The organism is Sphingobacterium sp. FBM7-1 (genome assembly GCF_020687765.1).
Taxonomy (GTDB): Bacteria; Bacteroidota; Bacteroidia; order Sphingobacteriales; family Sphingobacteriaceae; genus Sphingobacterium.
This window is the reverse complement of record NZ_JAJEWJ010000001.1, coordinates 807,401-865,071: the sequence shown is the minus strand read 5'-3', so window position 1 is coordinate 865,071 and position 57,671 is coordinate 807,401. Positions and strand designations below refer to the sequence as shown.

The following is a 57,671-nucleotide window of genomic DNA, read 5'->3' as shown; positions in this document are numbered from 1 at the left end:
TTGTTATGGATAGGGTACAACAAATTTAAAAAGTATGAAAAAGATTTTACTTTCATTAGGAGCAGCAGTTTTATTAGCTGCAGGAGCACAAGCTCAAACGTCATGGGGTTTGAAAGCTGGTGTGAACTTAGGTAAGTATAGTAACGTACCGGCTGCATATGAGGATTATGCTAAAATGAACCCTTCGTTTTACGTGACGGGTTACGCGGATATTCCGGTTGCACCGCAATTTTCTGTACAGCCAGGTGTATCCTTGCAAGGTAAAGGTGCAAAATACAAAGCGAGCGACGAGAACGCCGATGGTACGTTAACGCAGAATGTAATGGCTATCGAGATTCCGGTTAATGCCGTGTATTACATCCCAACAGGATATTCCGGATCGGTATTTTTGGGTGCTGGTCCTTATGTGGGTTATTCAGTGAGTGGTAAGAACAAAGCGAGCGGAACGATATTCGGAACAACGGGTAGTTCGGAAGAAGATATCCGGTTCGGTAGTGATGCCGATGATCACCAAAAGCCGTTTGACTTCGGGATAAACTTCCTAGCAGGTTATAAGCTTGCTAATGGGTTTTTGGTAAACGCGGGGTATGGACTTGGTTTAACGAATTTGTCCCCGACGGGAAGTAGTGATAACAAGTTTTCGAACCGTGTGCTATCGTTCGGTGTAGGATACCAGTTCTAACAAAAGGTTCTTTAAAAGAAAAAGGCAGTCCAAATGGACTGCCTTTTTTGTTTCATTGAAATCGATCACACTTTGATTTCCACTTCAACGCCTGAAGGCAATTCAAGTTTCATTAACGCGTCAACGGTTTTAGAGTTGGAAGAATAGATATCCAACAATCTTTTGTAAGCACACAATTGGAATTGCTCACGTGCTTTTTTGTTAACGTGTGGTGAACGTAAAACTGTATAGATTTTTTTCTCTGTAGGCAGTGGAATAGGACCGCTGACAACTGCACCTGTAGGTTTTACTGTTTTTACGATTTTCTCAGCGGATTTGTCTACTAAGTTGTAATCGTAAGATTTCAATTTAATTCTGATTCTTTGGCTCATCTTTATGTATTTAAATATGACCACCGATTAGAGCTATTCACAACCAGTGGTCGGTAAATTGTTATTATTATTCTTCGATCGCTTTGATCTTACCTTTAGATTTAGCGATTACATCGTCCTGTACGTTACGAGGTGCTTCTGCATAGTGATCAAACTCCATCGTAGAGGTCGCACGACCGGAAGTGATTGTACGCAATTGTGTTACGTAACCAAACATCTCGGATAAAGGTACGATCGCTTTGATAACTTGTACACCGTTACGTGTATCTAGACCTTGCATTTGTCCACGACGACGGTTTAAGTCACCCATGACATCACCCATGTTCTCTTCTGGTGTTAATACTTCTACCTTCATGATAGGCTCCATTAATACAGGAGAACATTTAGGTAAAGCATTCCGGTAGGCCATCTTCGCTGCTAATTCGAAGGATAACGAATCGGAGTCAACTGCGTGGAAGGAACCGTCTATCAAACGAACTTTCATGCCTGAAAGCGGGTAGCCTGCTAATACACCATTGTTCATCGATACTTCAAATCCTTTTTGAACGGAAGGAATATATTCTTTCGGAATAGCACCACCTACGATCTCGTTCACGAATTGAAGCGGTGATTTTGTGGTATCGAAGTCTTCATCAGCTGGAGAAACAACCACTTTGATGTCCGCAAATTTACCACGACCACCGGATTGTTTTTTGTATACTTCGCGGTGTTCAGTAGTTCCGTTGATAGACTCTTTGTAAGCTACCTGTGGAGCGCCTTGGTTAACCTCAACTTTGAACTCACGTCTCAAACGGTCGATCAAGATATCTAAGTGAAGTTCACCCATACCAGAGATAACAGTTTGACCAGTTTCTTCGTCTGATTTTACAACGAATGTAGGGTCTTCTTCCGCTAATTTACCCAATGCAGTACCTAATTTATCAACGTCTGCTTGTGTTTTAGGCTCGATCGCTAAACCAATTACTGGTTGTGCGAAAGTCATCGACTCTAATACGATCGGGTTTTTCTCGTCAGAGATGGTATCTCCTGTTTTGATATCTTTAAATCCGACAACTGCGCCAATATCACCCGCACCGATACGCTCGATAGGGTTTTGTTTGTTGGCATGCATCTGGAAGATACGAGAGATACGCTCTTTGTTGCCTGAACGGGTGTTCAGCACGTAAGAACCTGCTTCTAGAACGCCTGAATATACACGGATAAAACACAAACGACCTACGAATGGGTCTGTCGCGATTTTAAATCCAAGTGCTGCGAATGGTTCTGCTTCGGATGGCTTACGAGAGATCTCTTCGCCATTGCGAGGGTCTGTACCTTGAACAGCTTCTTGATCGAGTGGTGAAGGCAATAGCTCCATCACGAAATCAAGCATGGTTTGTACACCCTTGTTTTTGAATGATGAACCACATACCATAGGTACGAAAGCATTATCTAATACTGCTGCGCGTAGGGCGTTCAATATTTCGCGTTCTGTCAAAGAGTTCGGATCTTCGAAGAATTTCTCCATCAAAGATTCGTCGTACGATGCTACCGCTTCCAATAATTTCTCCCGGTACTCTGCAACTTCGTCCAGCATATCTTCCGGAATAGGCACTTCGGTAAAGGTCATCCCTTTATCTTCTTTATTCCAAACGATACCGCGGTTGTTGATCAAGTCAACTACACCTTCGAAATCATCTTCCGCACCGATAGGTAATTGTAAAGGAACAGCGTCTGTTCCTAACATTTCTTTTACCTGTTTTACAACTTTTAAGAAGTCAGCGCCAGAACGGTCCATTTTATTGACGAAACCGATGCGTGGAACTTTATAGTTGTCCGCTAAGCGCCAGTTTGTTTCGGATTGAGGCTCTACCCCGTCAACCGCCGAGAATAAGAATACCAATCCGTCCAATACACGAAGGGAACGGTTTACCTCTACGGTAAAGTCTACGTGACCTGGTGTATCGATAACGTTTACTTGGTATTTTTTGTTACGGTAGTTCCAGAAGACAGTAACCGCAGAAGAGGTAATGGTAATACCACGCTCTTGCTCTTGTGCCATCCAGTCAGTCGTTGCTGAACCTTCGTGGGTTTCACCCAATTTATGGTTAACACCAGAGTAAAATAAAATACGCTCTGTTGTTGTTGTTTTACCAGCATCAATGTGTGCAGCGATACCGATATTTCTTACTAAACTTAAATCTTTTGCCATGTTGTTATTAAATGAAAATTACACCGATCAAAAAAGGATCACACAGACTTCAATATTATCCATCTGTGTAATCCTTTATCGTTGTGTAATCAATTTCACAATATTAGAATCTGAAGTGTGAGAACGCTTTGTTTGCTTCCGCCATTTTGTGCGTATCTTCTTTCTTCTTAACAGCAGCACCTTCACCTTTAGAAGCGGAAATGATTTCTCCTGCTAATTTTTCACGCATGGTTTTTTCACCACGTCTGCGAGAATAGGAAATTAACCATTTCATACCTAAAGCGATTTTACGCTCTGGGCGTACCTCCATAGGAACTTGGAAGTTGGCACCACCTACACGACGAGATTTAACTTCTACAGCTGGCATAACGTTGTTTAACGCTTTTTTCCAAGTCTCTAGACCGTTCTCTTGTGTTTTTTGCTCTACTATTTCTACTGCGTCGTAAAAGATGGAATAAGCGACAGATTTTTTACCGTCTACCATCATGTTGTTTACGAAACGTGTTACCTGAGTGTCATTAAACTTTGGATCAGGTAAAATGATTCTCTTTTTTGGTTTTGATTTTCTCATTTTCTTTCCCTCCGTTTAATTATTTTTTACCTTTTGCTGGAGCTGCAGCTTGTCCTGGTTTAGGACGCTTAGTTCCGTATTTAGAACGACGTTGGTTACGACCATTTACACCGGATGTATCCAAAGCACCACGGATAATGTGGTAACGTACACCTGGTAAGTCTTTCACACGACCGCCACGGATTAACACGATAGAGTGCTCCTGCAAGTTGTGACCTTCACCAGGGATGTAGGCGTTCACCTCTTTACCATTGGTAAGACGTACACGAGCGACTTTACGCATTGCTGAGTTTGGTTTTTTAGGGGTAGTAGTATATACACGTGTACATACACCTCTTCGCTGTGGACATGAGTCCAACGCTGGAGACTTACTCTTGTCTTCCAGAGCTACTCTACCTTTTCTAACTAATTGTTGAATAGTAGGCATTTACCTGTTTTTGTTTTTTAATTTGTTTAAAAAAAAATTTTAAAGTCCGCAAAGATAGCGATTCGGTTTTGAATATTAAATAGTTGCGGTATAAAAATATCTCAACTTATCGTGGAGTGGCTTTAGTGTTAGTAGATAATAATTCAGATAGAGCCAGGAGCTGGATGACACGGGAAATTAGGGGATATAGTTAATAGAATTTTTACATTGTATTTACATCTGATGGTGAATACACCAAGACGGTAATGTAGGGTTAACAATTTGTTAATATTAGTTATTCATTTTTGTGCCGATGAAACAGAGACTAATAAAATGGGTTCCATTTATAGGTTTGCTTATTCCCTGGATAGGGGTTTCCTGCGGTGGGAGTGGTAACTCCATAAAAATGAAAGGCTCCGATACGGAGGTTAATCTCGCGGTAAATTTAGCGGAAAAATTCACGGAACAAGATCCTAATTTCAGTATTGCGATTTCGGGGGGCGGATCCGGACTGGGGATAACCTCCCTGTTAAATGGTCAGGCAGATATCGCGAACTCTTCGCGCCCGCTATCGGAAAAAGAACGTCAGCAATTTAAGGATAAGAATATTGAATTAAAAACGGTCATCTTTGCGGAGGATGCGACCGCTTTTGTGGTGCATAAGGATTTGCCTATTGAGGAAGTGACGATCGCGACCTTGGGAGAGATTCTAAGTGGGAAGATAGCCAACTGGTCGGAAATTATTGATGCGGACTTCCCTATTAATATATATGGGCGCCAGAGCAGTTCGGGTACGCACTCGTTTGTAAAGAAAAAATTGGCTATTGAATTTACAAATGCGGCTAAAGAGATGACGGGAAATGCGCAAATTATTGAGGGGGTTAAGGCGGATCGTACAGGGATAGGGTATGTGGGGGCTGGCTATGTGGCGGAAGATCCGGTTGCATCGCAGGGCATTAAGGTGCTAAAGATTATTGAAAAGGAGGGAGAGATCGCGATTTCTCCATTGGATCAAGCAGCAATTAATCAGGGGATTTATTTTTTTCAACGTCCGCTGTACCAGTTTGTATTGGCGGAATCGTGGGAGAAGGTCCGCCCGTTTATTGCATTTGAACGGAGTGCAAAAGGTGGAAAGCTCATTGAAGAGCATGGATATTACATATTAAATAATCAACAGGATGAAATATAAAACCCGTTTATCTTTAGATATCGTATTCAAGTTTATATTTAAAGGAACCGGATTTCTGGTCTTGCTTTTATTGGGCGGTATTCTAGCGATGCTGGTGTACAACTCCTTTTCGTTCTTCATGGATGTAAAGCCGTTAGACTTTATCACCGGAATGGAGTGGAGCCCCACGGCTACTAATCCAAAATATGGTATGCTTCCTTTGGTGCTAAGTACGACGATGGTGACGTTTGGCGCTATGTTGATCGCTATTCCGCTCGGAATTGGTACCGCTGCTTATATTGCGGAATACGCTTCGCCGAAGGTGAAGAATTTTTTGAAACCGGCGATAGAGATGTTGGCGGCCGTGCCTTCGGTTGTTATCGGTTTCTTGGGTATTGTGGTGGTAAGCCCGGGTATCGCGAGCTTGGCGGACTTATCCAACGGACTCAACGCTTTAAATGGTGCTATTCTATTGGCGGTTATGGCGCTGCCGACAATTATTACAATCGCGGAAGATGCGATTCATGCGGTGCCCCGAACCTATAAGGAAGCGAGTTATGCGGTAGGAGCCACGAAGTGGCAGACGCTGCGTAAAGTGATTATACCTGCGGCGGCGCCGGGGATTATTGCAGCGGTTATGCTGGGTGTTGGGCGTGCTATTGGTGAGACGATGACGGTTTTAATGGCTACTGGAAATGCTTCAATTTTGCCGACAGGTATGTTTGACTCTGTTAAAACCATGACGGCGACAATTGCTATAGAAATGGGAGAGGTGCCTTATCAAACAACGCATTACTTTGCACTTTATGCCATCGCCACGGTGTTATTTTTAATGACATTAGCGGCAAATATGTTGGGTGAATATTTTATTAACCGTTTTAGAAAATATCATGCTGCTTAAGTCTTCAAAGATATCTACTGTTATTGAGTGGGGAACGCTGTTGATCAGTACCCTGTTAGTCTGTTTTTTTCTAGTTGTTGTCATCTGGGAAATTGTTTCTAAAGGCGCCGGGCAATTGTCCTGGGAGTTCATCAGTAAAGTCCCGAGCGAGGGGATGACCAAAGGCGGGATTTTAACGCCTATTGTCGGTACGGTTATGCTGACCCTCTTGACAGCCTTGTTTGCTATTCCGTTTGGCGTTTGCTGTGCTATCTACCTCAATGAATACGCGGAAGATAATTGGTTAACACGCACGATTCGGGCTTCTATCCGTAACCTCTCGGGGGTTCCTTCCATCATTTATGGGTTATTTGGACTGGCCTTATTTGTCCAGGCACTTCAGCTTGGCACTTCGTTGTTGGCCTCCGGATTAACGCTGGGCTTGCTTTCCTTGCCTTATATCATTACGACCACTGAAGAAGCTTTGATGCGGATACCAAACAGTACGCGGGAAGCAGCTTTAGCGGTCGGTGCTACGAAGTTCGAAACGATTAAAGATGTGGTCTTACCTTCGGCTATGCCAGGTATACTTACGGGGGTGGTGCTCACCTTATCAAGGGCTGCCGGTGAAACGGCTCCCATATTATTTACAGGTGCGGCATTCTATATTAATCAATCGAGTGGTTATCTTGATCAGGAGTTTATGGCTTTGCCTTATCACCTGTATATGTTATCGACGCAGCACCAGTCGATCGAGGAGGTGCGACCGATCGCCTATGGAACCGCGTTGGTGTTAATTATTGTGGTGTTCTTTATGAATTTAACGGCTTTCTATATCCGCTTTAAATATAGAAAGAATGCAACAGAGATGTAAATTACGATAGAAATGAAAACAAAGTTATCTGCTGAAAATTTAAATATCAGTTTCGGGACAAAGCATGTGCTGAAAAATATTGATATCCAATTTGTAGAAAATCAAATAACCGCTCTTATCGGTCCGTCGGGTTGTGGAAAGAGTACCTTACTACGTTCCTTTAATAGGATGCATGATCTTTCTTCCGATGCCAAAATAACAGGTAAATTACAACTGGAGGATCTTGATCTCTATGCTAAATCGGTTCCGGTTACCGAAATCCGTAAGCGGATTGGTATGGTTTTTCAGAAAGCGAACCCCTTTCCTAAAAGTATCTATGAGAATATTGCGTATGGGTTGCGGATCAATAATCTGCCTTGCGACAAATCCGTCGTAGAGAAGGCGCTTCGGGAAGCGTTTTTGTGGGAGGAAGTGAAAAACGATTTAAAGATGCCGGCTACACGTCTTTCCGGTGGTCAGCAACAGCGTCTGTGTATTGCTCGTGCTGTTGCCCTGCGGCCGGAGGTGATCTTGATGGATGAGCCTTGCTCGGCACTGGATCCGGTGAGTACCTTGAAAATTGAAGAATTGATCGTTTACTTGAAAAAGAAGTATACGATTGCGATTGTGACGCATAATATGCAACAGGCACAGCGTATAGCGGATAAGACGGTGTTCTTGTATCTGGGAGAGATTAAAGAGGAAGGACCGACTAAAAAGATCTTTGAATCGCCGGAAAATGAAATGACCGCCAATTATATTCACGGTCATTTTGGATAGAAGATAGTTATATACGCGGTAAGCGTTTTATAGCAGCTGTAAAAAAACCGAGTGATCGGTTTTTTTTATGATCAATAAATCACTGGGTTCTATGGTTGCCTTGTTTTACTTTTACACATTTATTGGGTTTTTGGATTTGTCTTAAAGGTTAGATCTTCTTTAAATGGTGGCTGTTACCTCCTCTAACGGTCTGCGGAATTTTGGTTTGCGCGTCGGTTGATTAAAGTCTTCCGGATCACGGCGACCGATCGCCACAGCGAATAATGCGGTATAACCTTCGTGTTGTAATAGGTTGTTGTAGGCCTCGGGCTGAATGCCTTCCATAGGCGTGGAGTCGATCCCCATACTGGCGGCGGCGGCCAAGAAAAAGCCTAGGGAAAGATAAACTTGGTGCTGCATCCAGTTTTTGATACCGGCGTCACCTAGGGGTTTTACATGTTGGTTGTAGTAATTTACGGCACCCTCGGGTAATTGCGAGAGGTTCTCCTGCTCAAATTTCGCTACCTGATCGATCACATTGAATACAACGAGGTGGCTTGCCTGATTGATTTTTTCGAGGTTATGGTAGGATACGTTTGCTATTTCGCTTTTAATTTTTTCATCAGAAATAATTGTAAACTTCCAAGGTTGGCTATTGATAGAGGAGGGGCTGAGCTGCAAGATTTGTGTTAATTGTTGAACGATATCTGTCGAGAGCTTTTCGTCCGGATTGTATTGTTTCGTGCTATATCTGTTTTTGGCAATATCTAAAAAGTTCATGTCTGAAAGTTGTTTGTGCGTAATGTCTTACAGCTGCAAAGCTAAATATAGTCTACTACCTTTGCAAATGGCGTGTGACGATCGAGCTGTGGGGAAGTAGGGTTTTAAAGCGTGCTATGGATAGGTAGGTAGTTTGGGAAAAAAGGATCTAACGATACAGGAAAATATTTCGGGCGAACGTCTGGTGAACTTCCGCCCGAAATACGTTGCGTATCCTACAGGTGGGTTATGTGCTACGATACCAAGGTGAAATCAATCTGTCTTTTTTCTAGATCTACTTTTTTTACTTTGATTTGTACCTCATCTCCCAGTTGATATTTCTTTTTCTTCCGCTGGCCAATGATGGTGTAGTTTTTTTCGTCTAGGGTATAGAAGTCGTCTGTAATGTCGCGAAGACGTACCATGCCTTCACATTTATTCTCTTGGATTTCGACATACATGCCCCATTCGGTAACGCCAGATACGATCCCGGTGTATTCTACCCCAATTTGATCTTCCAAAAATTCGGCTTGTTTGTATTTGATAGAAGCACGTTCTGCGTCGGCAGCACGTTTTTCCATTTGGGAGGAATGCTCGGCCATTTTTTCGTAATGCTCTGCGTTGATCTTCTTTCCGCCGTCCAAATAGAATTGCAATAAACGATGTACCATCACGTCTGGATAACGACGAATAGGAGAGGTGAAATGGGTATAATAATCGAATGCCAGGCCATAATGGCTCGTATTTTTGGTGGTGTAAATTGCTTTAGCCATAGAGCGTATGGCGAGTGTTGTTAATAGGTTTTGTTCACGTTCTCCCTCAATTTTGGTAAGCAAGGTATTTAGTGATTTCGCTGCCTCCTTATCGGTTTTAATCGAGAGTTTGTGTCCGAAACGCAAAGCAAACTGCGAGAAAGTGGTCAGTGTCTCTGGGTTAGGCGTGTCGTGAAACCGATAAATGAAGGTTGGTTTGTTTTTACCTTTTCCCTGTTTCCCGATATATTCAGCAACTTTTCGATTGGCCAGCAACATAAAATCTTCGATGAGTTTATGTGCGTCCTTCCGCTCTTTGGTGTAGACTCCTAGGGGTTTCCCTTTTTCATCGAGGTGGAATTTAACTTCTTCGCTTTCGAAGCTGATAGCGCCGTTTTTAAACTTGCGTTCCCGTAGGATATAGGCTAGTTCGTTAAGTTTGAGGATTTCTGGAGCGTGGTCGCCTTGTTGGGTTTCAATGACCTCTTGTGCTTCTTCGTAACTAAAGCGGCGATCAGAATTGATTACGGTCCGCCCGAACCACTGGTTCAAGACGGCTGCTTTGTTATCCATTTCGAATACGGCGGAAAAACATAGTTTGTCTTCCTGGGGACGCAAAGAGCATACACCGTTGGATAAACGTTCCGGAAGCATGGGGATGACTCGGTCGACCAGGTATACGGACGTGCCCCGTTCATAAGCTTCTTTATCCAGTAAAGAGTCTGGCTGTACGTAATGAGAAACATCGGCAATATGTATGCCTATTTCATAGTTTCCATTGTCCAATTGCTGAAAGGAAATAGCGTCATCGAAATCTTTAGCGTCAAAAGGGTCGATGGTAAAGGTTAGTACATCGCGGAAATCACGTCTTTTCTGAATCTCATCAGCGGGTACTTGTTCGGGGATCTTATTTGCCTCTGCTTCTACTTCGGGAGGGAAGGATAGGGGGAAGCCGAAATCTGCAAGGATGGCGTTCATTTCCGTTTCATTCTCTCCTTTTTTACCGAGGATACTCTTTACGTTTCCGATAGGGTTTTTGGCATTCTTTGGCCATTCCACAATCGATACAACAACTTTTTCGCCGTGTTGCGCGCCGTTTAGATTATCTAGTGGAACGAATATATCGTGAATCATCTTTCTGTCATCGGGAAGGAAGAAGGCATACGATTTTGCGATATCGATTGTTCCGGTAAAATCTGTTTTCGCGCGTTGAATAATTTCTACAACCTCACCCTCTCGTTTGCGACCTCGTCTGCGTTCATAAACGTGTACCTTCACAATATCGTTGTGAAGTGCCTGTCTTAGTTTTCGCGGCGCCACGTAAATATCGCTTTCAAGTTCGTCATCCGGAACAATATATGCGGAGCCATCGGCCGTCATATCGACCTTGCCTCGAATGTAAACACTTAATTGGCGTAGCTGAAATTTGCCGCGTTCTGTTTGCAGGAATTTGCCGGATTTGCTTTCGTCGGAAAGAATTTCCAAAATCGCATCTTTGGATTCATTATCGCTCAGGTTGAGTTTTCCAGCTACCTGTTTGTAATTGAGAGGTGCGTTGTTTGATTTCTCAAATATGTCCACGATAAGATGGGTGAGGACTTCTTTGTATGGGTTGTCTTTTTTATGTCTCATATATTTAAAAGTTGTGCTCGAATCCTATTCCTCGTCAATTAAAGTATTGGTGGTGGAAGAGGAAGATCGGGCGCTGACAGGTTCCGAGTGAGGGGACCTTGTTTGTATAAACTAAGATACATAAAAAAGTTCTTTTTGGACGTTTCAGTCTTTATGTTTTTTGTCTTTTTTAATTTATGAATTAATTGTTTGTTTTATCTTGTTTAATATGTTGGTTATTTGTTGTTTATGATTCTTAAAGATAAAGTGTGATTTACTGATAGGTTGGTTTGTGGGCGTTACAGGCTGGTTTGAGGGTTTGGTGGGGGGTAAGTCTGTTATAAAAATCGTTTTATGTATTAATTTTATGTTTTGTTTACTATTGTAAATATGTTATAGATAAGATGTTTATGATTTTTTAGGTAAAATATGTAATCGATACAGTTGTTGAGGTTGTACCGGCTTTTTACAATAAAAAAAGCTTTCCCATTCGGGAAAGCTTTTTGTTTTTTGGTAGTGATTTAATGCTGTATTTAGTCTTCTTTTTGGCAACTCGAACAAAGTCCAACGGCGTTTATAGCGAGTGAATGTAGGGTAAATCGAGTAGGTAAATTAATGCGTGGTAGGCTGACTTCATTCAAACAATATACGCTATTGCAGATGGAGCAAATGAAGTGTACATGTTGGTCATGATGGTGATTTTCGGTACAGTTGGATGTGCACATGGCATAGGTTGCTGTACCGTTCAAATCGAAGATTTTGTGGACAATTCCTTTTTCTTCAAAGCTGGATAAGATGCGATAAAGTGTGACTCTATCGATATCCTTTCCGATTATTTTCTCCAAATCGGGTTGTGAAATAGCTGCGTCTTTTTGCGTTATTTCATTTAAAACACGCAGTCTTGGGGCGGTGACTTTTAGTTTGCTTTCCCGCAAAAGTTCTGCAAAATCTTTATTTTTTTTGTTTTTTTCATCCGTCATGATAAAGGTAAATTTACACAATTTTTTTAACACGATGGCTTATCCGCTGGGGAGAAAGGTGTATCGCCGGCGTTAAGTGCTTCGGATTTCTACTTGTATGTTGGCGGTTGATAAAGGTTTTGGATCGATATAACAGTGTCTGTCCGAAAGGGGAGACAATGTTTTGACACCATTCATAAAATATTGGATAAAGTATTTTCCTTGATATCCGCGTTGCGCCAGAAAGTTAACCATAGTGGTGATGTCTTCTATAGAAAGAAGGTCTGGGTGCCAAGTGGTTCGGATTTCAAACGGAACAGCCATTTTTTGTAATAGATTTAAGCTCTTTTCAAAAGTAGAAAAGGTGTCGGATACAGTAATATGGCGATGTTTGTTCCTCATGCCTTTAAAGTCTAATGCAACATAATCTAGTAGGTGTTCTTCTCGCATCTGACGAAGAACGTCGGGTCGGGTACCATTGGTATCGACTTTGATGTTATATCTCATTTCTTTTGCCATTCGAGCGAGTTGAATTAAGTTGGGGTGTAACGTACATTCTCCTCCGCTGAACACGACGCCCTGCAAAAGGGATTTCCGTGATTGTAAAAAGTGTTCGGTCTCTTTGATCGAAATCTTTCCTTTTCCCAATACTATTTCGGGATTATAGCAATATAGGCAACGCATATTACAGCCTGCAAACCATAGAATGCAGGCTGGGTAGTCTGGATAATCCAATAGCGTAAAAGGTGTAATACTGTAAATGGGTTTAGCCATGCTGTTCTCGAAAATGCGTACGCTGGCGATGTTCTCCCTTTTTACCAATATTAAAGCTTTCTACGGGCCTATGGTATCCCATAACACGTGTGTAAACTAAGCATTTGCTGCGTCTTTGTTGGTTCTGCTGCAAAATCAACAATTGTTTTTCGGTGTTTGTCATGTTTTATATATGTTGATGGTTAGAAATAATAATATCATCGCATTGTGGACAGTATTCATGTTCGCCATTGAGATAGCCGTGCACGGGGCAGATGCTAAAGACGGGCGTGACGGTGATGTATGGAAGTTTGAAGTTCGTGATAACCGTCTGTACAAAGGCTCGGCAGGCTTCAGGCGAACTGATGCGTTCGTTCATATAAAGATGGAGTACCGTACCGCCGGTGTATTTGCATTGGAGTTGATCTTGTAGTAACAGCGCTTCAAAGGGATCCTCGGTATGGTCAACGGGAATCTGTGAACTGTTTGTATAGTAGATGTGATCACCGTCTCCGGCCTGTAAGATTGTGGGAAATCGTTTCTTGTCTTCTTTTGCGAAACGATAAGTTGTTCCTTCGGCGGGGGTGGCTTCTAGGTTGTAAAGGTTGCCGGTTTCCTCTTGAAATATACGTAAACGGAGTCGAATATGCTCTAAAAGCTCGGAAGCAAAGGTTATCCCGCGGTCGCTTACTATATTTTCTGTATCGCCACTGAAATTACGTATCATTTCGTTCATTCCGTTGACTCCGATAGTGGAGAAATGGTTGCGAAAGTGGCTTAGATACCTTTTTGTATAAGGAAATAAGCCATTGTCGTATTGTTCTTGGATGAATTGTCGCTTCTTTTCCAGCGTGGATTTGGCTAATAGAAGGAGTTCATCAAGGCGCGCATAGAGTTTTTCTATTTGGCCAGCGTAAAGGTAACCTAGCCGGGCCATATTGATCGTGACAACACCGATGCTTCCGGTCATCTCTGCACTTCCAAATAAACCGTTTCCGCGTTTTAGGAGTTCACGTAGGTCCAACTGCAATCGGCAACACATACTCCGTACAGCGTTGGGTTTGTATGCTTCGGGATTTTCTACGCGCTGGCCATCTGCATCGATAATATACTGGCTCCCGATGAAATTTTGGAAGTATGACGACCCGATTTTTGCGGTGTTTTCGAAGAGTAAATGTGCATTTTCGCTCTGCCAGTCAAAATCTTCCGTAATATTAACGGTTGGAATGGGAAAAGTAAAAGGTTGGCCGTTCGCATCGCCCTCCGTCATGACCGTATAATAGGCTTTATTGATCATATCCATTTCTACTTGGAAATGCCGATAACATAAATCCTCCAAGGAGCTGACGCCACGTTCGCGCGCGCGACTGCTTAGTCCAGGATCGTCAAATGCTGCAAAAAGATGCCGCCCGCCTTTAGTGGGTATTTGCGCCCGTAAATCTTCGGGCACATTCCAATCCAATGTGATGTTGGTAAAGGGAGACTGACCCCAGCGAGCGGGAACATTCAGGTTATACACGAAGCTGCGTACTGCTTTTAATACATCGTTATATTCCAATTGGTCCTTGAAAACATAGGGTGCAAGATAGGTGTCGAATGAACTAAAAGCTTGCGCTCCTGCCCATTCACTCTGTAGGATGCCCAGAAAGTTTGCCATTTGGCCCAAGGCTTCACGAAAATGGGAGGGCGGGCGGCTTTCTATGCGTCCTCGGACACCATTAAAGCCTTCGTCAAGCAAAACCCTTAAGCTCCAACCGGCACAATAGCCGGTGAGGCAATCTAAATCATGGATATGAATGTCGCCATTCCGATGGGCATACCCTTCTTCTTTGCTATAGACGGCGTCCAGCCAATAGTTGGCAATGATTTTTCCAGCAGTATTATTGATCAATCCCGCATTGGAATAGGAGGTGTTGGCATTGGCGTTAATGCGCCAATCTTGTTGGTGGATATATTCATGGACAGTTTGACTGCTGTCCACATAGGTCGTGTCGTCATTAAAATGGTCGATGTGCTCGCGTTGTAGTTTTCGGGTGTGCCGATAGAGCATGAAGGATTTCATAACCTCAAAATACCCCAGTTCGTATAATTGACGTTCAATCTTATTTTGTACATCTTCTACAGCCCATGTTTCTTTTTCATCTAGCTCGATCAGTATCCGTTCAAATACACGATCATCAATGGGGTAGGAGGTACTTTGAAAACCTTTTCGAATCGCATCTTGTATTTTGTAGGTTTCTAGACGCTCGTATGCGCCATTTCGCTTGATTACATATTTTTCCATAGCTACCATATTGTTTTGAAGTAGTCCCGTCACTCCGGACATGTGCTTCACAAATTTAGCTGGGATTGCCGCGTATTTTTATGACCCCAAACATAAATGATAAAAAAGAAAGAAGTAAAATAAAAAAGCCCTTCCAGAATTTATTGGAAGGGCTTTTAGTATAAATTACCTTGTTTTTATTTTCCCGCTGCTTTTGCGTGATCCGCCAAAAACTGCGCCAATCCACTATCCGTCAGTGGGTGTTTCAATAACGATACAATTACCGATAACGGCCCTGTCATGACGTCTGCACCGATTTTTGCGCAACCTAATAAGTGTGCGCTATGACGTACAGATGCTGCTAGGATTTGTGTTTTGAAACTGTAATTGTCGTAAATTAAACGAATTTCTTCGATGAGACCTAAGCCGTCTACCGAGATGTCGTCTAATCGGCCGATAAACGGAGATACATACGTAGCACCTGCTTTAGCTGCCAATAAAGCTTGGCCAGCGGAAAAAACCAATGTACAGTTTGTTTTGATACCTTTCTGTGTAAAATATTTGATAGCTTTAATACCATCTTTGATCATTGGAACTTTCACAACGATTTTGGGGTTTAATGCCGCTAATGCTTCTCCTTCTTTGATGATATTTTCGAAGTCTGTAGAGATAACTTCTGCACTTACATCGCCATCGACAATTTCACAGATTGCTTTGTAATGATTAATTACATTTTCTTCTCCACTGATGCCTTCTTTCGCCATCAAGCTCGGGTTGGTAGTAACGCCGTCTAACACGCCAAGATCTTGTGCTTCTTTGATCTGTGCTAAGTTCGCGGTATCGATAAAAAATTTCATGTTTATTAGAGTGTTTATAGTGATTTAAAAAATTTTAAAACATAATATACCTAAGTATGTTACAAAAGTAATTATATTATTCTCAATCTGGTCAAGTTTAGTCAAAACATTTTTGCCGTTCATGGACATATTTAAATCGCTTTCCTATCCAAATTTTCGTTTACATGTAATTGGTCAGGCGATATCGCTTTTAGGTACTTGGATGCAGCGTATCGCCATCAGCTGGATGGTCTATGAAATAACCAATTCGGTTTTCTGGTTAGGCTTTGTGCAATTTATTTCCTTGCTTCCATCGCTGATTCTTTCGCCGTTTATCGGTTCGTTTGTGGATAAACATAGAAAGTACAAGTTGGTATTTATTACACAGATAGGTCTGATGCTACAAGCCGGAGCATTGACCTTAATTGTGGGGTTGCAGTTGGAGACCGTGCTTATTCTCTCCATTTTAGGGTTTATACAGGGGGTGATTAATGCGTTTGATGTTCTCGGTAGACAATCGTTGATGATATCTCTTGTTGATAATAAGCGGGATCTACCCAATGCCATTGCCCTAAATTCTTCTATTTTCAATGCGGCTAGAATGGTCGGACCAGCCATTGGAGGAATTTTGCTGACGGAATACGGCGAATTCGTGTGTTTTGGTGTCAACTTTATCAGTTTTGTGCCTGTTATTGTGTGTTTGCTATTGATGCGAGTAAAAGAAGATTCTTCTCAACTTACGAAGGAGAGCAACTGGCAAGCACTTCAGGCGGGTTTTAGCTATTTAAGTCGGTCGCCACATATTGCTTCATTGATTATTGTCCTGTGTTTTTCCAGTTTGTTAGTTATTCCATATACCTCTTTGTTGCCTGCGGTGGCGAAGGATCTTTTTTCGGGCGACGAGTCTACTTTTTCATGGTTTGAGAGTGCAGCGGGTTTCGGTGCCATGGTCGGTGCGATCAATATGGCAAGGTTAAAAACAGGAGAAAACCTCCGGTATCGGGTTTTATTTTCTGCGTTCTTAATGGGAGCAGCACTTTGTTTATTGGCATATGCGCGTATTTTACCATTTGCGCTGGTGTTTACGATGATCGTGGCGTTTGCCATGATGATGCAAAATTCATCGATCAACACGTATATACAGACGCATGCTGTGCCAAGCTACCGGGCTAGGGTAATCGGCTATTACGTGATGGCATTTCAAGGTGTTGCACCTATCGGGACGCTTATTGTAGGTGCGGTAGCGGAATCAATAGGAATCAAGAGTACGTTGTATGTTATGGGTACAGCAGGTATCGTTATTGCGCTAAGTTTTTATACTTATCTAAGATTACATATTCACCGGCGGTTATTCAAGAGAATATAAGCATTTAGATCAATAAAGCAGAGATGGAGCCTTATTTTTAAATCGATAGCCAAGTCCTAGCATTAAGTGGTTGGGTCTATAAAAATCTTTTAGGTTATAACCGATGTGTAAAAAAGAATTTCTAGTGGTCGCAACTTTTAGGACGAACGTTTGATAGGTACCGCGGAAATCGGTTCCCTTGTGCAGCAGATTGCTGCCTAAACCGACGCCGATCGTAAAAATAGGCATGATGTATTCTGCTCGGATAGACATGCCTAAGGCAATTTGTTGATTGATAGGCGGCTTAAAAAACTTTTGGGCGGTTCCGATAATATAATCTTCGGTATAGACATTCGCACTTCCATCATAAACGGCGTCGACGGACATTCCCGCACGAAACCGATAGCTCCAGTTGTACATAGGTGCGAAATACATGCCGATAACGGGATATTTGTGGGGAGAAGCGACGGGCTGATCCATAAAGTCGACGCCTTTGCGACGCGAGGAGCCGAAGATAACTACATCGTAATTAATATGTCTTGGATAGGGGGGCAAGGAATCGGAAGAAACGACAGGCTTTCGGATCGTTTGCCGTCTCCGCAAATCATATGAAACACCAAATTTCAAGCCTAACATATTGAGACCCGCATTGGGGAAATTAGTGTTCCCGTTTGAAAAGTGTGTAAAATCAAGCCCAGTGGTTAAATGGGTTTGTGTGGTTAATCTCCATCTCAAATAAAGTCCGGCATTGAGATACGCATTTGTTTTAGAGCCAATCGCGACATTGTATGGGTTTTCTATAAAGTGGTGGGGTTTCCAACCTGTCGACAGGCCAAAGTTCCATGCATAATCCAAGGCTACGTGATCGCTCAGGGCGGTAATCTCGGAACGTTGAAAAAGATATATCGATTTAGGATTACCTAATTCTAGTTCATTCCCAAAGTTGTAAAATGACAGGCCGATTCCTTGATAGGTATTCGGATATATTTTATCTCCCAACGAACCGTCGGGGAATCGAAAGGCATATTTGAGATGTGTGGAGAAAGCGTTTCGAATAGGTTTTTGTTGATGATTAAGGCCGGTGTAAAAAGGGATGTTTGGGAGTATACGCCCTGGTCGGAGTTCTATTCCGGCTTGGTGTACAAAACGTCTCACGCTATTCAGTTTATACAATGTATCTGTCGAAAGTGTGTCTATACCCAAGGTGTAAAGCGGAAGAATTAGAAGTATACCGTATAAGTATAATACGCGGAAGAAGACCGATTTTATACCTCCAAACATAAGCCTGTTTAACTAACTTTACGATCCCGTAAGGTCAAAACCCGTTTCTGATAATCGATTCGTGCGGCGTAAGAAAATAAGATATCTCCCCCTAGCACACCGATAACGGGCTGGAAGTTCATCTGTTCGTAGGCGTAATTGACTGTACTCAGATCTAGTACCGCCGTGACAAATTTCTTGATTTTCCACGTGCCTATTTCAAACGTCGGTAATTCGAGGATGAAGCTTTCCATAGAATTCGTCCCCAATCCGGTCGAGATAATGTTGGTATTCATAATTTTTTCCTCGGGAATGCCTGATTGCAGCAAGGTCGTTTTATCGAGGACGGTTTTCGATGCTCCTGTATCTAGCACCATTTTAAAGGGTTTGTCGAATAAACAGACATCAATCAATATATGGTAACCATCCCCATGTAGTTCCAATATTTCGAACGGAATTTTTTGCATGGGTTAAACTTAGGAAATATAAGCATAAAACCCATGCAAAAAAACGTGTTATAGGATATTACTGTCTTTTAATACTTGATTCATATTCCGTACCGCATTTGCACTATTTTTAAACAATGTTTTTTCCTCTTCGGACAAGGTTAACGGCACGATGCGATCCCAGCCATTTTTGTTTATAATGACAGGCACGCCGATGTTGATATCTTCTTCATCAAACTCACCTTCTAAAAATACGGATGCTGTGAAGAGTTTGTTTTGGTCGCGCACGATACTCTCCACCATAGCTGCTGTGGCGGCTCCAGGAGCGTACCAAGCAGAAGTACCAATCAAAGCCGTAAGCGTTGCACCTCCTACCATGGTTTTCTTCACAATATCATCTTGCTCTTCCGGTGTGAGGAAGCTGTTGACCGGAATGCTATTCCACGTAGCATGCCGTATCAATGGAATCATCGTCGTATCCCCGTGCCCTCCGATGACAATGGCATTCAAATCATTCGCAGAAGCTTGTAGTTTCTGTGAAATTTGATATTTGAAACGCGCTGAATCCAATGCTCCACCCATGCCTATAATTCTGTTTTTAGGTAAACCACTAGCTTTTAATGCGAGATAGGTCATGGTGTCCATTGGATTAGCGACAATCAGAATAATAATATCCGGGGAATGCTTGACTAAATTTTCCACTACAGACTTCACGATATCGGCATTAGTGCCGATCAGTTCTTCTCTTGTCATTCCGGGTTTTCTAGGAACGCCTGATGTAATCACTGCAACCGCCGAACCCGCTGTTTGGGTATAATCGTTCGTAACGCCTTTTACTATGGAATCAAATCCTAAAAGTGCGGCTGTTTGCATCATGTCCTGTGCCTTTCCTTCCGCAACGCCCTCTTTAATATCCAGTAACACAATTTCTTCTGCGATATTCTTCCGTACAAGATTGTCTGCCGTAGTAGCACCTACTGCGCCTGCTCCGATAACTGTTATTTTTGTCTGCATATTTTTTTCGCTTTGTATGGGTGTCGAATGATGTGTAGATAAATATACGAAAAAGGGTAGGAAAATAAAAGAATTTAGAACGGATATCCGATGGCTAAATTAAATACGAGGTTTTCTCGTCTCCATTCCCGATCGCTAAAATCGATGTACTTAAATACCCAACGATCGCCAGGATTCCGGTAAGGTACACGAACGGGTATAGCAAAATCGGTACGGACGATGAGAAAATCTAAATCAAGTCGTAAACCTAAACCTGCGCCAACGGCCAGCTCTTTATAGAAATCTTTCGACAGTGTTCCCCCAGGTTTGTTTTCATCCCTACGCTGTAACCAAATATTACCTGCATCTATAAATGCTGCCCAGTGTAACATGCCCGCGATAGGTGCACGGTATTCGGTGTTAAGCTCTAGTTTAAAATCACCTGTCTGATCGGCAAAAAAATTATCCTCTCCTAAGTTTTCAGGGTAAGCTGATCCCGGCCCGACGGCGCGCGCGCGATAAGCACGAAGTCCATTTGGACCTCCGGAGAAATATTGTTTTAAGTAAGGGAGAGACCGGGAGTTTCCATAAGAATGGCTCATCCCAATCATGACTCTAGAGGCAAGTTGGGATTTAGACGACAACTTCATATAATGTCGAAAGTCTGCTTCCGCTTTAATAAACTGTGCGTAAGGCGTCCCGAAGATTTCTTTAGCTCCTTCGTCATAATTCGCTCCTTGGATTAGCCCCAGTACATTACCAGAAGTATTTAATCCCGTTTTTACATAAAAAGTATGTTTTCGGTCAGCTTCCATGGAATTGGTAAACGTATAGTTGTAATTCGGCCCGAATGAAAATTGCGGATCAACGATGTGCCGAAGGGTAGGGATAGTATCCATCTGTGCCCGGTATTCATCGGTGATATTACGCGGCTGTACATAGATGATTTCAGCTAACGCCAAATCGTGTTGTTTTTGATCGTTTTCCTTCCAATTATAACCGTAATTTAAGGTTAATGAATTGAGTGTATACGCATTTCGTCTGTTTAAAAATTCATAACCCACTTTGGCATACGTTTTCGGGATATAGCGCCGGGAAGGTGCCCACTTGTACGGTGATAACAACCGTGGCCATACGATACCGGCTTCAGCTCCATAGCGTATGTACGCAGAGTTTAGGTTTACACTACCTCCCGTTTGCGTTTCATATCCCCCAAAGACGCTTAATGTAAATGTCTCGAATCCCTTGAAGGCATTGCGCAACGTCCAATGCACATTCGCTTCTGTTCCGTTATAAACCGATGCGGTCTTCCCGATCACCTCAAAACGGATCGATTTACGCTGCATGGGGGTAAGGTGGTAGTATACGTCCATCGTGTTGGCCGAATCGGGATTGTCTACAAAGGTGTTTTTGACAAACTTAAAAGCGTTGAGATTGACCAAATGACTAATGGTTCGGTTGTGTTCCCAGCGGGTATAGGTGTCTCCTTTATTAAAAAAGACATGGTTTGCCAACACGCGTTTACGATAGGTGTTCTGTGGATCTATAATATAATATTGATCGTCAAATAGTTGATTCGCTCTCGGACGCGTTGTCCTAAATCCCTCGGATGTTTGCCGGTAATTCGGATAAATAAAGATATTTCCAATTTTTTGGGGTTCTTTGGCTTTACCAGGTGTCTCCGGTTTTACCGTCACGTACATATCGACTTCGTGATCACCCCCTGTACTATCTACCTCTACCAGTAAATGATCCGGCGAAAAATAATAATAGCCTTTATTCTTTAGCTCGTTGTCGATTCGGTCGCGTTCATTGAGGATAACATCTAAGTTGTAGTTGCTTTTTACCTTTAAGAGCGATTCGGATTTCGTACTTGCAATATCTTTCCCCAGCTGCGTAGTAGAGTCCACTTCAAAATCAACGTTAGCAATACGGTATATTTTTCCCGGATGAGCGTTGTAAATCACTTCAGCCATTTTTCCATCTATCGTCGTATCTGAAGTAACATAGGCATTAAAAAAACCAAAGTTCTCCATCCGGTTTCGTAACAGATTTTCATTGTATTCCCGGTTGACATCGCTAAGTAAGACCGGTTCTTCTCCTTGTCGCCGCAGCCAGCGATTAATGACACCTGACGATGAATCGGGTCCGCCCGCCATATTATATAGACCGAGTTTGAAGCGAACGCCCAGAATCTTTTTGTTCGGTTTAGGACGTAACATTTCTTCTAAATACGTTTCAAACGCTTCTTTCCTGTCATTCGGGATGCTATCTTCAGCATGAATCACAACATGTCCCTTATTGTAGAGTTTTTCGTCCTCTGTAAGGTATTTCGTAGGGTTACAACTCGCCCCCACAACGGTTGCAACTACGCCCAGAGCAAGATGCGACCAGTTAATCTTCATACCGTTTCCTTTCTTCTTCGTCATCGCGGATGGCATTTTTTGTTGTATCTATTTTGGTGTTTTCTGGTTGTTTTTCTTCCGATTCTTCGAGTTCTTCTTTTCGGATTACATGCCCAGTCGAGTCTACAGGATTGTTGTTTGATGCACTGTCCGTGTCATTTTTCTGCTCTTGTAGTTGTTCGCTTTCGCGGCGTTCTTCTATTCTTTTCCGAAATTCGGGGCTATTCTTCATGAGGCTGTCCCGGATTACCATGCGAACACTGTCCCTATAAGCAGAATCTGTCTCCATCCGTTCTACATTGAAGCGGCGGCGGAAACTACGGCTATCGGTATTGTAATATTGTTCTAACGCTCGCGAACTCATAAACAACTCTTTGAATTTGTCGTAACTCATCGTGATAATAAAACCGATGCCGGTTTCTACGAATTGTCCTTGTAAAGTTGCTTGATATTGGTTTTTGCGGTATACACGCGCGAAATACCGACCATCTTTTGAAAGCTGATATTCCAGTGATATATCGCCTGCAATATTGGAAGCTTTCTCTCCTGGTCTTGTATTTCCTTCTACTTCAAAATTGGAGCCGATAGTGACTTTCAAGCGATCATCAAATAACATTTTCGATACCCCGACATTTAAGTCGGTTCTTGTCTGTGCGTTTCCGGTTAGGTAATCCTCTTCCGATTGCAGATTGAAGTCTAGTTCTACGCCTTTGATCAAATCAGAAGCGAGGTTGTTCAGCTGGCTGCTCAAAAACGAACTGACGGTATTTCGGGCCATTGCTTCTGCTCCACCACCTCCTGATAGACTCTCGAAAGGATTGGCAGACATAAAGCGACCGAGCGCAATCAATGAGAATACTTGCTTATTCAATTCGGCCGGATCGTCGCGGATATTTGCCAATGCGATATTAACCTTACTTACGACGTCTTGTGAGACAATCGCGTTATTCTCGTCTAAATCGATGTCGAAGTTAATTTCCGGCTTAAAGAGTTCTCCGGTTAAGATCAGCTTCACATCGAATGGAATACGCTGCTTATACAAATTCTGGCTTTCGCCTCCAATTTGCGATTGTACGAGTTCTAAGGTGGGAAAGCGATTTCGGTAGATGGCGGTAATATCCATACGGGCATCTAATGGGTCACCATTCCAGGTAATCGTACTGCCTTTCTGGAAAAGGAAAGGTTTCGAGATAGGGCCTAAGGAGAATGTGTAATCTCCGCGCTCTACGGTATAGGTGCCTGACATCGTTATTTTGTCACTCGCATCGATAGTCGCATTCAACTCGGCTATACCTTGAATGTTGAGGGCATCTTGTGTGCCTTCGTCCAATATAACCTTGAATTTAGCTTCCGGATCGGTAGCCAGATTAAGGGCGATATCCATGCCGGATAGTTTGGTTGCTGTCGTAAGGGAATCCAACCGAGCGAATACATTTGCGCGTGCGGTATCAGAACGATCGACAAATTTAACGACTCCATCCCGCTGAGCGATGCCCGGATCCTCGTTGGGCACGATTAAAACGAAATCGGTATTCTCATTGGCTTTAATATTTCCATCTATACGCAGTTGATCCAGATTGCCGCGTATGCGGAGGTTCGACGTTAAGTATAATTTTCCGAAAAATAGATCATTGTCTTCTCGGGTAGAATTAACGGCGGCGAAATCGTCCATCGTAAGATTTAGATTGAAGTCGAAATCTGTATAGGTGGTTGTGGCAATAGAACCGCTTAATGAGGAGGTGTTACCCCTTAAATCTTTAATTTCAAATTTTTTGAGTTGTATGCCTTCCTTGTTAAAATAAATGGTTTGGTTATCCATCAGAAAATCAGCATTCAACATGGCTACGTTCAATCTGCTGTTCTGAAAGGTAAGTTCGCCGTTAATCTGCGGTGCATCTAGATTACCGGTAATTTTTAAGTCGCCCACCAAGTCGCCCGCACTGTCCTCTAAGTAACCCATGCTAAATGCTTGTATAGTTGTCATTTTCATTGGTTTTAAAGATAAAGTAGCATTGAGCGAAGCAGTTTCATTCGGCGGACTGATGAAATCACCGGCAAGCTGTACATCGTTACCATTGCCTTCTATTCTAACATCGGCAGAAAACGTGTTCTCTTTAATATTGTCTACTTTAACCAGGATATTACCCACCGTGTCCGTGCCAAAATAGAAGCGATCAATTGTTAAATCCGATACAAATACCGGGCTGCTTTCCAGTCGGGACAACGTGGCTATGCCGTTGATTCCGCCGCCTACGTTTAAGATGTCGGAAGCTAACATTTGCGCAAATGTCTCGATTCTAAAATTATTAAATATTACGTCAATAGGGGCGTTAGAAATCGAATCTTTCGACTGGATAAGCAACTCTTGACCATTATTGGTTAAACGGAAGTTATGTGCATAAACGCCGGCCCCACCGAAACCGATGGTATTGGCGCTGTCAATATTCCAGTTTTCGTAGTTTAATTTTAATCCATCCTCATGAAGCCGGAAAACAAAATTGTCGGCCGCAACGGCCAAGTTCGCGCCTAAGTGATATTGTTCCTTATCGTCCTTATCTTTGATCCAAAGACCAAAGTCGATTGTGTTGTCCACAACACTGCCACTGGCCACCGTATTATTCAACTCAATATTGCCCATTTTTATTTTGTGGATAAGCGTAGAATAATAGAGTGTGCTGTCGTAGGTGGTAATGTCAACCCCTACATTTTCTATCGTGGTACCCCCATACACAATCTTTGGTGCAAGTAACTTGGCCATGACGCTTTGCGTGGCGCTATTAAATGTACCATCTAAAGTGATGTCACGCATTTCTTCTAAATCGGGTAGAAATTCGCGAATAAAGCGGGAATTATTAAGGGTAGCGCTAAATTCAAATTGTTGCGGTTCGTACGAAACAGTGTCCTTCGTTGTGTTATTCGGGTTGTAGTATACCTCTATGATATCCTGTATGGCAGGTGCTAAAGCGGTTAGCTGATATTTTCCAACCATATGTGCTCGAAGAAATCCAGACCGCAATAAAAGAACGTTTCTACTCGTGTCCGCCGATGCTCTTAGGGAGATGCTATCTAGCGTATAACGATCGGCGTTGTATGCGATTGCGGAATTGACGATGTCTAAAGAACCGTTCAGAAAGTCGGGGTCAGCCGTTTCAAAATTGGCTACAATTTTTCCGTGGTAACGGAAATCGTCCTCCATAAGGTTTAAGTTTTGTAGATTAACGCTATCAATCATAAGCATAGCATCGAGCTTAGGATAGGTCGGGCGCATATCCGCTGTGAAATCCATATGGAGCTGTATATTCGGATCCGGACTGTCCAATGTGCCTGCGATCAGACCTTCTTTGGCCTCCGCATGCAATTGGATATCGTGATAGGAATAGCTCATCGCTTCCAACTGAATCAGTCGGCCATCTACTGTCGCGGTCATGTTCTTTGGGTTCAATCCCGTTCCAACAACGTTTACTTCTGCCGAAACAATTCCTAAAACAGAATCCTGATGTAATATGTTGCCAATGTCTAGATCGTTGATGGATAAATAAGCGTTATAGGTCGTATCTGCACCCAATTGCATGTTGCCGTTTACGGTAGCATTGCCTTTCTCGGTGACTAGACTTATATTCGCGTCAAAACCGGCCATTCCGCCCTTAAATGTCCCCGATAAACTGATGGCGTTGGGGAGTTGTAAACTGTCTGGCAGCATGGATGGCGCTACCAGTCGGGCGATGTCTGCCTGCCCGGTAGTTAATTTTTTCAGATTCAGATCTATGTTTAGTTTCTCTGGATCGGGGAGTCCTTTGATTATAGCGCTCGCCAACAAATGGGTGCGGTCCAGAGTTTTTATTTCGATATTTGGAATCGTCAAATTGTTCATCCGACCTTTTACCAACCCATTCACGTAAAATGAGTGTGTCAAAAGAGGTTGCATAACCTCCATGGTGTCCAAATCCGGTACAAAGTAGCGGATGTCACCCATATCCAGTGTGGAGTTTTTAATATTAGCTTCTACAAGCACTTGGCCTGGATCGTCTGTTATTGCATCCAAGGACGGGTAGGATAGTTTGATATATTCCCGGATCGTGGTTTTGGGTGTTTGCGCGAGCAGATTGCGAATTTCGACCCCGGTATTATGATATGCGAAGTCTGCTTGCAACTTTTGAATTGAAAATCCCGAGTGATCGACCATAGCTAGGTTTTTTAGGGAGCCTGAAATCGAGTCGCTAGAAAAATATAGATCGTCTAATTCCGCCAAAAAGTCGCTGATTTTAATGTTGAAATAATCAAACCCCTTCATGCGGGGTTGATTATCATCTTTAAACCAAACATTCGTTTTATCAACCCGTATTTTGTCTGCCGAAACTACCCAGTTCATGGAGCTGCTGTTCGAAAGCGTGTCGGCTTCTGGGGTTGTGGCGTTCATTGTCGCCATTTTACCCATCAATATCTGTGAGTCAGAATCAGCTAGCGTAACGCTGCCTAAACGTACAATTTCTTTGTTGAGATCGATCTCTTTAATGTCTGCCGTTAGTTTCTGTATATCGAAATGGGTATCCATCGCGGCCGAAGAATCCTGATATTCCACCAGTATATTACGTAAATCTAAGGTCTTGATATCCAGATCGGGTAGGAGAGAAGATGCTACTACCGAGCTGTCTTTGATCCCAAAATCCTCGGCTGACGGTGCCTCTCCTTCGTTAATGGGCGCCCATTGGCGAACTTTTGCTGTTAGTCCGTCCAACTTAATGTTGGGCATCGAAAATGACATGTTGTTCGTTAAGTCGAACCGCTTTACTTTCGTGTCAAATTGCCCCAGCTGGATATCTGCATGAGTACCGATCACTTCGTCGTGATAAACGAAATGGATCCGTTCAAAACGCACATCGTTGATATCGAAAACGAGAGCAGAAGCCGTATCGGCAGTTGGGGTACTTTCTTCTTCTGAGGCAAATGCCGCTACAATGTAGTCGAAATTAAAACTGCTATCGGGCAATGTTCGGTTTATTTTTGCGGTAATACCCTTTAGTTCCAATTGTTGGATCTCAACGGTGTTTTTCAGCAGTTTGAACATGTCGATATCTACCAATAATTTTTCGCCGGCAATCAACGTGTCTTTGGATTGGTCTTCAAAATAAACATTTTCAAGTACCAATTTTTTCGGAAAGGTAATATTTATGTAACCGATGTCTACAGGGGTGCCAATTTTGTTTTCCAGATAGTTCGTAACTTTCCCTACCACGTAGTTTTGAACCGCTGGCATCCGTATAAGTAAAATAACCAATAAAAGCAGGGCGATAACACTGCCAATAATCCATAATATAGTTTTTAAAGCTATTCGTCCGAATCGATTCAAAGCGGTTTTATATTAAATTTATATGACTTTATTTTGCAATCTCACTAATCAACAAACGTTAAACGAATAAAAATGTTTATTTCTACTCCTATTTTTGTGCTGTAAATTAACAAACAAAAATAAGCTTTGTTAACGATTAATGATATAAAAAAGGAGATTGTAGATTAGTAGTTGCACACAGGTATCCATTTGGGGCGATCGCTCGTGATTTCTGAAAAAATAAAGTTTAAAAAACTTTTCTCGTTGTTCATTGTTCTTGACATTGAATGCTATGACATGGAAGAGCGATAATTATCAAATGGTTAGATTATGGAAAAAAAAAATGACGTGCCTCAGGGAAGCCATGATAGAATACATCAGGGAATGATTGCAAATGAATCATTTTTAATGTTCATGGTGGGGTTTATTTTGTTTGTTTTTAAACTTTGTAGACCTTAATATGCCGCATAGGCACCAAAAATGGTGCAATAGGGTAAAATAGAACAGGAGCTGAAATAAGCTCCTGTTCTATTTCTGCAAGCCTCGATTCCATAAGTCATCGCTTCTAAATGCTTAACTTTTTCTGGGCCTAACAATCGCGGCAAATCTATTTGGGAAGTCTAGGATCTTTTACAAAGTACTGAAATGTATCGGTATTCTTCTCTACAAGCCACTCATAGATTTTCGCGCCATGGCTTAGTCGTCTTACGCCCCATTGGTGAAGGGTCGGCAAGTCGGGGAGGTTATCGGTTAAGAAGACATTGAGAGGCAAGGAGGTAGAAGAAACAATTTTTTGAATATCGTCTTTCGTTTCCACAAGTGGTATAAAAAGGCCGTCGGCGCCTGCTTTTTCGTATAATGAAGCACGCGCGATGGCTTCTTCTAACGCTTGGGGATGGTCGGTGGTATAGGTATCCGCCCGAGCATTGATAAACATTTCTGGGACATGGGCTTTAATCGCTTTGATCTTATTAGCTAAGCTATGTGCATCCTGAAGTTTTCTTTTTCCATTCACGACTTTTCCATCTTCTAAATTAATACCCACGATACCGAGATCTTTTAATTGCTGAACATGATCAGTCACGATCTCCGGATCATCCGAATAGCCGGCTTCGAAATCTACGGATACGGGAATACCAACTGCTTTGACAATTCGCTTCACCATAAAGAGTAATTCGTTAACCGTTATCTGCTCACCATCTGCGTAGCCCAGTAGGTTGGCGATCGCGTGACTGGAAGTTCCTAAAGCTTTAAAACCAGCGTCTTCCGCTATTTTTGCGCTTTGAGCGTCCCATACGTTTCCTAATACCAAGGCTTGGTTTTCATTGTGAAGTTGCTTAAATATAGTATAAGACATAATGTAACGTGTTTTACTAAAGATAATGTGTTCTATTAAAGAACACTGGAAAGCAGGTTTGGTTTGGAGGTAATCTCCAATTGGAAGAAATCGGAGCTTCGGCAGAATTATAAGTGCTGTTTAACAAAAAACGTCTATGGAATTAATTAATTCCATAGACGTTTTATAAAAAAAGATGTGCATTTCGAAGAAATACACATCTGTTAGGGAAGAAATGAATATTTTTTTTATTCCAATGCCGCGAGACTTTCTTCTAAAATACGGATTTTAGTTTCGGCGTCTACTTTTTTGTTACGTTCATTCTCTACAATTTCTGGTTTCGCATTTTGAACAAAACGCTCATTAGACAACTTTTTGTCTACTGACGTCAGAAAACCTTTAAGATAAGCGATTTCTTTCGTAATACGTTCCTGTTCAGCCGCCACATCAATATTGTCCGCATCAAGCTTTACATAACACTCGCTTTTTCCGGCTAGAAAGCTCAGGGCGCCAGCTACCTTTTCCTCTACGAAGTTTAGTTCCGAGATATTCGCCAGCTTGAGAATGCTTTCTTGATATTTGGTGAAATCAATTTCTGTACTGCTAATAGCCAGGGGGAGAGCCGTTTTTGGCGATATTCCCTTCGTATTGCGAACATTTCTGATCTCCGAAATGATCTGTTGTACGATCGTAAATTCCTTTATGATTTGCTCATCATATGCTTGTATGACGGGGTATGGTGCAACGATAACACAATCTTCGGCAACTCGATCTCCAAATAATTCATCGTGCCATAATTCCTCCGTCAAGAACGGCATAAAGGGATGTGCTAATGTCAACACTTTTTGAAAAAATTCTTTAACCGTTTTATGTGTTTCCTTTTCGATGGGTGCTTGATAAGCAGGTTTTATCAATTCCAGATACCATGCACAAAAGTCATCCCAGATCAATTTATAGGTTGCCATGAGGGCATCGGACAGACGATAATTTGCAAAATGCTCATCAATTTCTGTAACGGCTTGGTTGAAGCGGTTCTTAAACCATAGTGCTGCTGTCTTTTGTCCTGCCGTCGCCGGCGCATCCGTACTTTCCCATCCTTTGACTAAACGAAAGGCATTCCAAATCTTATTCGCAAAATTACGGCCCTGTTCGCAATATGCCTCGTCAAACATGAGATCATTACCGGCAGGAGAGGATAGGAGCATACCCACGCGTACGCCATCCGTACCATATTGCTCCATCAATTCGATAGGATCGGGCGAATTACCTAACGATTTAGACATTTTACGACCCAATTTATCCCGCACGATTCCTGTAAGATATACATTGCGGAATGGTGGCTTTTGCGTATAGTCGTGCCCCATGATAATCATCCGTGCCACCCAGAAAAATAGAATCTCGGGTGCGGTCACCAAATCATTGGTCGGATAATAGTATTTGAAGTCTTCATTGTCCGGATGACGCACCCCATCGAAGACCGACATGGGCCAGAGGCCCGATGAAAACCAAGTATCCAATACGTCGTCTTCTTGACGGATGCCTTGGATAGACTTACCCTGTGCCTGCAATTCGGTTACAGCTTCAGCCTCGGTTTTCGCGACTACCCACTCATTATTTTCGTTGTACCAGGCTGGGATCCGCTGTCCCCACCAAAGTTGCCTCGAGATACACCAATCCTTTACGTTTTCCATCCAATGCTTATAAGAGGCAAAGAATTTTTCAGGGATAAGTTTTATCGTGCCATTTTCTACGTATTCCAAAGCAGGCTTAGCCAATTCATCCATTTTGCAGAACCACTGCATGGAAAGTTTTGGTTCTATAGCGGCATCGGTACGTTCTGAAAAACCTACCTGTGATTTGTAGTCTTCGATTTTCTCGATTTGACCCGCTTCTTCCAGCATTTTAACTACTTTCTTACGGGCAACAAAACGATCTTCATTTATCAGAATCTGTGCTTTTTCGTTCAACGTTCCATCGTCGTTCAAAATATCGATAACGGGAAGGTTATGCTTCTGTCCCAACTCGTAATCGTTTAGATCGTGTGCTGGGGTAACTTTTAAGCAGCCCGTACCAAACTCCATCTCCACATATTCGTCTTGAATAATCGGAATTTCCCGATTTACTAAAGGCACCAAAATGGTTTTCCCTTTAAGATGCAGATAACGCTCATCATGTGGGTTTATGCAAATAGCCGTATCAGCCATGATGGTTTCGGGACGGGTAGTGGCGATAACGATGTGTTCTTCGGTACCCGTTATTTTGTAGCGGATGTAATATAGTTTCTGGTTGACTTCCTTCCGGATAACTTCTTCGTCTGACAGGGCCGTTTTACCCTGCGGATCCCAATTGACCATTCGTACTCCGCGATAGATGTACCCCGCTTTGTGAAATTTTATAAACGTATCAATAACAGCGTCTGATAGATCAGGGTCCATCGTGAATTTCGTCCGTTCCCAATCACAGGAGGCCCCTAATTTTTCCAACTGTTTAAGAATGATTCCGCCATATTTTTCTTTCCACTCCCAAGCGTGTTTCAGAAAATCTTCGCGGTTTAGCGATTTTTTATCAATACCTTTCTCTTTGAGCATAGCGACAACCTTGGCTTCCGTCGCAATAGAAGCATGGTCAGTACCAGGAACCCAGCATGCGTTCTTACCTTGCATACGTGCTCGACGTATCAGAACGTCTTGAATAGTATTATTCAACATGTGGCCCATGTGCAGCACACCCGTTACGTTGGGCGGGGGCATCACAATCGTATAGGGTTCGCGTTCATCAGGTATAGACCGGAAAAAGCCCTTATCCATCCAATAGGAATACCACTTTTCTTCCGCTTCTTTGGGGTTATAAGTTTTTGCTATGCTCATTATTATAAATCGTTCAAAATCGAAAGGCAAAAATACGGAATTAGCAGCAATACTACGAATTGGAGGATTTGTATTATTATTGCATAAATTTGCGGTTAAATTTATATTAATTAACGGTTAGCGAGGGTTTTCATTTTTGAATGAAGGTTCTAGGGGCGACGGAGAACACGCGGCGAAGCATTCATTGATACAAACCGAAACAAAGAGCGATCAATAAATATTTACGAATGAAATATAAGGTGTCTTATAACTTGGTCAATACCTTTTGGTTGTTGGCCATTCAATTTCTACTTCTGTTACTCCTATATACCTTGCTACGCCTAGGGTTTTTCGTCTATAACCAAGCGTTGTTTCCTAACGTAGGTCTAACGGATCTACTTCGTATGCTTTGGGGAGGCGTGAAATTTGATGTAGTTGCACTTCTTTATTTAAATGTGCTCTATATTTTAATGCAAGGAATACCCTTCTCCTTTAAGTATGCTCGCTTCTATCAAAAGGTAGCACAATGGCTTTTTATTATCACCAACAGTTTAGGAGTTATGTTAAATGTGATCGACTACGCCTATTACCCGTTTACGCTCAAAAGAACGACGGGAACAGTGTTTGAGCAATTTGCGAACGAAGAAAACTTGGGCAGGCTGGCTTTCGATTTTGTCTGGGGATATTGGGGGCTGGTATTACTTTTTATCGCCTTAGTTTTTGTCGTAAGAGCGGTAGCCCGTGTTATAGTCATTTACCGCCCTCAAAAGCTATCGCTGCCATTTTATATTGCTCACACAGGATTATTTCTATTAATAGCTTTTTTATTTATTGGGGGGGTACGCGGTGGTTGGGCGCATAGCACCCGACCAATTACGTTGAGCAATGCGGGCGATTATGTGCAAAATCCGGAAGAAATGAATGTTGTGCTGAATACGCCTTTCAGTATACTGAAGACACTAAAGGCCGTCCAGTTAGAGGAAGTACATTATTATACGGATGCAGAATTGGAAACTTTGTATCCAGTCATTCATCAGCCCGAAGGCACTGAAGAGTTTAAAAAAATGAATGTGGTGGTTCTGATTTTGGAAAGTTTTGCAAAAGAACATATCGGAGCATTGAATAAAGATATACAAGGCGGAAGCTATACGGGATATACGCCCTTTTTGGATTCCTTGATTGGCGAATCCTATACGTTCTCTAGGTCGTTCGCGAACGGCAGAAAGTCCATAGATGCTTTGCCTTCCGTTATTACGGGAATACCGTCCGTAGGTGAACCCTACGTCTTGTCCATTTATTCCGGAAACAAGACCACCAGTATGGCGAAGTTATTAGGTGATGAAGGCTATGAAACTGCTTTTTTTCATGGTGCACCTAACGGAAGTATGGGTTTTTCTGCATACATGCAACTGGCAGGTATTCAGCATTATTTTGGCAAGGACGAATACAATAATGATAAAGACTTTGATGGGATGTGGGGGATTTGGGATGAGCCCTTTATGCAATTTATGGCGAACGAATTGAACCAATTTCATCAACCCTTTTTTGCCGGTTTCTTTTCGTTGTCGTCTCATCATCCCTTTAAAGTACCTCCGCAGTACCAAGGTAAATTTCCCAAAGGCCCCCTTCCTGTCCAGGAGCCTATAGGGTACACCGACTATGCGCTTCGACAGTTTTTCCAAACGGCTGCTCAAATGCCTTGGTTTAACAATACCCTATTTGTCATCTGTGCTGATCATGCAACTGTGAGTCATCTTCCTGAATATAAAACGTCTGCCAATAGCGTAGCTATTCCTATTATCTTCTATCGCCCGAACGATAAGAACCTGCGCGGTATCTCCGATAAGCTGGTACAACAAATTGATATCATGCCTACCGTACTAAGCTACCTCGGGTATAATAAACCATATTTTTCTTTCGGTTTTGATGCACTATCCAGTGATAGGGACAATTTTTTAGTCAACAATATCAGTGGTACATATTGCTTTTTTCAAGATGATTATTTCATGACGCATGATGGTGAAAAACCATTGTCTTTATTCAATCTGAGAGAAGATCGTTTAGAACAATATGATTTATTAAAGGCAAGTCCTGAAACGGTAGAACGTCTGGACAGAAGTCTGAGAGCATTTATTCAGCAGTATAACAACCGTATGATTCATAATAATTTGGTGGCGCCGTAAAAGTATAAAATTTAGAACGCTTTTCCGAACCGATAACGCAAAGTAAATGCTTGTTGGTTACTGACCTGATCGGGTGCGAAATGGAAGGATGCGGTGAACTTGCCATCCACATTTCCTTTTTTAAAGGGCGTCCAGCCTAGATCAAGCCGGTTGTAGGTGTCGCGGTGATAAAATGAATCGCCATTGGGGAGATTTTGTGCTTCCCCCAAATATAAAGTGTTGTGTAAGAAAAAGCTTCGATAGCCTAGATGGACGTTAGCTATAAAACCCCTAGCGGTACGGAGATCGTATTCGGTACGTACGCGGTCGAACCCGAAGGCCACACCGGCATCCGCGGTGAGGGTGTCTAAAAAAGTTGTGTGGCTGAGATCCACGCCTGCGCGTACAATCACAATGCCATTGTCCTGAATATGTTCTTCTATCTCTGGATTGCTCGTCAATGCATTATGGTAAAGTAAAGCATCATCTGCCATATAGAATTTTCCAAACGTATATTTTCCCGAGAGTCCGACCACAAATCGTTCCCGATGCCGATAACTTTGCTGGCTCATCCAATCGATATAAATAGCCTGTTTGATGTTCTTGTTTTGAAAAGAAAAGTACATACCTTCCATGTTAGGGCGATCGTACAGTAAAGTATCCGCTAGTACCATTCGCGGGATATCGGCTAATCGTTTATGGCGCGGGAAAAGGCCCAACGCAAAATCTATATTTTTGTTGTTAAAATTGTAATAAGCGATAGGAGAGAGACGCTCTCTATTTTCACTGTGTCTACCAAAATCTTGATTGTAATGAAGACCACCATAGATTCTATGGTTGCTATCCAAGGCAAAATAGAGCTGGGGAGTTAAAATGGAACCAAAGAAAGTTTTATCCTTCGTATAAAGAGATTTGTATTCTCTATTATCTGCGTATCCGAAAAAATCAACTTCCAACCCCGCGTGTTGTGCCCGGGATAGTAATGTGATACTCGAACAGAAAAAAGTCAAAATGATGACAACGTATTTATAGTTCATTAGTGGATGTTCTTGTAAACCAAAATAAAAGCGTTTTTATTCAAAAAAAGGTCGTCTTGTTTAAGAAGACGACCTTTTAGAGCGTATTGATGTTTGTTTAAACTTCCAATAATAAGCGTGCTGGATCTTCCAACAGCTGTTTTACGCGAACCAAGAAACTTACGGACTCACGACCGTCGATCGTACGATGATCATATGATAATGCGATATACATCATCGGACGAATAACCACTTGGCCATTTTCCGCTACCGGACGCTGTACAATGTTGTGCATGCCTAAAATAGCTGATTGTGGCGCATTAATAATCGGGGTAGACATCATGGAACCAAATACACCACCATTGGTAATGGTAAACGTCCCACCAGTCATTTCTTCTATCGTTAATTTATTATCACGCGCTTTTGTCGCTAAGTTAATGACTTCTTTCTCAATCTGGTATAAGCTCATAGATTCTGCATTGCGGATAACTGGAACCACCAAGCCTTTCGGTGCAGATACCGCAATGGAAATATCGGCAAAATCCGAGTAAACAATTTCGTTGTCTTCTATACGTGCATTAACCGCAGGCCATTCTTTCAGAGCCATCGTAACAGCTTTTGTGAAAAAAGACATAAATCCTAGACCCACACCATGTTTCTCTTTGAAAGCATCTTTGTATTTTGAGCGAAGATCCATTATCGGCTGCATGTTCACTTCGTTGAAAGTGGTCAGCATCGCTGTCTCATTTTTTACCGTCACTAAACGCTTCGCAATTGTCTTACGGAGCGAAGTCATTTTTTCACGACGCTCATTACGAGAGCCGGCAACAGCTATTGGAGCGGACACTGCTGTAGCAGGTTTACTTTCTGTTTTAGTTGCAGCAGGCTTAGCCTGTGCTTTTTCAGCATCTTCCTTCGTAATACGACCCTCTTTGCCCGTACCTTTGATTGTGGAAGGATCAATTCCTTTTTCTCTTAATATCTTTGCTGCAGCCGGAGATGCTGTCCCAGCAGCATAAGAATCTGAGCTTTCGGTAGCTTCATTTGCTGGGGCTGTTGCTCCATCTGCTTTTGCAGCGGGAGCATCTTCTTTTTTCTCAGCGCTTCCAGCCGGTGCATCACCTTCTTCTATGCTACATACTACCGCACCGATTTCTAAAGTATCCCCCTCTTGTGCTATAATTTTGAGTATACCCGCCTTTTCTGCCGGTAATTCAAAAGTTGCTTTGTCAGATTCCAATTCGGCGATGTTTTCGTCCATTTCAACGTAATCACCATCTTGTTTTAGCCATTGTGCCAAGGTTACCTCTGTGATCGATTCTCCTACGGCGGGTACTTTGATTTCTAAGCTCATATTTTTAATTTCTATTATATCAACAACAAGAATGCTTGTTAATAAGTTTTATATTTCGAATGCTTTGTTAATTATCTCTGCTTGTTGTGCTAAGTGGCGTTTCATATATCCTGTTGCAGGAGATCCACTTTCTGGTCGAGCAATTACCCGTAGATTGAGCGACGAACCGCTAAGTTTACGGCAGTAGAATGGCCATGCGCCCATGTTCTCATTCTCTTCTTGCACCCACACGAATTCAGCTTTAGCATATTTTTTGCGAATCGCTTCCAGTTGATCATATGCGATCGGGAATAGCTGTTCTATACGCACTAGCGCGATATCATTGCGTTTATCCGCCTCTTGTTTTTCCAACAAGTCATAGTAAATCTTACCTGAACATAGTAACACCCGCTTTACCGACTTAGCATTTGCATTTGCATCGTCCAATATTTCCTGAAATCCCTTCTCCGTAAAATCGGCAAGCGAAGAAACTGCTTTAGGATGACGCAAAAGGCTTTTCGGCGTCGCCACAACCAATGGTTTGCGGAACTCGCGGTGAAGCTGACGACGTAAAAGATGGAAGTAATTTGCCGGGCTTGTACAATTTGCTACAATGATATTGTCATTGGCACTTAGTTCGAGATAACGTTCAATACGACATGAAGAATGTTCCGGTCCTTGTCCTTCCATTCCGTGCGGAAGAAGCATCACAAGCCCATTAGAACGTTTCCATTTAGTCTCTCCCGAAGAGATGTATTGGTCAAATACAATCTGACCGCCGTTAGCAAAGTCTCCAAATTGTGCTTCCCATATTGTCAGTGAATTCGGGTTTACCGAAGCATAACCGTATTCAAAAGCCAAGACCGCATATTCAGATAACAAAGAATTATAAATACAGAATTTTTCTCCACCCTTTAATTTGGATAGAGGTGTATACGTTTCGTCAGAATCTTCCAATGTCACCACGGCATGACGGTGTGAGAATGTACCGCGTTGTACGTCCTGACCGGAGATACGTACACGAAAATCCTCATTCAATAAGGTAGCGTAGGCCATTAATTCACCCATAGCCCAATCGTATCTGTCAGTTTCGATCATTTTCAATCGATCCTCATACACTTTGGTAATCTTTCGGAAGAACTTTTTGTCTTTTGGCAGGGTATTCATTTCCTTAGCCAGTTCTAAAAACAACGTTTTCGTAACCTTTGTAATGACGGGTTTACCAATATCAGATTGTCTTGCCGGACGTAGACCTTTCCATGCACCAGCAAACATCGGACGCTCATCACTGATTTCCTCCACCGTTTTCGCAGCCTCTAAGCGATCTTGTAAAATTGAACGAAAATCTTTTTCTAGGGTTTTGGCATAACCGGCATCGATGGACCCCTGTTTAATCAGTTTATCCACATATATTGCCAAGGTATTTGGATGCTTTTCAATAAGTTTGTATAATGATGGTTGGGTGAATTTTGGTTCATCTGCCTCATTATGACCGTATCGTCTGTATCCCAATAGGTCTATAAATACATCAGTTTTGTATTTTTGACGATATTCAACCGCTAAGTTAATTGCGTAGACCAATGCTTCTACGTCATCTCCATTGACGTGGAATACAGGAGATAGTGTAACTTTCGCAATATCCGTACAGTAAGTTGATGAACGAGCATCTTTATAGTTTGTCGTAAAACCAACTTGGTTGTTAATCACGATATGGATAGTGCCACCTGTTTTATATCCATCTAATTTAGACATCTGTATCGTTTCGTAGACGATACCTTGAGCGGCTACGGCCGCATCACCATGAATAAGGATCGGCGCAATCTTAGATGAATCACCACTATATTTCATGTCGATTTTGGAGCGTACCATACCTTCCGCCACACCGTCTACCGTTTCCAAGTGAGAAGGGTTGGGTGCCAAGCTAAGGTGGATGTTTTTACCTTCCTGGCTGGTAATATCCGAAGAAAAACCTAAGTGATATTTAACATCGCCTCCGAACTGTGTTTCGGGATCGGCTTCGTACATTTTTCCTTCAAACTCGGAAAATATGGTTTTGTAGGGTTTGCCCATGATATTCGACAACACGTTCAAACGTCCACGGTGAGCCATACCAATAACAAATTCCTCTATGCCGAGCGATGACCCTTTTTGAATAACAGAATCCAATGCAGGAATCAAGGATTCCCCGCCCTCTAATGAGAACCTTTTTTGTCCCAAAAACTTGGTACCCAAAAAGCTTTCGAAAATAACGGCTTCGTTTAATTTCTTTAAAATACGTTTTTTTGTCTCTATTGAGAAATTAGGCGTGTTTCTCTCCGCTTCCATCCGATCTTGTAAGAACTTAATCTTTTCTGGATGACGAATGTAACGGAATTCAGCCCCTATCGAGCGGCAATAGGTTTCCTCGATAAATTGACGGATATCACGGAGTTTTGCTGGTCCCAAACCAATTTCCACACCCGCATTGAAAACAGTGTCCATATCGTCTTCCGATAAACCAAATGTTTCCAATTCCTTTCCAGGGAAATACTTACGACGCTCGCGAACAGGATTTGTTTCGGTAAACAAATGTCCACGATCGCGGTAGCCGTGAATCATATGTAATACTTTGATTTCTTTAATGGTGTGTTCAGGAGTTTGTTCAGTAACACCTTCGCTACCGTAGGCTTGTCCGAAATCAAATCCTTCAAAAAATTTCTGCCAGCTGGCATCCACTGAATTTGGGTCTTCCTTGTATGCTTGATATAACGCGTCGATATATCCCGAATCGGCGTTACTCAAATATGTTAATTTATCCATGAGGAAATCTTACGTATAAAAATTTTGTCCAAAGTTAGCAAATATTAAATACTATGTCCTAGATAAATGCAATAAAAAGCAAGTTTAAACAGCAAATAATCCAAGATATAGCCGTTATGAGCGTACACTACGAATTCACCATTTTCTTGGTCTGATAGTTCTTCTTTAAGAGTTCTTCCCACGACACTTTTAAATTATCTTTCGGGCTCGTTCCATATCCAGCGAAATGCAGCCAATAACCGTATGTCGTGGCGGGGGCATAGTCCAATAAATGTTCTTCAAAAAAGCTGGCGCCCGCTAAATGATTGACCTTCCACTCCTGTAGCATATAGGCAGCCAAAATTTCGCGGTGTTCGTAAGGTAAATTGCCTGTAGTTTGCAATTCGCCCAGAAACTCACCTATAACAGAGGGATGGCGTTCTTCCGCTATACATTGTTCTATTTCTGCTGCAGACGTTGTTAACCCGTCTTCGGTTGAAACTCCAGGCTTAAAGAATATATTCGGATGTTTTTTAAGCATAAACCGAAAATAATCTCGCCATAAAAGACGCATCAGTAAGCGGTCGTATTTCTTTTTATTTGAAGGACGGTAGTGTTCCTTTATCTTGTGGAAATAAAAAGCAGGAGATACGGTTCCAATTGCGATATAAGGTGATACCAGGCTGTAGTCGTCTATCTCATTGTAGTCTGCAGAGAGCGTTCTTTCAATTGTTTCTAGTGCCTGGTCTTCTCCTCCCTTCGGTAGCTCGTTTAGGTCACCTACAGAGGCGATGGCTTCCGGCGAAAAGCCCAATTCCTCCAAAGTGGGGATGTGTGTGCTTTCCAGATGCGGATGTGTCGTGATTTGCGTAACGGGCGGTAGTACCGGTCGTACGAAACTTTCTTTTTCTACTTTTTTCTTAAATGCAGCAAAAGAGTTCGGTACATCTCGGATAGGAATCGGTAAATCCTCTTTATGATATAAAGTATGGCCTATAAAATGTTTCAGATTAATCTTCTGCTTCCATAGTGTTTCTTCTACTTTTTCGGATATGTCGGTTTCGCGTTGCGCTACCTCGCGGTGGTGATATACCTCGGTTACTTCGTATTTTGCGCAGAGTGTATCGATAATGTCTTCCGGCTTGTCATGGAAAACCAGTAAATCGGCACCTATTTTCTGCAAGGTTGATTTAAATTGAGTAACCGCATCTATCAGAAACAAGGTGCGAAGAATGCCGGTGTTTTGAAAACCTATGTCGTTTGGCTTAAAGTAACGAGGGTCAAAAAAATAGACGGGTATTATAATATCACCTTTTTGCACAGCTTCGTGCAGAATTTCATTATCATGAATACGTAAATCATTCCTGAACCAAACTAATATTACTTTTTTTGTCATACAAGAAAATGCCAAACGGAGATGTAAACGATGAGACAAATATAGCGAAAATATCACGTTATGTCGGCCGGGAAGGACTTTATTACAAAGGGGCGACAAACGATTAGTTCACCAACAAGAAAGTTTGTTTGTAACAAATCAAGTTTTCTGCGAACATTCATCGTTGTATTGTGTTATGAAGAAAATAATATATAACTGAACTTTTTATGGACATTTTGATCAGCGGGCTCAATAACTATGTAGGACGACGATGTGCCAATTTGATGGCTGATGGAAATTTCCGTTTATTCGCTATCACGAGAAATCGAAAGCTTTTTGAGGAACGTATGTCTGAACCGATAAATGCCAAAGTGGTAGAGATAGATCTATTAAAAGAAAATGTAGAAAATGGGGGAGGTCTCCCTGATATAGATGCTTCTTTTTATTTTGCTCAAGTGCCGACTTTAGATGATTTTTTGGATATCGGAATCGAGCTATTATCGCTGCGCAACTTTATTCGATTAATAAACCATTTACACTGCAAACGGTTGGTGTATGTAGCAAGACATACCGACAAACAATATTTACAGCCTATTATAGATCTGTTTAAAGAATGCAAAATAAACTATACGGTTGTACTGAAGAATCTCGTTGTAGGGAAGGATTGTTTACTTTATCAAATATATGGACAAGTCGCTGATCGGAAAGTGGTGTATTACTCCAAACGATATGGAGGCGGTTTATTGCAGCCTATCGGGATACACGATCTCGTGCGTTGGTTAAAGGCGATGTTACATGTGCCTAACTTTAGCCATAAAATATTGGAAGTAGGGGGAGGAGAAGCCATTTCGTCTGTAGACTTGTATCGTCTTTATCGGAAATTGAAAACGAAATTGAGCGTGCATCGTATCGTATCTTTGCCAGACTGGTTGTTTATGCTGTTTTATGGCCGGCGTGTGCGCGAACATACGGGCGCTGCGGAGTTTTGGCGTGTACTTCGGATGGAAGGAAAGGTGGATAACAGTTGGCGTGTCCATTTGCCTTTTAACTTTTCGCCGTTAAAAGACATTCTCATGGCAGAGTAATTTATTGCTGATTGTCCCTTTTCGGCTTATTCTGTTATTTTTGTCTTTTAACATCTTTTTAAGCTATGGGGTATAACAGTTTAGCAGATTGTGTCGCTGACTTAGAGCGGCACGGTCATTTAGTTCGTATTAAAGAAGAGGTCGATCCTTATTTAGAAATGGCAGCTATTCACATGCGTGTGTTTGATGCAGAAGGGCCGGCTCTCTTTTTTGAACGCGTTAAAGGTTCCCCATTCCCGGCTGTTTCCAATCTCTTCGGAACATTAGGTCGCTCCAAATTCATGTTTCGTGACACACTAGATCACGTGAAAAAATTGGTTGATGTAAAAATGAACCCCATGTCGGTGCTGAAAAACCCTTTGCATTATGTGGGATCGTCGATGGTAGCACTAGGCGCCTTGCCATGGAAGAAGAAAAATGGAGCACCTATCCTATACGGGCAAACGCAGATTTCTGCGCTACCGCAAATTGTCAATTGGCCAATGGACGGAGGTGCGTTTGTAACTATGCCTCAGGTATATACCGAAGATGTTTCAAGACCCGGCATTATGCACGCTAATTTGGGTATGTATCGTATACAACTTTCCGGAAATGACTATATTTTGGATAAGGAAATTGGTCTTCATTATCAATTGCATCGTGGGATCGGTGTGCATCAGACTAAGGCGAACCAGCTTGGTGTGCCGCTAAAGGTCAGTATATTTGTAGGTGGCCCGCCATCCCATGCACTTTCCGCTGTGATGCCCCTGCCTGAAGGTCTTTCGGAGATGATTTTCGCAGGAACTCTAGGTAATCGTCGATTTCGTTATTTTTATGATGAGGAAGGTTTTTGTATCTCGGCCGACGCCGATTTCGTTATTACTGGGACGGTTTACCCGGATGAAACAAAGCCCGAGGGGCCGTTTGGCGATCATATTGGTTATTATAGCCTAACTCATCCTTTTCCGCTCATGCATGTGCATAAAGTATATCACCGACGAGACCCTATTTGGTCCTTTACGGTGGTCGGTAGACCCCCGCAGGAGGATACTAGCTTTGGCGCTTTGATCCATGAGATTACCGGGAATGCTATCCCTGAGCAAATAAATGGTTTGTATGCTGTGCATGCGGTAGATCCAGCTGGCGTGCACCCATTGCTGTTCGCGATCGGTAGCGAGCGTTATACGCCTTATCAAGAAGTAGACCGTCCGCAGGAAGTGTTGACAATTGCCAACCAGATATTGGGAACGAACCAGCTGAGCTTGGCGAAGTATCTTTTTATCGGTGCGCACGAAGATAATCCACGGTTGGATATCCATGACATTCCAGGCTTTTTTATGCATATCTTAGAACGTATTGATTTGACCCGCGACTTGCACTTTCTGACAAATACGACTATTGATACCCTGGATTATACGGGGGATGGTCTAAATGCCGGTTCCAAAGTTACTTTTGCTGCTGTGGGCAAGAAAAAGAGGGAGCTTTGGAGAGAGATTCCATCAAACTTAAATCTTGCTCGCCCATTTAACCAAGCGAAAATGCCTTTCCCTGGTGTTATCGTGGTGGATGGAAAACCTTTTACGACCTACGCAGATGAGGGTGATGCTATCGATACTTGGTGTAAAGAAGTGGAGAGAGAGGATTGGTCGGGGATTCGGCTTATTGTGCTGGTTGATGACGCTGCTTTTGCTGCGGACAATGTTAATAATTTTGCTTGGGTTACATTTACACGCAGTAATCCGGCTTATGATATATACGGTGTTGATAGTTTCACGTTGTTCAAACATTGGGGCTGTCGTGGCCCAGTTATTATAGATGCAAGGCGTAAAGCCCATCATGCGCCTGATTTGATAAAGGACGAGGCGGTGGAGCGGAAGGTCGATCGGTTAGGTGCCAAGGGGGGATCGCTGCACGGAATTATCTAACGAAATAGTATTTGGTCACCCGGTTTTCAGCATACGTAGGGCCGGGTGCATGGCCAGAAGCGCATTGTTAACGCTCGATCACTTCGAGGTACAAGTCCTCTACTTTCTTTCGAGCCCAAGGTGTTTTCCGTAGGAACGTCAACGATGATTTGAGGCTGGGATTTTCGACGAAGCAATTAATTCGTATTTGTTGGCCTAGGGGCTTCCAACCGCCATAGTAATCTAGTAACTCCGCTAGTATAGTGTCCAGCCGTTTGCCGTGCAAAGGATTGTTCGGTTGCTTCTCCATGGTGTAAAAATACAATTTCTTATGATCTATTTAAGTGGACAGCCGTATTTTAACGCTAATTGATGATCTGTATTAAAACAATGGTTTTTATGTAAATTTAATAACTTAAAATGTTTTTCATTAAATTATTTTCAATAAAATTGATAAAATGTTATGATATTAATCAATTTATATCTTTCTTTGTGTTATGATATTAATGATAACGAGTAAACAGTATTAAAATTTAAATTTATGTGTGGAATTGTTGGGGCTTTTGATTTAAGGCCATTTTCTTTAGAGACGTTGAGACCGCAAGTACTGGAAATGTCAAAGCGCATTCGTCACCGCGGACCGGATTGGTCAGGTATTTACACAAGCGACAAAGCTATTTTAGCCCATGAACGGTTGGCTATCGTCGATCCAAAATCCGGCAGTCAACCGCTATTCAGTCCGGATGGCAACGTTGTTCTTGCCGTCAATGGCGAAATCTATAACCACCAACAACTCCGAAATACACTACCTCATTACGAATTTACCACACAATCGGATTCAGAAGTTATTTTGGCGCTGTATTTGGAAAAAGGAGCGTCATTTATAGAAGATTTAAATGGGATATTTGGCTTTGCGTTATATGATGCACGTGATAATTCTTTTCTAGTCGCGCGGGATCATATGGGGATAATTCCTTTATACTATGGTAAAGATAAAGACGGACAGTTTTTTGTCGCGTCGGAACTAAAGGCACTCGAAGGTTTCTGTATAGAAATAACGCAGTTTCCTCCCGGACATTACTTGTGTAGCAACGAAGGGGAAGAACCTAAAGCGTGGTATACACGTGATTGGACATCTTATGAGGTGGTGAAGGACAACGAAACAGATTTACAAAAGTTACGAAGGGCGCTTGAAGATGCGGTACAACGGCAACTGATGTCGGATGTCCCTTATGGTGTACTGTTATCGGGTGGGTTGGATTCATCTGTAATTGCGGCGGTCACGAAAAAGTTTGCTTCTAAGCGCATTGAGACGGGAGGGGTCGATGATGCTTGGTACCCTCAGCTTCATTCATTCGCCGTTGGTTTAAAAGGTGCGCCGGATCTTATTGCGGCTAAAAAAGCCGCCGAACATATCGGTACCATCCACCACGAGATTAACTTTACGATCCAAGAAGGTCTGGATGCGGTGCGGGACGTTATTTATCACCTGGAAACCTATGATGTAACTACTATTCGTGCCTCGACCCCCATGTACCTTTTGTCGCGCGTCATTAAATCCATGGGAATCAAAATGGTATTATCGGGTGAGGGGTCTGACGAGCTTTTTGGTGGCTACCTGTATTTTCATAAAGCGCCTAATGCCCAAGAATTTCATGATGAAACCGTTCGAAAACTAGGGAAATTATATCTGTACGATTGTCTGCGGGCAAACAAATCATTGGCAGCCTGGGGAGTGGAGGGACGTGTGCCATTTTTGGATAAGGAGTTTATGGATGTGGCGATGACCATCAATCCGGCTGATAAAATGATCAAAGATGGCAGAATGGAGAAATGGGTCTTACGTAAAGCGTTTGAAGACTATCTACCAGAAAGCATAGTTTGGCGACAGAAAGAACAGTTTTCGGATGGAGTCGGGTATAGTTGGATCGATACATTGAAAGAATTAGCCGAAACAAAGGTGTCCGATGTCGACTTTGAAACAGCAGCTTCCCGTTTTCCGATTAACCCGCCTAAAACCAAAGAGGAGTTTTTGTACCGTTCTGTTTTCGAATCTCATTTCCCATCGGAGGCCGCTGCTAAAACGGTTCCTTCTGTGAAGTCGGTGGCTTGTAGTACGCCGGAAGCCTTAGCATGGGACGCTTCCTTTCAGCATTTGAACGATCCGTCCGGCAGAGCAGTAGCACAGGTGCATAACGATAGTTATGAAAAAACATCCCATCCGGCCCTATAATATTTGTCTATGGAAATAATAATAAAGACGTCCCGAAAGGGCGTCTTTATTATAAAGGTCTAATCCAAATGTTACGAAAGCTCACGAGGTCGCCATGATCCTGTAGTACGATAGGTCCTGCTCCGTGCGCTTCCATTTTAGGTAAACCTATATATTCCGTTGTACCTTCAATCGGTGTATTATGCTGTACTAACACACCATTATGCAATACAGTAACATTAGCCTTTTTAATCAGCATGCCATCTTCATTAAATCGGGGAGCATTGTATATAATGTCGTAGCGATGCCATTTGTCCTCCGAAGCTCTGACTTCGACCAGTGGAGGGCGTTGCTTGTAGATGCTTCCTGCCTGACCATTAACGTAGGTTGGATTGTTGTCATTATCTAATACCTGGATTTCGTATAGCCCCTGCAGGAATATGCCACTATTTCCGCGCCCCTGACCATCCCCTTTGATCACGGTGGGGCTTTTCCATTCCACGTGAAGTTGAAAGTTCTCAAATTGCTGCTTGGTCTGTATGTCGCCCGTTCCGGGCTTAACAGTTAAAATATCGTTTTCAATCGACCATGCTGCGGCTTGATCCGGAGTTTTTCGGCTCGTCCATTGGTCTAGGTTTTTACCGTCAAACAGAACGATGGCATCGCTCGGGACATTGTGCTGTACGGATACTATCCGAGGTTTGGGTGAATAGAATTCGGTGTCCTCGGGTTGGAATTTTGTTTGTGCCATGCCGCTGGTTGCCAGCGCCAAAAACAATAAGGTACTTCCTAATCTGATATACATGGGACGTTTAAGTTTTTGTGTTTTATTTTAACAATAATATGTAATTAATTTTAATAATTGCAAAAAGTCCCCGAATGTTTGCATCCTGACGGCATCTTTTTTTATGTTTGCGTATGGGTTCTATTACGCAGGAAGTGGCATTAGAGAAAGTGCGTTTTTTTTCACCGATCGGATTTTATGAAGAAGAACGTCTTTTAAGAAATGAATTTTTAGTGGACGTACATGTTTTTTTTCCCTTCTGTAGTCCCGATCCAGAGGATCTGGTTAATACCGTCAACTATGAAGAATTATTTCAACTGTTAACGGCGGTTATGAAAAGCGAACGCAAACTGCTAGAGTCTGCTGCGGAAGAACTGCTTTCGGGGATTCGGTCGCGGTACACATTTGTGCATGAAATACATATCACTATCCGTAAATTAACGCCTCCCTTTGGGCATGACCAAGTGCAAACAGCAGTAAGTCTGCATTATAAATCTTAATCACCTATTTTAGTGTCATTTTGTCTGTATAAAATAAATTAAAGTGTCAAAATGTCTTTGTTTTTGATCTTTTTCGCGTCGGTATAACATTTGATTAATACCAAACAGATAAAAAATAAAAAATAGGAGGATATAAACATGGCATTAATAAAATTTCCAAACAGAACTGTAAATTCAGACGTTGTCAACCCTTATGTAAACAGCTTTTTTGACAACTTTTTCAACGATTCATTTATTTCTGACCGTTTAGTAACGCGTGTTCCAGCGGTAAATATCTCGGAAACCGAAAAAGCATACGAGATTGCGCTAGCTGCACCCGGATTACAGAAATCAGATTTTAAAATAAATGTGGATAAGAATCTGATCACTATTGCTGTTGAAAAAAAAGAAGAGTCGGCGTCCGAAGACAAATTCTACAGTAAAAAGGAATTTAGTTTTAGTTCTTTCACACGTTCGTTTTCCCTTCCCGAATCTGTCAATTACAACCAGATCGAAGCGGCATATACGGACGGTGTATTACATGTAACCGTCGGTAAGAAAGAAGATGCAATTATTGCAAAAAGACTTATCGACGTGAAATAATTGTGAGTAGTGTGATTTAAGGTGAGGATGAAGCCCCTACATAAATGGTAGGGGCTTTTTATATGCGCGAGATATGAAGATGATGTCATAATGATCATCCTTACCGCTCACCTTTTCCGTCTTGGATATCTGGTAAAAGAGTGTCTCTGTTCGCATGTTGTTTGCCTCTGTTTGAAACGACTTGCTGAGGTGATTTAAAATCGTGTGAACCTCTACTGCAGAAGATAAATCGTTAGGTGACCGGCGCAAAAAGAAAAAGGGGATACTAGTGTTCACATGCAGGAATCGGTTTTAAAATCCTAGCAAGAGTTTGTATCTTACCGTATAAACATTAAATCATATTCAGCTTATGATCACATACAGTACAGCCGCTTTGCTTTTTCCAGCTATAAGTTTAATTATGCTTGCTTATACCAATCGGTTTTTAGCATTAGCCGCTTTGGTTCGCCGTTTACACGCTAAATATCTGGAACATAATCGACGAGGTATCCTAGAAGGGCAAATCGGTAATCTTCGTTATCGGTTAAAGCTACTTCGTCACATGCAGGGCATGGGCATATTAAGTTTCCTTACCTGTATCTTCTGTATGTATGGCATCTATTTAGACCATACCCTGATAGCGGAGATCTCGTTTGGGCTAAGCCTTTTATTTTTTACGATTTCGTTGATCATATCCTTTATCGAAATCCAGTTGAGTAACAAAGCATTGGAATTAGAACTCAGTGATATGGAATAAGCAGCCGGATTAGGCCGGAACCATCAGCGCGCCGTCATGGGGATCATACACAGCGGCGCCCGTACCGCCCCATTGGGGATCGGCAGAATCCATCACTTTTTGCCACTCGCCTTCTTGCTGAATTTCGAAGACCTGGGGCGACGAGGAAAAATTAAAGAAACATACGAGTGCCCTATCGGCGTATGTATACAAAAACGAGATTGTAAACCAAGTGTTATGTAGGTACACTTTAGCAAGTTGACATTAAATGATCTACCGTGAAACCATCATGATTTTATGCAGACCGAACAGAGGCCTGGATAAATGTGATAGTTTCATCACCTTGAAAAATAATTTGTTATGATGAAAATAGGAATAACTTTCTCTGCATTTGATCTTTTACATGCGGGACACATTAAAATGCTAGAAGATGCAAAAGAACAATGCGATTTTCTGATTTGCGGTTTACAGACAGATCCTACTTTGGACCGTCCAGAGAAGAACAAGCCAACGCAGACCGTTGTTGAACGCTTCATTAAATTAGAAGGCTGTCGCTACGTCGACGAAATTATACCGTATGAGTCCGATGAAGACCTGCTCGATATGTTACAGTCATTGCCCGTGGATATACGTTTCGTACAGGAGGGGATAACCCATTTCCCAGGCAGAGAATATTGCCTAAAAGAAGGAATAGCAATTTATTACACCAAACGGAAACACCGTTTTACAAGCGATGGGCTTCGGAATTTGGTCACCGAGAAGGAGATGATGAAGGCAAAATTAGTTAAATAACATTATTTCATAGCGTTATGGACAAGGTTACAGTCGGGATAGTGAGTAATAATAAGCGGTTTCGCATGGCTTACCGACTGCTAATTGAGGCAGAAGCCGACGGCTTTGTCGATGTTTTATGGGATGCACTAGCCGGTAAAGACGTGCAAGCAAGCTTAAATCACTACGGACTGCCGGACGTCATCCTCGTGGATTACGAAGGGATATGTACCCAACCCTCCTTGAATCTGAAAAAACGGAAGTTAAAAGAGCTGCAGAAACTTTTTCCCAATAGTAGCGTTTTATTTATTTGTAACGATTGCGAAAAAAATAGTCCGGTAAAGGTGGGCAAAGACTTACGGCAGTTTTTAGTTTCTAAATATTGTTCCGCACAAAAACTGCTGCAGTTTATTTCAAATACAGTTTTGTGTACCATTCTCTTAAAGCGGCCACCCCGCATTGGATTGCTCCATAAATAAATCTGCCCAGAAATTCAAAAGCCGTTACTATTCGTAACGGCTGTGAACGGAAATGCCTATTTTTATAATAATGTTCGGCGTAACTCTTCCTCCGATTTTGGAGAGAGGTATGCAAAGGGAATGTCTAAAACGGTTCTTGCGCCCGTTTGTCCCTGCTTAGCCATTTTGCCTACCGCGCGGGTATATGCCACCAATACACTGGCCGTAAATTCAGGGTTGCTTTCCAAAGTGAGACTAAATTCAATACGCTGCTTGTTACCTTCGCCAGTTACTCCTGAGCGAAAAACAATGCCGCCATGAGGCATCTTAGCGTGATCCTTTTTTAAATCTTCTTCACTGATAAAATGGACTGTAGTATCGTAGTCGGCGAAGTAGTTAGGCATTGTTTTGATCGCCGTTTCTATCGCATCGCAATCGGCGCCGTCTTCCGGAACAATATAACATACCCTTTGGTGTTTTTCCGCAGTGGTTAATACCGGGTTTTCGCCCGAACGGACACGCTCTAATGCATTATCGATCGGAATGGTGTATTGTACACCGTTTTTAACGCCCGCTACACGTCTGACGGCATCAGAATGTCCTTGACTCAAACCTTTTCCCCAAAAGGTATAATCTTCCCCTTCTGGCAGCACACTTTGGCCGAGTAATCTAGCCAAAGAAAATAATCCTGGATCCCAGCCTGTCGAGATTAGACTAAGGGTGTTACTTGCTTTCGTACAAGCATCTACTTTCGCAAAATATTCCGGTATTTTTGCGTGAGTATCAAAACTGTCTACCGTGTGGTACCATTTAGAAACATCAAGCACTTGCGCAGGTAAATCAGTGGAAGATCCGCCGCATAATACCATGACGTCTATCTGGTCTTTATAGCTTTCCAAATCGTCCATTGACACGACTTTAGCTTGGCTATCGATCGCGTCCGGCGAACGTCTGGTAAAAATAGCAATCAACGCCATGTCTGGGTTTTGTTTGATAGCTTTTTCTACACCTTTTCCCAGATTTCCGTACCCTACGATACCAATTCTTAAAATATTATTTGTTGTATTTCCCATGGTTAAGATAAAAAACGCTGCATTAAAGAGGGCGAATCTACGAAAAAATAGCGAGTAAGATGGCCGTCCTAGTCATCGAAACGGTTTATATAATCAGATTTATATCGTACCTTGTACAGTAATAAAAGGATGTTAAACGGAGAATAAAATATGTATTATAACCCTAATCCAGACAGGTATCAAAAAATGGAATATCGCCGATGCGGTCATAGCGGCCTGAAACTACCGGCGATATCGTTGGGACTTTGGCATAACTTCGGGGACGACAAGCCCCACCATATTAAACAGCAGATTTGCCGGACGGCGTTTGATCATGGAATTACGCATTTTGATCTAGCTAATAATTATGGCCCGCCTCCAGGAAGTGCGGAGCTTGCCTTCGGCCGTATACTCAAAGAAGATTTTGCAGGATTGCGGGACGAACTAATTATATCTTCCAAAGCAGGCTACGACATGTGGCCCGGGCCGTATGGAGAATGGGGGAGCAAAAAGTACCTCATCGCTAGCTGCGACCAAAGTCTTAAGCGTATGGGATTGGAATATGTGGATATTTTTTACTCCCACCGCTTCGATCCGGAAACACCATTGGAAGAAACCATGCAGGCGTTGGATCAGATCGTACGATCGGGAAAAGCATTGTATATCGGGATCTCGTCTTACAATAGTGTACGGACAAAAGAAGCAGTTTCTATCCTAAAAGAATTGGGAACCCCCTGTTTAATCCACCAGCCGAGCTATTCGATGTTAAACCGTTGGATCGAAGACGATGGACTGCTCGACACGCTTGATGAACACGGAATTGGATCGATCGTTTTTTCGCCGCTTGCACAAGGCATGCTTACCACGAAATACCTGAATGACATTCCGGAGGGAAGTCGTGCCAAAGAGAAAAAGTCGTTCCGGCCAAGTTTTATTAATGCAGATAACTTGCAGAAAATTAAAGCCCTGAATACTATCGCTGAACGCAGAGGGCAGACGCTCGCGCAAATGGCGATTGCATGGGTTCTTAGAAAGGGCCGGGTAACCTCGGCACTTATTGGTGCCAGTAAGCCAGAACAGGTCATCGATTGCGTAGGTGCGATCGCTAATTTAGACTTCAGTGATGTCGAACTAGAAGAGATCAATCGTTATGCGACGGACGGAGGTTTGAATATCTGGGCAAAATCAGCGGAATTGGATGCCGGAACCTGAGTAAACGGATTTTCGGTTAGCTTTTTTTAGATTGTTACTTTTCTCAGACTCGACTAAAGGTATTTAGTCGTAAATTTAACGTTATGAAGAAAGCGGTAAAACACAACGGATTCATCTTTAAGCGATACGAAGAGCCCTTTCAGACCCCATTCGATAAGCTTTTTGAGCTATTCAAAGAACTTATTACCCACACCTCAGGTGACTTTGAGGAAGCAATAGACTGGTTGCGCCAACTGGACAAGGAGTTTAAGCTAACCACCCCAGCATACACGGTCGATGATTTTATCGAAGATCTAAAAAACAAAGGTTACATTGTGGAGCGTCTAGACTTCCGTGGTGGAGGAGGAGTAGATCTCACCTCAAAACTGGAGAAAGCACTACGGCAAAATGCACTGAACCAAATCTTCGGTAAAATGCGTAAGGGCAAGTCTGGAAATCATAAAACCAATTATGCGGGAAGGAGCGATGAGAATACCGGAGACTTTCGAAGTTACCAATATGGGGATAGTCTAGAAAAAATATCGGTCACAGAGAGCTTAAAAAACGCACAGATTAATCATGGAATAGGCGATTTCAGTTTGTCCGAAAATGATCTTGTGGTGGAGGATACCCAATTTAAATCACAAATGAGTACCGTCCTGATGATTGATATCAGTCATAGCATGATCCTATATGGAGAAGATCGGATTACACCCGCTAAGAAAGTAGCGATGGCTTTGTCCGAACTGATTCTTACACAATACCCTAAAGATTCGTTGGATGTGATCGTTTTCGGGAACGACGCTTGGCCTATAGCCATTAAAGATCTCCCTTATCTCCAAGTTGGTCCGTTTCACACCAATACCGTAGCCGGCTTGCAGTTAGCCATGGATATATTAAGACGGAAGCGGCATGCGAACAAGCAGATATTTATGATTACGGACGGAAAACCAAGTTGCCTGAATATGCCCGACGGTACCTATTACAAGAATCCAATGGGGCTAGATCCGTTTATTACCAATAAATGTTACCGAGTAGCAGCTCAGGCCAGAAAACTAGGGATACCGATCACCACATTTATGATTACCTCAGATCCCTATTTACAGGAATTTGTCGATGAGTTTACCGCTTCTAATCGCGGCAAAGCTTATTACACAGGGCTGGGAGATCTGGGTGAAATGATCTTTGAAGATTACGAAAATAACCGAAAAAAGCGGATACGTTAAGTTTTATGCCATTAAAAAGATAGCATACGAAAAATTGAATAACGAAACATGGATTATACGAGTATAAAAACTTTTGGAGAATTGAAAAATAGGGGTTATGCGCCCCGGACAATAAAAGAAGAGCTACGTCAAAATTTGATCGCGAAAATAGGTAAGGGAGAAACGGTTTTTGAGGGCGTCCACGGATATGAAGATTCGGTCATCCCCGAATTACAAAGAGCAATTTTGTCCAAACACAATATTAACTTATTAGGACTTCGCGGCCAAGCGAAGACTCGATTGGCACGTCTTATGGTGAGGTTGTTGGATGAGTACGTTCCTGTCGTAGCTGGCTCTGAAATCAATGATGATCCTTATAATCCAATCTCTCGCTATGCGATAGAGCTGCTGAAGGAGCAGGGAGACGATACACCGATCAGCTGGCTTCATCGCGATGAGCGCTTCGCAGAAAAACTGGCCACACCGGATGTCACCGTTGCAGATTTGATCGGTGATGTGGATCCAATTAAAGCAGCGAATTTACGATTAAGCTACGCGGACGATCGCGTCATTCATTTCGGCATGATTCCACGTGCGAATCGGTCGATATTTGTGATTAACGAACTACCAGATCTCCAAGCAAGGATTCAGGTCGCCCTATTCAATATCTTGCAAGAAGGTGACATACAGATCCGGGGATTCAAACTACGCTTGCCCTTAGATGTGCAATTTGTGTTCACGGCTAATCCAGAAGATTACACTAATCGAGGAAGTATCGTGACGCCGTTGAAGGATCGTATCGGATCACAAATTTTAACGCATTATCCGACTTCTATAGCCGTAGCCAAGGCAATTACCGCGCAGGAAGCGCAAGTGGAAATTACCCAAAAAGAACATATTTACGTTCCCGAACTAGCGCGTGAAATTGTGGAGCAAATTAGTTTTTCAGCACGGGAAAGCGAATATATCGATGCAAAAAGTGGGGTCAGTGCACGCATGGGTATTACGGCATTTCAAAACTTACTAAGTACGGCAGAACTGCGGATGTTGCGTAGCGGCGACACGGGCACGGCGGTCCGATTGAGTGATTTTATGGGAATTATACCCGCAATTACCGGAAAAGTGGAGTTACTGTACGAAGGTGAACAGGAAGGAGCGGCATCCGTGGCGATACAACTCATTGAAGATGCAATAAAGACTATTTTTCCAACATTGTTTCCCGAAATAGAAAAGTTGGAAAAAGAAAATATACGCTATCCTTATGATGACATCGTGCGTTGGTTTCTAGAGTCGGACGGTATCGAACTACCCAACGAATTATCGGAAGCAGCATACCAGGAGGCCCTAGCGCAGGTGGAGCCTGTTCGTACGGTGATAGATACATACCGTCCAGACACTAAGCCGGAAGATATTCCTTTTCTTAGCGAATTTTTACTTTGGGGACTAGCCCTGCACAATAAATTAAGCAAGTACCGCGTGCGTAATAGTATACAGATTCAAGACAATATCCAAGGATATTTGCGAAATAATATCTGAAACATTTATATTTAATTCAAATTCTCATTTGTAGGTTTTTTTAAGCCGGCTATCGTTTTTGAACTAAAGACAAGGGCCTGAATAATTACCGCGATTATAATCAAAATAATCAGTTCCAGATACGACAAGATGTTTGAAAAATAAGTCATGCTCAGTACTTCGTCTAGCAGGTTCTTTCCTTCTTCGACCTGTATAGATGACAAGATTTGTAGTCGCTCAGCGGCTTCCCGTGCCGCTCTTAAGGCTGCAGGACGGTTATCCGCCTTATCATTTTGGGCGATCGTTTGGCACAGCTGTTTGAACGCCTCAAAATTTGTCCTTTCGGTCGCCGTCAGCGTAGTGCCCTCATATAATACATTAAGGGCTGCCACTGCACTAAGTCGCTGTGCAAGTACGGTGGTATTTCCTGCATCCCCCTTTTCAAACGTCGCTATAATCGATTCTATTTCTTTAGATAGTTTAAGGATATATTGAGCAACCACCAATCTGTCCTCATAGATAGAGGTCACGGTCGTACTAATACGTGCGGCTATTCGTTGCTCGCGCATATTCGTCAACATGACCAGACCGATAACGGTGAACAACAAGATTGCTGCCGTCATCTTTTGTTTTATCGCAAATGTCCACATAGTCCTTATTTTAATCAAACGACGTCATACGCTAGGCTTATAACGCACGCAATTTAAGGAATTATTTAAAAAAGCACGAGCGATTTTAAAAGCGAAGACCAAATAATTGATTGATATTCAGCGAAAATGTTTTATCGCCTTGCCCACATAGGATTTCTTTTTACGGTTTCGTGGTGTATCGGACAATCTTCCGAATGGGCGCCGGGCAAATAACCAATACTCATTAAAAATTCGTTAACGATCTCACCTCCTGTAAAGCGAAAGGTTTTCTTGAATAATTTTACCCATTCTTCTTTCGTTTTCGGATGGTGATGTGTCAGCCAATTTTCGAATGAGCCAAACTCCCGTTGTAGGCCGAGAATTGTTTTGGCATTTTCGATTGCTGCATTTACTTTAAGTTTGTTCCGTATAATTCCAGGGTCAGCTAAAAGTCTTGCTTGATCCATTTCGGTATAGGCCGCAATCTTTTTAATATCAAAGTTATCATACGCCTTCCGGAAACCGTTTTCTTTTTTTAAGATTGTTTCCCAACTCAACCCCGCTTGGTTGATTTCTAATAGCAATCTACCAAAGAGCTCATTGTCGTTATGGATGGGAAAACCGTAGTGATTGTCATGATAATTTTTGTGCAATCTCTTTTTTTCTTCGGATTGCATGGCTTCTATAGCGGAACAATAACTCATTTCTTTGATTCTAAGATTTTCTGGATAAAGCCGGTTTGCACTGCAATATACAAACTTTGTGCTAAACATTTCGGTTTTTACCGATCAATGAAATCAACCAGTTTATCCTAAATCGCGGTGCAATCCGAAACAGTTTTGTACAGATCGCGTTGTTATATACATAAAGCAACAATATGAAAGTTTTAGTGATATTAGGACACCCTCGTAAGGATAGCTATTGTGCTGCGGTGGCCGCAGCCTATGTGCGCGGAGCAAAAGAAGCCGGTATGGAAGTAGCTTACCTCCAACTGTCAGATATGAATTTTGAATGGAACGTAATCGTGCCGTCTCCGCAATATCAGCATTTAGAGGATGATATCATTAAAGCGCAAGAATTAATTAAGTGGGCCGATCATCTCGCGTTTGTCTTTCCCACTTGGTGGGGCAATATGCCCGCGTTGCTAAAGGGCTTCCTTGACCGAACATTGACACCCGGATTCGCCTTTAGAGAAATCCAGCCAGATGCTTTCGATAAGTTGTTAAGTCCGCGAACAGCACAAATAATCACGACAATGGATACACCTGTGCTGGTGGATAGGTTTATGAATGGAGCCCCCGCCGTTAAAGCATTAACCAACGCTACACTCAAATTTTGTGGAGTGAGACCTGTAAGGAAGATGTTGCTGAGTCCCATTAAACATTCGACTGATGCAAAGAAACAGCAGTGGTTGATGAAGGTTTACGAAAAAGGACGAGGTCTTCAAAACGGCGTGCTGACTCCTTGGGAAAAGACTATGCGAAAAATAGCACCTTGGATACAGGCTATCCGGTTCCAGTTTTATCCCATGACTTTTTTTGCATATGGAATAGGCGCTTTGGCATTTTTGAAGTTGCACGGTGGGTTTGATTTAACCGTATTTTTGCTCGGGTATGTTTTATTGTTTCTGATGGAAGTGATTGTCGTTTTTAGCAATGACTACTATGACCGGGAAACGGATAGATTAAACCGATTCTTTAGTCCGTTCTCCGGAGGGTCTAGGGTTTTAGTAAACGGCTTGATTTCAGCGTCTGCCATTAAACGGGCTATTAAGTTACTTTTTTTTATAACTTGTGGGCTTATGATGGCCGTAGCCTTGCTATCGGCGACGGCTTTTCCTCACGTTGTTTTGATGGTTAGCATCTTATTCCTGATAGCTGTTTCCTACACGGCTCCGCCGTTAAAACTTTCTTACCATGGCTGGGGAGAAGTGGTGGTTGGTTTTACCCATAGTTTTGCGGTCATCCTTTGTGGTTTTGTGTTTCAGGGAGGAAGTATGGATACCGTTTTCCCGTGGCTATTGGGGGTGCCACTATTTCTATCGATCCTTCCTGCGATTATCATGGGAGGGGTTCCCGATTTTACGGCGGACAAGCAAGCCGGAAAGCGGACGCTGGTTGTTCGTTTGGGGAGGGAGAAAGCCGCTTATCTGGCTGCTTTTTTTGTGTCGTTGTCTATTGTATCCACTTTGCTTTTGAGCGAATCAGCTCTATTGCAGGAGATTTACGGAGATATGATCTATATCGCTGCGCTACACGCTATCTGGCTCCTCGTATTGTTGTTTAGATTTGCACGCGCTGAGAGGAAACCCGATAGAATCGACGGCATTCTCGTGGTAGCTTTATCCTATATTATGTGGTTTGCGTTGGCGCCTTTCATTAAGCTGCTATAAACTAGTCTTCCCTAGGATAGGGGTTATCGCGGATAATATTTCTTTTTCCAGCGTATTCAGCAATTTTTCTTTTACAAAATGCCGGTAGGTTATCATACCGATTTCCCGTGCAGGTTCCGGCTCGGCAAAATATTTTACGCCTGCCTTTCTTTCTGGCGTGAAAGCAAGCACGGCTAATTCTGGAATGATGGTGATACCATTGGTCATTTCTACCAAATTAACTAAAGTCTCTATACTACCGGCATCAAAAGTCAAATGTTCG

At 42.5% G+C, this 57,671-nt stretch carries 47 protein-coding genes and 1 pseudogene (1 of these 48 cut by a window edge); 19 read left to right on the top strand and 29 right to left on the bottom strand.

The genetic code is table 11. From position 1 onward, the window contains the following. Positions 1-34 precede the first annotated feature (34 nt). The gene (locus tag LKO28_RS04015; protein WP_227693406.1) at positions 35-682 is read left to right on the top strand and encodes a porin family protein; all 648 of its coding nucleotides are present in this window, start codon (positions 35-37) and stop codon (positions 680-682) included. A 65-nt stretch (positions 683-747) separates the two neighbouring features. On the opposite strand, the gene rpsJ is transcribed toward LKO28_RS04015, so the two are convergent. The 4 genes from rpsJ to rpsL form a co-directional block, all read right to left on the bottom strand. Continuing rightward, positions 748-1,053 carry a 30S ribosomal protein S10 gene (gene rpsJ / locus LKO28_RS04010; RefSeq protein WP_002993539.1) on the bottom strand — a complete coding sequence of 102 codons (306 nt, stop codon included), beginning with the start codon at positions 1,051-1,053 and terminating at the stop codon, positions 748-750. Positions 1,054-1,120: 67 nt separating this feature from the next. Further along, entirely contained in the window at positions 1,121-3,244 is a 2,124-nt protein-coding gene (gene fusA / locus LKO28_RS04005) for an elongation factor G (protein ID WP_227693405.1), read from the bottom strand. Between the two features lie 103 nt (positions 3,245-3,347). Beyond that, positions 3,348-3,815, bottom strand: coding sequence for a 30S ribosomal protein S7 (gene rpsG / locus LKO28_RS04000; protein WP_227693404.1), 468 nt, complete (start codon positions 3,813-3,815; stop codon positions 3,348-3,350). A gap of 19 nt (positions 3,816-3,834) precedes the next feature. Further along, positions 3,835-4,242 carry a 30S ribosomal protein S12 gene (gene rpsL, locus LKO28_RS03995; RefSeq protein WP_130140989.1) on the bottom strand — a complete coding sequence of 136 codons (408 nt, stop codon included), beginning with the start codon at positions 4,240-4,242 and terminating at the stop codon, positions 3,835-3,837. 292 nt (positions 4,243-4,534) lie between these two features. On the opposite strand from rpsL, the gene LKO28_RS03990 reads away from it, so the two are divergent. From LKO28_RS03990 to pstB, 4 genes are read left to right on the top strand one after another with little or no spacing between them, the layout of a single operon-like run. Continuing rightward, positions 4,535-5,410 carry a substrate-binding domain-containing protein gene (locus LKO28_RS03990; RefSeq protein ID WP_227693403.1) on the top strand — a complete coding sequence of 292 codons (876 nt, stop codon included), beginning with the start codon at positions 4,535-4,537 and terminating at the stop codon, positions 5,408-5,410. Further along, a complete protein-coding gene (gene pstC / locus LKO28_RS03985) occupies positions 5,400-6,290 on the top strand; it encodes a phosphate ABC transporter permease subunit PstC (protein WP_227693402.1) in 891 nt (296 codons plus the stop codon). The genes LKO28_RS03990 and pstC overlap by 11 nt, the downstream gene beginning before the upstream one ends. After that, positions 6,280-7,143 carry a phosphate ABC transporter permease PstA gene (gene pstA / locus LKO28_RS03980; RefSeq protein WP_262906005.1) on the top strand — a complete coding sequence of 288 codons (864 nt, stop codon included), beginning with the start codon at positions 6,280-6,282 and terminating at the stop codon, positions 7,141-7,143. Before pstC ends, pstA begins: the two co-directional genes overlap by 11 nt. A 12-nt stretch (positions 7,144-7,155) precedes the next feature. Beyond that, positions 7,156-7,902, top strand: coding sequence for a phosphate ABC transporter ATP-binding protein PstB (gene pstB / locus LKO28_RS03975; protein WP_227693400.1), 747 nt, complete (start codon positions 7,156-7,158; stop codon positions 7,900-7,902). Between the two features lie 159 nt (positions 7,903-8,061). Here pstB and LKO28_RS03970 read toward each other — a convergent pair whose 3' ends face one another. The 6 genes and pseudogenes from LKO28_RS03970 to fsa all read right to left on the bottom strand — a co-directional run bounded on the left by LKO28_RS03970 (position 8,062) and on the right by fsa (position 15,835). Beyond that, positions 8,062-8,661: a nitroreductase family protein gene (locus tag LKO28_RS03970; RefSeq protein WP_227693399.1), complete on the bottom strand. Its 600-nt coding sequence runs from the start codon at positions 8,659-8,661 to the stop codon at positions 8,062-8,064. A gap of 233 nt (positions 8,662-8,894) precedes the next feature. Further along, positions 8,895-11,024, bottom strand: coding sequence for a ribonuclease R (gene rnr, locus LKO28_RS03965; protein ID WP_227693398.1), 2,130 nt, complete (start codon positions 11,022-11,024; stop codon positions 8,895-8,897). Between the two features lie 512 nt (positions 11,025-11,536). Beyond that, positions 11,537-11,983, bottom strand: coding sequence for a Fur family transcriptional regulator (locus LKO28_RS03960; RefSeq protein WP_227693397.1), 447 nt, complete (start codon positions 11,981-11,983; stop codon positions 11,537-11,539). 72 nt (positions 11,984-12,055) lie between these two features. Further along, the gene (locus LKO28_RS03955) at positions 12,056-12,736 is read right to left on the bottom strand and encodes an anaerobic ribonucleoside-triphosphate reductase activating protein (RefSeq protein ID WP_227693396.1); all 681 of its coding nucleotides are present in this window, start codon (positions 12,734-12,736) and stop codon (positions 12,056-12,058) included. Next, positions 12,729-14,999, bottom strand: a pseudogene (locus LKO28_RS03950) (ribonucleoside triphosphate reductase). The gene LKO28_RS03955 and the pseudogene LKO28_RS03950 overlap by 8 nt, the downstream one beginning before the upstream one ends. Before the next feature lie 176 nt (positions 15,000-15,175). Continuing rightward, positions 15,176-15,835, bottom strand: coding sequence for a fructose-6-phosphate aldolase (gene fsa / locus LKO28_RS03945; protein ID WP_227693395.1), 660 nt, complete (start codon positions 15,833-15,835; stop codon positions 15,176-15,178). 121 nt (positions 15,836-15,956) lie between these two features. Here fsa and LKO28_RS03940 point away from each other — a divergent pair, with 121 nt between their 5' ends. Further along, complete coding sequence (locus LKO28_RS03940) at positions 15,957-17,180, top strand: MFS transporter (RefSeq protein ID WP_227693394.1); 1,224 nt, start codon at positions 15,957-15,959, stop codon at positions 17,178-17,180. Positions 17,181-17,189: 9 nt separating this feature from the next. Here LKO28_RS03940 and LKO28_RS03935 read toward each other — a convergent pair whose 3' ends face one another. From LKO28_RS03935 to LKO28_RS03905, 7 genes are all read right to left on the bottom strand, one after another. After that, positions 17,190-18,440, bottom strand: a complete 1,251-nt coding sequence (locus tag LKO28_RS03935; RefSeq protein WP_227693393.1) for an acyloxyacyl hydrolase — start codon at positions 18,438-18,440, stop codon at positions 17,190-17,192. Between the two features lie 8 nt (positions 18,441-18,448). Then, on the bottom strand, positions 18,449-18,886 hold the full coding sequence (locus LKO28_RS03930; RefSeq protein ID WP_227693392.1) for an aspartyl protease family protein: 438 nt from the start codon (positions 18,884-18,886) through the stop codon (positions 18,449-18,451). 48 nt (positions 18,887-18,934) lie between these two features. Beyond that, entirely contained in the window at positions 18,935-19,879 is a 945-nt protein-coding gene (locus LKO28_RS03925) for a malate dehydrogenase (protein WP_227693391.1), read from the bottom strand. Positions 19,880-19,953: 74 nt separating this feature from the next. After that, positions 19,954-22,287, bottom strand: coding sequence for a BamA/TamA family outer membrane protein (locus LKO28_RS03920; RefSeq protein WP_227693390.1), 2,334 nt, complete (start codon positions 22,285-22,287; stop codon positions 19,954-19,956). Continuing rightward, the gene (locus LKO28_RS03915; RefSeq protein WP_227693389.1) at positions 22,253-27,610 is read right to left on the bottom strand and encodes a translocation/assembly module TamB domain-containing protein; all 5,358 of its coding nucleotides are present in this window, start codon (positions 27,608-27,610) and stop codon (positions 22,253-22,255) included. Before LKO28_RS03915 ends, LKO28_RS03920 begins: the two co-directional genes overlap by 35 nt. A 586-nt stretch (positions 27,611-28,196) precedes the next feature. Next, positions 28,197-28,946 (bottom strand): isocitrate lyase/phosphoenolpyruvate mutase family protein, encoded by a 750-nt coding sequence (locus LKO28_RS03910; RefSeq protein WP_227693388.1) that lies wholly within the window; start codon positions 28,944-28,946, stop codon positions 28,197-28,199. A 227-nt stretch (positions 28,947-29,173) separates the two neighbouring features. Beyond that, positions 29,174-31,792, bottom strand: coding sequence for a valine--tRNA ligase (locus tag LKO28_RS03905; RefSeq protein WP_227693387.1), 2,619 nt, complete (start codon positions 31,790-31,792; stop codon positions 29,174-29,176). A 227-nt stretch (positions 31,793-32,019) separates the two neighbouring features. On the opposite strand from LKO28_RS03905, the gene LKO28_RS03900 reads away from it, so the two are divergent. After that, positions 32,020-33,954 (top strand): LTA synthase family protein, encoded by a 1,935-nt coding sequence (locus LKO28_RS03900; RefSeq protein WP_227693386.1) that lies wholly within the window; start codon positions 32,020-32,022, stop codon positions 33,952-33,954. Positions 33,955-33,965: 11 nt separating this feature from the next. Here LKO28_RS03900 and LKO28_RS03895 read toward each other — a convergent pair whose 3' ends face one another. The 4 genes from LKO28_RS03895 to LKO28_RS03880 all read right to left on the bottom strand — a co-directional run bounded on the left by LKO28_RS03895 (position 33,966) and on the right by LKO28_RS03880 (position 40,456). Next, positions 33,966-34,970, bottom strand: a complete 1,005-nt coding sequence (locus tag LKO28_RS03895) for a hypothetical protein (RefSeq protein WP_227693385.1) — start codon at positions 34,968-34,970, stop codon at positions 33,966-33,968. Between the two features lie 97 nt (positions 34,971-35,067). Next, a complete protein-coding gene (odhB, locus tag LKO28_RS03890; protein ID WP_227693384.1) occupies positions 35,068-36,303 on the bottom strand; it encodes a 2-oxoglutarate dehydrogenase complex dihydrolipoyllysine-residue succinyltransferase in 1,236 nt (411 codons plus the stop codon). Between the two features lie 48 nt (positions 36,304-36,351). Beyond that, positions 36,352-39,081, bottom strand: a complete 2,730-nt coding sequence (locus tag LKO28_RS03885; RefSeq protein ID WP_227693383.1) for a 2-oxoglutarate dehydrogenase E1 component — start codon at positions 39,079-39,081, stop codon at positions 36,352-36,354. Between the two features lie 127 nt (positions 39,082-39,208). Further along, positions 39,209-40,456, bottom strand: coding sequence for a deoxyribodipyrimidine photo-lyase (locus LKO28_RS03880; protein ID WP_227693382.1), 1,248 nt, complete (start codon positions 40,454-40,456; stop codon positions 39,209-39,211). Positions 40,457-40,662: 206 nt separating this feature from the next. Between LKO28_RS03880 and LKO28_RS03875 the strand changes: the two genes are divergently transcribed. Together LKO28_RS03875 and LKO28_RS03870 are read left to right on the top strand one after the other, a co-directional pair. Then, a complete protein-coding gene (locus LKO28_RS03875; protein WP_227693381.1) occupies positions 40,663-41,520 on the top strand; it encodes an SDR family oxidoreductase in 858 nt (285 codons plus the stop codon). 65 nt (positions 41,521-41,585) lie between these two features. After that, positions 41,586-43,424 carry a UbiD family decarboxylase gene (locus LKO28_RS03870; RefSeq protein ID WP_227693380.1) on the top strand — a complete coding sequence of 613 codons (1,839 nt, stop codon included), beginning with the start codon at positions 41,586-41,588 and terminating at the stop codon, positions 43,422-43,424. A gap of 67 nt (positions 43,425-43,491) precedes the next feature. Here the strand turns inward: LKO28_RS03870 and LKO28_RS03865 are convergent, their stop codons facing one another. Further along, entirely contained in the window at positions 43,492-43,713 is a 222-nt protein-coding gene (locus LKO28_RS03865; RefSeq protein WP_227693379.1) for a VF530 family DNA-binding protein, read from the bottom strand. A 231-nt stretch (positions 43,714-43,944) separates the two neighbouring features. Here LKO28_RS03865 and asnB point away from each other — a divergent pair, with 231 nt between their 5' ends. Beyond that, positions 43,945-45,636: an asparagine synthase B gene (gene asnB, locus LKO28_RS03860; protein ID WP_227693378.1), complete on the top strand. Its 1,692-nt coding sequence runs from the start codon at positions 43,945-43,947 to the stop codon at positions 45,634-45,636. A 49-nt stretch (positions 45,637-45,685) separates the two neighbouring features. Here asnB and LKO28_RS03855 read toward each other — a convergent pair whose 3' ends face one another. Next, positions 45,686-46,420 (bottom strand): DUF1080 domain-containing protein, encoded by a 735-nt coding sequence (locus tag LKO28_RS03855; protein ID WP_227693377.1) that lies wholly within the window; start codon positions 46,418-46,420, stop codon positions 45,686-45,688. A 113-nt stretch (positions 46,421-46,533) separates the two neighbouring features. Between LKO28_RS03855 and LKO28_RS03850 the strand changes: the two genes are divergently transcribed. Continuing rightward, positions 46,534-46,899, top strand: coding sequence for a dihydroneopterin aldolase (locus LKO28_RS03850; RefSeq protein ID WP_227693376.1), 366 nt, complete (start codon positions 46,534-46,536; stop codon positions 46,897-46,899). Positions 46,900-47,037: 138 nt separating this feature from the next. Further along, a complete protein-coding gene (locus LKO28_RS03845; protein ID WP_227693375.1) occupies positions 47,038-47,481 on the top strand; it encodes an Hsp20/alpha crystallin family protein in 444 nt (147 codons plus the stop codon). A 36-nt stretch (positions 47,482-47,517) separates the two neighbouring features. On the opposite strand, the gene LKO28_RS03840 is transcribed toward LKO28_RS03845, so the two are convergent. Continuing rightward, positions 47,518-47,757, bottom strand: a complete 240-nt coding sequence (locus LKO28_RS03840) for a hypothetical protein (protein WP_227693374.1) — start codon at positions 47,755-47,757, stop codon at positions 47,518-47,520. A gap of 73 nt (positions 47,758-47,830) precedes the next feature. On the opposite strand from LKO28_RS03840, the gene LKO28_RS03835 reads away from it, so the two are divergent. Next, the gene (locus LKO28_RS03835) at positions 47,831-48,217 is read left to right on the top strand and encodes a DUF2721 domain-containing protein (protein ID WP_227693373.1); all 387 of its coding nucleotides are present in this window, start codon (positions 47,831-47,833) and stop codon (positions 48,215-48,217) included. Positions 48,218-48,226: 9 nt separating this feature from the next. Here the strand turns inward: LKO28_RS03835 and LKO28_RS03830 are convergent, their stop codons facing one another. Then, entirely contained in the window at positions 48,227-48,409 is a 183-nt protein-coding gene (locus LKO28_RS03830) for a hypothetical protein (protein WP_227693372.1), read from the bottom strand. A gap of 147 nt (positions 48,410-48,556) precedes the next feature. Between LKO28_RS03830 and LKO28_RS03825 the strand changes: the two genes are divergently transcribed. Then, entirely contained in the window at positions 48,557-48,988 is a 432-nt protein-coding gene (locus LKO28_RS03825; RefSeq protein ID WP_227693371.1) for an adenylyltransferase/cytidyltransferase family protein, read from the top strand. Between the two features lie 17 nt (positions 48,989-49,005). Continuing rightward, positions 49,006-49,446 carry a hypothetical protein gene (locus LKO28_RS03820; RefSeq protein ID WP_227693370.1) on the top strand — a complete coding sequence of 147 codons (441 nt, stop codon included), beginning with the start codon at positions 49,006-49,008 and terminating at the stop codon, positions 49,444-49,446. 62 nt (positions 49,447-49,508) lie between these two features. Here the strand turns inward: LKO28_RS03820 and LKO28_RS03815 are convergent, their stop codons facing one another. After that, positions 49,509-50,498 (bottom strand): diaminopimelate dehydrogenase, encoded by a 990-nt coding sequence (locus tag LKO28_RS03815; RefSeq protein WP_227693369.1) that lies wholly within the window; start codon positions 50,496-50,498, stop codon positions 49,509-49,511. Positions 50,499-50,648: 150 nt separating this feature from the next. On the opposite strand from LKO28_RS03815, the gene mgrA reads away from it, so the two are divergent. The 3 genes from mgrA (at position 50,649) to LKO28_RS03800 (ending at position 54,409) form a co-directional block, all read left to right on the top strand. Then, positions 50,649-51,689, top strand: a complete 1,041-nt coding sequence (gene mgrA / locus LKO28_RS03810; RefSeq protein ID WP_227693368.1) for an L-glyceraldehyde 3-phosphate reductase — start codon at positions 50,649-50,651, stop codon at positions 51,687-51,689. An 83-nt stretch (positions 51,690-51,772) separates the two neighbouring features. Continuing rightward, positions 51,773-52,894: a vWA domain-containing protein gene (locus tag LKO28_RS03805; protein ID WP_227693367.1), complete on the top strand. Its 1,122-nt coding sequence runs from the start codon at positions 51,773-51,775 to the stop codon at positions 52,892-52,894. A gap of 48 nt (positions 52,895-52,942) precedes the next feature. Then, positions 52,943-54,409, top strand: a complete 1,467-nt coding sequence (locus tag LKO28_RS03800; protein ID WP_227693366.1) for a sigma 54-interacting transcriptional regulator — start codon at positions 52,943-52,945, stop codon at positions 54,407-54,409. A gap of 11 nt (positions 54,410-54,420) precedes the next feature. Here LKO28_RS03800 and LKO28_RS03795 read toward each other — a convergent pair whose 3' ends face one another. Both LKO28_RS03795 and LKO28_RS03790 read right to left on the bottom strand, forming a co-directional pair. After that, complete coding sequence (locus tag LKO28_RS03795; protein WP_227693365.1) at positions 54,421-55,038, bottom strand: hypothetical protein; 618 nt, start codon at positions 55,036-55,038, stop codon at positions 54,421-54,423. A 131-nt stretch (positions 55,039-55,169) separates the two neighbouring features. Continuing rightward, a complete protein-coding gene (locus LKO28_RS03790) occupies positions 55,170-55,721 on the bottom strand; it encodes a DNA-3-methyladenine glycosylase I (protein WP_227693364.1) in 552 nt (183 codons plus the stop codon). Between the two features lie 173 nt (positions 55,722-55,894). Between LKO28_RS03790 and LKO28_RS03785 the strand changes: the two genes are divergently transcribed. Next, positions 55,895-57,409, top strand: a complete 1,515-nt coding sequence (locus tag LKO28_RS03785; RefSeq protein WP_227693363.1) for an NAD(P)H-dependent oxidoreductase — start codon at positions 55,895-55,897, stop codon at positions 57,407-57,409. Here the strand turns inward: LKO28_RS03785 and LKO28_RS03780 are convergent. Beyond that, a protein-coding gene (locus tag LKO28_RS03780; RefSeq protein ID WP_227693362.1) for a hydrogen peroxide-inducible genes activator crosses the window boundary here: on the bottom strand, positions 57,404-57,671 show its 3' portion. The gene runs 656 nt beyond the window's last position; 268 of the gene's 924 nt are visible here — the last part of the coding sequence; its start codon lies off the right edge, out of view; its stop codon occupies positions 57,404-57,406. The two genes, LKO28_RS03785 and LKO28_RS03780, sit on opposite strands and share 6 nt — an antisense overlap.

Excerpts from the sequence above, each read along its gene's own strand:
- LKO28_RS03785 (WP_227693363.1), top strand. The coding sequence starts at position 55,895 with ATGAAAGTTTTAGTGATATTAGGACACCCTCGTAAGGATAGCTATTGT.
- LKO28_RS03870 (WP_227693380.1), top strand. The coding sequence starts at position 41,586 with ATGGGGTATAACAGTTTAGCAGATTGTGTCGCTGACTTAGAGCGGCAC.
- LKO28_RS03955 (WP_227693396.1), bottom strand. The coding sequence starts at position 12,736 with ATGGCTAAACCCATTTACAGTATTACACCTTTTACGCTATTGGATTAT.
- fusA (WP_227693405.1), bottom strand. The coding sequence starts at position 3,244 with ATGGCAAAAGATTTAAGTTTAGTAAGAAATATCGGTATCGCTGCACAC.
- LKO28_RS03895 (WP_227693385.1), bottom strand. The coding sequence starts at position 34,970 with ATGAACTATAAATACGTTGTCATCATTTTGACTTTTTTCTGTTCGAGT.
- LKO28_RS03825 (WP_227693371.1), top strand. The coding sequence starts at position 48,557 with ATGATGAAAATAGGAATAACTTTCTCTGCATTTGATCTTTTACATGCG.
- LKO28_RS03865 (WP_227693379.1), bottom strand. The coding sequence starts at position 43,713 with ATGGAGAAGCAACCGAACAATCCTTTGCACGGCAAACGGCTGGACACT.
- LKO28_RS03910 (WP_227693388.1), bottom strand. The coding sequence starts at position 28,946 with ATGTCTTATACTATATTTAAGCAACTTCACAATGAAAACCAAGCCTTG.
- LKO28_RS03935 (WP_227693393.1), bottom strand. The coding sequence starts at position 18,440 with ATGTTTGGAGGTATAAAATCGGTCTTCTTCCGCGTATTATACTTATAC.
- pstB (WP_227693400.1), top strand. The coding sequence starts at position 7,156 with ATGAAAACAAAGTTATCTGCTGAAAATTTAAATATCAGTTTCGGGACA.
- LKO28_RS03930 (WP_227693392.1), bottom strand. The coding sequence starts at position 18,886 with ATGCAAAAAATTCCGTTCGAAATATTGGAACTACATGGGGATGGTTAC.
- LKO28_RS03875 (WP_227693381.1), top strand. The coding sequence starts at position 40,663 with ATGGACATTTTGATCAGCGGGCTCAATAACTATGTAGGACGACGATGT.
- pstA (WP_262906005.1), top strand. The coding sequence starts at position 6,280 with ATGCTGCTTAAGTCTTCAAAGATATCTACTGTTATTGAGTGGGGAACG.
- LKO28_RS03855 (WP_227693377.1), bottom strand. The coding sequence starts at position 46,420 with ATGTATATCAGATTAGGAAGTACCTTATTGTTTTTGGCGCTGGCAACC.
- rpsJ (WP_002993539.1), bottom strand. The coding sequence starts at position 1,053 with ATGAGCCAAAGAATCAGAATTAAATTGAAATCTTACGATTACAACTTA.
- LKO28_RS03925 (WP_227693391.1), bottom strand. The coding sequence starts at position 19,879 with ATGCAGACAAAAATAACAGTTATCGGAGCAGGCGCAGTAGGTGCTACT.
- odhB (WP_227693384.1), bottom strand. The coding sequence starts at position 36,303 with ATGAGCTTAGAAATCAAAGTACCCGCCGTAGGAGAATCGATCACAGAG.
- LKO28_RS03845 (WP_227693375.1), top strand. The coding sequence starts at position 47,038 with ATGGCATTAATAAAATTTCCAAACAGAACTGTAAATTCAGACGTTGTC.
- LKO28_RS03970 (WP_227693399.1), bottom strand. The coding sequence starts at position 8,661 with ATGAACTTTTTAGATATTGCCAAAAACAGATATAGCACGAAACAATAC.
- rnr (WP_227693398.1), bottom strand. The coding sequence starts at position 11,024 with ATGAGACATAAAAAAGACAACCCATACAAAGAAGTCCTCACCCATCTT.
- mgrA (WP_227693368.1), top strand. The coding sequence starts at position 50,649 with ATGTATTATAACCCTAATCCAGACAGGTATCAAAAAATGGAATATCGC.
- asnB (WP_227693378.1), top strand. The coding sequence starts at position 43,945 with ATGTGTGGAATTGTTGGGGCTTTTGATTTAAGGCCATTTTCTTTAGAG.
- LKO28_RS03940 (WP_227693394.1), top strand. The coding sequence starts at position 15,957 with ATGGACATATTTAAATCGCTTTCCTATCCAAATTTTCGTTTACATGTA.
- LKO28_RS03815 (WP_227693369.1), bottom strand. The coding sequence starts at position 50,498 with ATGGGAAATACAACAAATAATATTTTAAGAATTGGTATCGTAGGGTAC.
- LKO28_RS04015 (WP_227693406.1), top strand. The coding sequence starts at position 35 with ATGAAAAAGATTTTACTTTCATTAGGAGCAGCAGTTTTATTAGCTGCA.
- LKO28_RS03920 (WP_227693390.1), bottom strand. The coding sequence starts at position 22,287 with ATGACGAAGAAGAAAGGAAACGGTATGAAGATTAACTGGTCGCATCTT.
- LKO28_RS03905 (WP_227693387.1), bottom strand. The coding sequence starts at position 31,792 with ATGAGCATAGCAAAAACTTATAACCCCAAAGAAGCGGAAGAAAAGTGG.
- rpsG (WP_227693404.1), bottom strand. The coding sequence starts at position 3,815 with ATGAGAAAATCAAAACCAAAAAAGAGAATCATTTTACCTGATCCAAAG.
- LKO28_RS03885 (WP_227693383.1), bottom strand. The coding sequence starts at position 39,081 with ATGGATAAATTAACATATTTGAGTAACGCCGATTCGGGATATATCGAC.
- LKO28_RS03820 (WP_227693370.1), top strand. The coding sequence starts at position 49,006 with ATGGACAAGGTTACAGTCGGGATAGTGAGTAATAATAAGCGGTTTCGC.
- LKO28_RS03880 (WP_227693382.1), bottom strand. The coding sequence starts at position 40,456 with ATGACAAAAAAAGTAATATTAGTTTGGTTCAGGAATGATTTACGTATT.
- LKO28_RS03900 (WP_227693386.1), top strand. The coding sequence starts at position 32,020 with ATGAAATATAAGGTGTCTTATAACTTGGTCAATACCTTTTGGTTGTTG.
- LKO28_RS03795 (WP_227693365.1), bottom strand. The coding sequence starts at position 55,038 with ATGTGGACATTTGCGATAAAACAAAAGATGACGGCAGCAATCTTGTTG.
- LKO28_RS03805 (WP_227693367.1), top strand. The coding sequence starts at position 51,773 with ATGAAGAAAGCGGTAAAACACAACGGATTCATCTTTAAGCGATACGAA.
- fsa (WP_227693395.1), bottom strand. The coding sequence starts at position 15,835 with ATGAAATTTTTTATCGATACCGCGAACTTAGCACAGATCAAAGAAGCA.
- LKO28_RS03835 (WP_227693373.1), top strand. The coding sequence starts at position 47,831 with ATGATCACATACAGTACAGCCGCTTTGCTTTTTCCAGCTATAAGTTTA.
- LKO28_RS03990 (WP_227693403.1), top strand. The coding sequence starts at position 4,535 with ATGAAACAGAGACTAATAAAATGGGTTCCATTTATAGGTTTGCTTATT.
- LKO28_RS03960 (WP_227693397.1), bottom strand. The coding sequence starts at position 11,983 with ATGACGGATGAAAAAAACAAAAAAAATAAAGATTTTGCAGAACTTTTG.
- LKO28_RS03850 (WP_227693376.1), top strand. The coding sequence starts at position 46,534 with ATGGGTTCTATTACGCAGGAAGTGGCATTAGAGAAAGTGCGTTTTTTT.
- LKO28_RS03800 (WP_227693366.1), top strand. The coding sequence starts at position 52,943 with ATGGATTATACGAGTATAAAAACTTTTGGAGAATTGAAAAATAGGGGT.
- LKO28_RS03790 (WP_227693364.1), bottom strand. The coding sequence starts at position 55,721 with ATGAGTTATTGTTCCGCTATAGAAGCCATGCAATCCGAAGAAAAAAAG.
- rpsL (WP_130140989.1), bottom strand. The coding sequence starts at position 4,242 with ATGCCTACTATTCAACAATTAGTTAGAAAAGGTAGAGTAGCTCTGGAA.
- pstC (WP_227693402.1), top strand. The coding sequence starts at position 5,400 with ATGAAATATAAAACCCGTTTATCTTTAGATATCGTATTCAAGTTTATA.